Origin of the sequence: Ralstonia flaminis (genome assembly GCF_958415495.1) — a bacterium.
GTDB classification, from domain to species: domain Bacteria; phylum Pseudomonadota; class Gammaproteobacteria; order Burkholderiales; family Burkholderiaceae; genus Ralstonia; species Ralstonia flaminis.
Genome location: NZ_CATZLL010000001.1, coordinates 226,516 through 284,186 on the forward strand (window position 1 = coordinate 226,516; position 57,671 = coordinate 284,186).

A 57,671-nucleotide genomic window follows, 5' to 3' on the forward strand; every position below is an offset into this window, starting at 1 on the left:
GAAACGCCTCGCTACCGCGCTCCTCGTCGCCATGCTCGGCCTTGCGGTGCTGAGCGGTTGCTCGACAAGTTGCGCGGGCGGTTCGAACCGGGGGGTGTTCTGCGGAGCCGGCACGCGGTTCTGACACCAGCGCAGCCCACAAAAAACGCCGGACATGCCGGCGTTTTTCTTTGGGCGATCCGCCGACTTACTGGCGGCCGCGCACAAACTGATTGGTGATGGCGACAATGCGCTCACCGAACAGCTTGGCGGTTTCCAGATCGCCGGGCAGCGGGCCTTCTTCGGGGCTCACATCCGACGGCGATTGCGACAGCGCACCACCAAACCCACCCAGGTAGTTCACGTCGTTGCGCGTGGCCGCCTTGCTATTGGCCGGCATCATGCCCGTGCCCACCCAGATCATTCCGTGCTGCTGCGACAGCGTCCACAGGTACTGAATCGACGAAAATTTGTCGCCGTTCATCGATGCGGAGTTCGTGAAGCCAGCGGCGATCTTGTCCTTCCACGCGCCCGTGAACCATGCCTTGGACGAGGCATCAGCAAATTTCTTGAAGTCGCCCGAGACGCCGCCCATGTAGGTTGGCGCGCCGAAGACGATCGTGTCGACATCGGCCAGCAGCGCCCAGGTGTCGTCGTTGACGTCCGTGACCGAGATCAGGTGCGCCTCGGCGCCGGCGTTCTTCACGCCCGCAAACACGGCCTCGGCCTGCTTCTTGGTGTGGCCATAACCACTGTGATAAACGACTGCAACGCGTGCCATGAGAATCCTCTTGGGGTTGGAGTAACGGCAGGGGAACAACAAGAATAGGAAAAACGGCGCACCGAGCATGCGCCGCGAACATTACGGCAGATCGAACACCAGCACTTCGCTGTCTTCGCCGCCGGAAAGCGTCACCGCACTTTCCTGCGTCAGCTTGGCCGCATCGCCGCCGACGAGCGTGCGACCGTTGACGCTGACCTTGCCACGCACCACGTGCACATAGGCACGACGGCCGTCGACGATGGGCAGCGTCGACGTTTCAGCACCATCGAATCGGCCAGCATAAAGCGACATGTCCTGATGCACCGTCACCGAATCATTGCGTCCGTCGTTGCTGGCAATGAGGGCCAGCTTGCCGCGCTTGGCCGCATCGTCAAAGCGGCGCTCTTCGTAGCCGGGCGTGAGGTTCAGTTGCGCGGGCAGCACCCAGATCTGCAGGAAATGCGTGGTCTGGTCCTGCGCATGGTTGAACTCGGAATGACGCACGCCTGTCCCAGCCGTCATGCGTTGCACGTCGCCGGGGCGCAGTACGCTGCCGTTGCCCATGCTGTCCTTGTGGGCCAGTTCGCCATCGAGCACGTAGCTGATGATTTCCATGTCGCGGTGGCCATGTGTGCCAAAGCCCATACCGGCTGCGACGCGGTCTTCATTGATGACGCGCAACGGCCCGAACTGAACGTGTTCCGGGTCCATGTAATCGGCAAACGAAAAGCTGTGATACGACTTCAGCCAGCCATGGTCTGCGTAACCTCGGTCTTGAGAGGGGCGGATTTCAATCATTTTGATGAATCTCCTATCCAAATCACTGCGTTGATGTGTGAATGGTACGCAGATTGGCTATAGTTGCGCCGTACGGCTTTGATTCATTTCATCAAAAATTCTGAATATGGTGCTCTCGCTGGAATCTTTGGAAGTACTGGATGCGATTGAACGCAAGGGCAGCTTTGCCGCCGCCGCGCATGAGCTGGGCAAGGTGCCCTCCGCTCTCACTTATGTGGTGCGCAAGCTGGAGGATGACCTGGATGTGTTGCTGTTTGACCGTCGCCGCCACCGCGCAGAGCTGACACCCGCCGGCCGTGCGCTGCTCGACGAGGGCCGACACCTGCTACAGGCCGCCGACGATCTGGCCCGCCGCGTCAAACGCCTGGCCACCGGCTGGGAAGCCACGTTGACCATCGTGCTGGACAACCTTGTGTACTTCCGCGCGCTGCTGCCCGTGATCCAGGATTTCTACGCGGAGAACACCGCCACGCGCCTGCGGTTCAGCCGTGAGGTCCTGGGCGGCACGTGGGATGCGCTGCTCTCCGGCCGCGCCGATCTGATGCTTGGCCCCGCGCACACTGCGCCGGTGCAGGGTGTGCAGACGCGCACGCTTGGCGCCATTCCATTCGTATTTGCGGTGGCGACGCACCACCCGCTTGCGCAGGCACAGGAGCCTGTCCCTGCTGCGGCCATCGCGCGCCATCGCATCGTTGCTGTGGGTGATACCTCACGCAACCTGCCGGCGCGCACCATTGGCGTCATGGCCGGGCAAGACACGCTGGTGGTACCGACCATGGACGACAAGATCCAGGCGCAGATCCGTGGCCTGGGCTGCGGTTGGCTGCCGGTGCCACTGGCGCAACCCTATCTCGATTCCGGTGTGCTGATCGCCAAGGAAACCACCGAAGATCGCCGTCTCGGCACATTCCAGGTGGCGTGGCGCAACAACATGCGCGGCAAGGCATTGCAATGGTGGGTCGACAAGCTGGAAGACCCGCGTCTGGCGCAGGCACTGCTGATGCAGTAGCGGCAATTGCGGGGGCACGCCGGCAAAATCGCGCAAAATAGTGGAATCCGTGCCTGGAGTTTTGCGTTGTCCCAAGCCAATCTCGATTTCCCCGAACCTTCTGCCACACCGGCGCGCGGCACGTACCGCGGCCGCTTCGCGCCCTCGCCCACGGGGCCCCTACACATCGGTTCACTGGTGACCGCGCTGGCAAGCTGGCTTGACGCCCGCGTGCATGGCGGCACGTGGCTGGTGCGCATTGAAGACATCGACTTCCAGCGCAACGTGCCCGGCGCCGATCGCGACATCCTTGCCGCACTCGAAGCGTTCGGCCTGGCGCCTGACGAAGCGCCGCAATGGCAGAGCGCGCACCTGCATCGTTTCGAAACAGCGCTGGCGCAACTGCAGGCCATCGACCAGCTCTATCCGTGCGGCTGCACGCGTCGCGAGATTGCGGACTCCGTCACCACCATCGACGCAAATGGCCGCCTGCGCCATCAGACGCTCATCTACCCTGGCACCTGTCGCAACGGCTTGAATGGGCGCCCACCGCGCGCATGGCGTGTGCGCGTGCCGGAGGCCGACACCGCCACAATCTGCTTTGAGGACCGCTGGCAAGGCACGCAGTGCCAGAACATCGCCGAAGCCGTGGGCGACTTCGTACTCAAGCGCGCCGATGGCATGTGGGCGTATCAGATTGCGGTGGTGGCAGACGATGCCGCACAAGGCATCACCGATGTGGTGCGCGGTGCCGACCTGCTCGACTCGACGCCGCGCCAGATCTATCTGCAGCAACTGCTTGGGCTACCGCCCGTGCGCTACATGCACGTGCCGGTGGTGGTCAACGCCGACGGTGAGAAGCTCAGCAAACAGACCGGCGCACGCGCCATCAACCGCAGCCAGCCGTTAGCCGCGCTGACTGAAGCGGCGCGGCATCTGGGGCTGGAGATTCGGGCGGAAGATCTGGAGGGGTTTTACCGAGACGCCGTCCCGGCCTGGGCCAATCGCATCGCGCAATTGTCCCCGGCGACATAGCTGTCGCCGTTTTCAACGCTACAACTTAACGCTTGCGCGGCACGCCACCAAGGAGTGCTGCGATCGGGCGCTTGGCGCTGCGCGGGTGGCCAGCCGATTGTGCTGGCTTGGCCGTCTCTGCCGTTTCGGCCGGCGCCGTCGATTCGTAAGGACGATTGAAGAACGGATCGTCCGACGGACGGAATGCCGGGCGCACGATCGTGTGATCGAGCACACGGGCGCCGTTGCGCTCATCGCGCTCCCGGGCGCGACGGACTTCACCGCGGGCACGCTTTTCATCGCGCTCGCGGCGTTCACGGTCACGGGCCTGTTCGCCGGTCGGGTCGAAGTCAGTCAGTTGCTCGCGCGGCAGGTTGCGCTTGATCAGCTTTTCGATGTCGGCCAGGAAGCGCTCATCACCCGGCGCAAACAGCGACAGCGCGTCGCCCGAGGCACCGGCACGGCCCGTGCGGCCGATGCGGTGCACGTAGTCTTCTGCGTTGAACGGCAGGTCGAAGTTGATCACGCATGGCATCTGCGAGATGTCGAGGCCACGCGCTGCCACGTCGGTGGCGACCAGCACATCAACGGTGCCCTGCTTGAAGGCTTCCAGTGTCTGCATGCGCTCGGTCTGCGTCTTGTCGCCGTGGATGGCGTTGGCATTGATGCCTTCGCGCTCCAGCGCACGCGCCAGACGCGAGCAGCCGATCTTGCTGTTGGAGAACACGATGCACTGGCGCGGCAGGCCTTGGTCAGCGCGCTGGCGCAGCAGGTGCACGAGCGCGGCCTGCTTGTGATTGTCCGGCACCGTGTAGATGACCTGGCGGACGTTCTCTGCCGTAGCGTTGCTGCGTGCCACTTCGATCGTCTGCGGATGGCGCAGGTAGCTGGAGGCCAGCTTCTTGATCTCGGGCGAGAACGTGGCCGAGAACAGCAGCGTCTGGCGATGCGCCGGCAGCAGATTGATGATGCGCTGCAGGTCGGGCAAGAAACCCATGTCGAGCATGCGGTCGGCTTCATCCAGCACCAGCATGCGCACTTGCGACAGGTTCACGCTGCGTTGCTGCACGTGGTCAAGCAGGCGACCCGGCGTGGCGACAAGGATTTCCACGCCACGACGCAGTTGCTCGGTCTGCGGGTTCATGTCGACGCCGCCAAACACGACCGCGCTACGCAGCGCCGTGTACTTCGCGTACTTGGCAACGTTGTCGTACACCTGGTCGGCCAACTCGCGCGTGGGCGTGAGGATCAGCGCCCGCACCGGGTGGCGCGCCGGCGACGCGCTGGTGTTGGCGTCAGGCAGCAGGTTGTGAAGAATCGGCAGCGAGAAGCCGGCGGTCTTCCCGGTGCCCGTTTGTGCAGCGCCCATGACGTCGCGGCCGGCGGTAACGACCGGAATGGCGGCGGCCTGGATAGGTGTGGGCTTGGTGTAGCCGCTCTCGGTCAGCGCACGGAGGATGTCCGTGTGCAGGCCGAAGCTGTCGAATGTCACCGATTCGTTGACCGGCGCTTCAGACGTTGTCGCAGTGTTCATAGGGGGAGATGCAGCATGCCGAGGGGCATGGCAGGCGCAACAGGCTCAGTCGGAATTGACAGCGAGCGGCTCGCGCAAAGCGTTAAAAATCAAAAGTTTATCACGTGAGGGTCAGCACGGGACGGATGAACGACATGCCAGCACCCGCGCGGGCGCCACATCTGCCTTGACACGGATCAATAGGCCCAGGCCCATGCTGCGCGACCATCGGGCATCCCAACCTGCGCCCCCTCCCTCCATGGTGACCACGCTTTATGAAACGCCCGAGCATGTCTGCCTGATGTTTTCCGACTTGGTGGACGATCACGACGACCTGCCGGTGCAGACCAACCAGTTCCTCATTGTCGATCACGGCCACGGCGCGCTGATCGACCCGGGCGGCCAGATGACGTACAACGCGCTCTATCTGGCGATGAACAGCTACTTTCCGCCCAAGCAACTCGACTATGTGCTCGCCTCGCATGCGGACCCGGATATCGTCGCCTCGGCTGGGCGCTGGCTCACAAGTTCCAGTTGCGACATCTTGATCTCGCGCGTGTGGGAGCGCTTTCTGCCGCACTTCTGCAACGTGGGTAAGACCGAGGGCCGGATCGTACCGATTCCGGATACGGGCATGGCGATCCCGCTGGGACAATCGCATCTGCTGGCAGTGCCGGCGCATTTCCTGCACTCGGAGGGCAACTTTCAGTTCTACGATCCGGAATCGCGGATTCTCTTTTCGGGCGACCTGGGCGCATCGATGGTGCACGCCAACGTGGCTGCCAAGCCCGTGGAAGATTTCGACGCGCACCTGCCGCTGATGGCGCCCTTCCACCGCCGCTACATGAGCGGCAACCGTGTCTGCCGCTTGTGGGCACAGATGGTGCGTGGGCTGGATATCGAATGGATCGTGCCGCAGCACGGCCAGGCCTTCCGTGGGAAAGCCATGGTCAACCGCTTCATCGATTGGGTGGAAACGCTCGACTGCGGCATCGACCTGATGACGCCGGAGATCTTCCGCTTGCCCGCCATGCCGAAAACACCGGCGGGCGCGGCGCTCAAGACTCGGGTTTGACTGCCGGGCTGGGGGCCGCCGGCAGGATGATCTTCATCATGGCGCTCGACAACTCGTGCGCCAGCACATTGGCGTCGATACGCGAGGGGTCGTGCCACGTGTACATGAAGCCCATCACGCCCCCCATCGAGTGCGCGGCGACGCGCGCATCGCCAAACTCAAACACGCCGGCGCGCTTGCCTTCGTCCAGCAGCGCATACAGATCGCGATAGTAGCCGCGCGACATGCCGTGCAGCCACTCCACGGTTTCGGGCCGCAAATATTGGCGGTCACGGTACGTGAGCGCAGCCGCATAGTGGCAGTCGATGCAGCGGCGTGCCATCTCCAGCAGGCAGGCCTGTAGGCGCTCGCGCACCGGCAGCGCCGCGTCAGCGGTCTCGCGGATGGCTGACAGGCAGATTTGCGCGGCCTCGCGGCAGAGGATGTCGAAGATCTCGTACTTGTCGGTGAAGTAGTAGTACACCGCTGGCTTGGTCACGCCCAATGCGGCGCACAAGTCACTCATCGTCATACCGGCATAGCCCTTGGTGAAGAAGAGCTGGGCGGCAGTATCAAGAATCTGTCGGCGGCGCGCCTCCTGGCGCTCGGCGATATGCGGGCGCGTGACGGGCGCAGAGACCGGTGGTGCCTCAGGAGCCTCGGTTTCAGCGGACGGTTGCACGTCGGAAACAGCAGATTTGCGGACGATGGACATGGTGCGCATTCTCGCATGCCGCCTTTGGATGCGCCGTCGCGTCTGCGCATCGGGGTGGCATCACGCCGCTGAAATGCTTGACGCATCAAACGGCGCTTTCTATATTTCTACCCAATGGTATAAAAAATTACCACAAAGTATAGATAGCGCGGCGCCACTTTGCGCACGCACTGCACAACCCAACGGAGACAAGCTTTGGCGATGGACGAGTCCGAGTATCTCGGCCGCGTTCGCGCGCTCTGGGCGCGCGCATGGCCGGTCGATACCCCCCGCGAGCCCCACTACCCGATCGGGCGCGTTCCCCTCACCGAATATCTGCGCCACTGGGCGCGCACCACGCCAGACACGCCCGCCATCCACTTCTACGGACACGACACCACGTTCGCCCAGTTGGATGATCTCTCCGACCGCTTTGCCACCCTGCTCGCGCAGCATGGTATTGGGGCAGGCGACCGGGTGGCGGTGTTCCTGTCGAACTGTCCGCAGTTCAATGCGGTGTTCTTTGGCATCCTCAAACGGGGCGCCGTGTACGTGCCGATCAGCCCGCTTTCTCAGCGCGCCGAACTGATGCATGCACTGACCGATGCAACACCGCGTGCCATTGTCGCGCTGGACCGCCTGATGCCGCTGGTGCGTGATGTGCGGGCCGAAACATCGCTCGAACACATCTTCGTCACGCGCTATGCGGATGTGCTTCCCGCGCAGCCGACGCTGCCGCTCCCGGCAATGCTTACGGAGCCGCCACTGGCTTGCGACGATGCGGTCGACTTGCTGCCGGCGTTGGCGAAAACCGTGCCGATCACCCTGCCGCCCGCCTCGCTCGATACCGCCGCCGCACTCAACTACACCGGCGGCACAACCGGCCTGCCCAAGGGCTGTATCCACACTCAGGGCGACATGGTGGACATGGCGGCTGCATTCTCAGCCGTGTCACTGCGCGCCGATGCCGACACGGTCATGCTCAGCTTCTACCCGCAGTTCTGGATTGCTGGCGAAAACACCGGGTTGATCTTCCCCGCGTTCCTCGGTGTGCCGCTGGTACTGCTCGCGCGCTGGGATGCGGAGGCATTCATGGCCGGCGTGCAGCGCTACCGCGTGACCAACGGCTCGATGTTGGTCGACAGCGCGGCCGAAGTCATGGCGCATCCGCGTGTGCACGAATACAACCTGCGCTCACTGCGGCATACCGGTGTGTCGTCCTTCGTGAAGAAGCTGAACCCAGAGTACCGCCGTGCGTGGCGCGCACTCACCGGCTCGATGATGGCCGAGAGCGCCTGGGGCATGACCGAAACACAGACCTGCAACAGCTTCACGGTCGGCATGCAGGAAGACGATTTCGATCTGCGCTCGCAGCCGATCTTCGTGGGCCTGCCGGTGCCGGGCACCGACTTCAAGATCTGCGATTTCGACACACACGAACTGTTGCCCATTGGTGCAGAAGGCGAACTGTGCGTACGTACACCCTCGCTGCTCAAGGGTTACTGGAACAAGCCCGAGGCCACCGCGCAGACCTTGCGCAACGGCTGGTTCCACACCGGCGACATCGGCTGCATCGACGCACACGGCTACATCCACTACCTCGGCCGCCGCAAGGAGATGCTCAAGGTCAACGGCATGAGCGTGTTCCCGGCCGAAATCGAAGCCATGCTCGGCAAACACCCTGCGGTGCTCGGTTCTGCCGTGGTGGGTCGCGCCGATGAACAGCGCGGTCAACTCCCGGTCGCCTTCGTGATGCTGCGCCCTGAGGCCATCGGCACGCTGGACGACGCCACACTCACCCATTGGTGCCGCGAGAACATGGCCGTCTACAAGGTGCCCATCGTGCGCATCGTCGACGCGCTACCGCTCACCGCCACCGGCAAGGTGCGCAAGCAGGATCTCGCACCGATCGCAGAACAGCTTCAACCCACGCTTGCTCCATGACGTTTCGCAAACTGCTGATCGCCAATCGCGGCGAGATCGCCATTCGCATTGCCCGCGCAGCCGCTGCAGCCGGGCTGCCCTCCGTCGCCATCTATTCCGAAGACGACGGTAATGCACTGCACGCGCTGCGCGCAGATGAAGCCGTCCCATTACCCGGCACCGGCCCACGCGCCTATCTCGATGGAGAGGCCATCCTCGCCGCCGCACGCGCCGTGGGCGCCACCGCCATCCACCCAGGCTACGGCTTCCTGAGTGAGAACGCCGCCTTTGCCCGCCGGTGCGCTGAGGAGGGTGTGCAGTTCATCGGGCCAGCGCCACGCGTGCTCGACCTCTTTGGCGACAAGGCGCGCGCACGGGCGCTCGCGCATGAAGCAGGCATCCCCATTGTCAACGGCACGCGCGGGGCGACGTCGCTCGAAGATGCGCAAGCCTTCTTCGCCGCGCTGCCGCCCTCGCACGGCATGATGATCAAGGCCGTGGCCGGGGGTGGCGGACGCGGCATGCGTGCCGTGCACGATGCACTGGCGATTCCCGAGGCCTACGCGCGCTGCGTATCGGAAGCCACCGCCGCCTTCGGCAGTGGCGATGTGTATGTCGAAGCGTTGGTACCCACGCCGCGCCATATCGAGATCCAGATCGTCGCCGATGCGCATGGCAATGTCGCGCACCTCGGCGAGCGCGAATGCAGCCTGCAGCGCCGTCACCAGAAGCTGATCGAGATTGCGCCCAGCCCCGCGTTGGACGATGCGCTGCGCGCGCGCATTGCCGATGCAGCTGTGGCGCTTGCCAAAGCAGCAGGCTACAGCGGCATTGGCACGTTCGAATTCCTCGTGGAAGGCGCAGGCACACCGCATGCCACGTTCCACTTCATGGAAGCCAACCCGCGCGTGCAGGTCGAGCACACCGTCACGGAGATGGTGACCGGCGTCGATCTGGTGGTGACGCAACTGGCGCTGGCGCAAGGTGCATCGCTCGCGGAGTTGGGGCTCGACCAGCCGATCACGCCACGCGGCCATGCCGTGCAGGTGCGCATCAATGCCGAGACACTTGATGCGTCTGGCCAGCCGCATCCTTCGACCGGCACACTCACCGCGTTCGAACCGCCCAATGGCCCGGGAGTACGCGTCGATACCTGCGGCTACGCCGGCTACCGCCCCAACCCGCGTTTCGATTCGCTGCTGGCCAAATTGATCGTGCTCGCGCCACGCGGCACCTATGCGCAAACCCTGGCGCAAACCTACCGCGCGCTGTGCGAGTTCCGCATCGAAGGGTTAGTGACCAACAAGCGTCTGCTGCAGGACCTGCTGAGCGACGCACAGGTGCAAGCCAACGCCGTGCACACGCAATTTCTCGACGCGCGCCTGGCCGAACTGGTGACCGCCAGCGACGGCGCGCATCCCGCGCTCTATGCATCAGCGGATGTGTCAGCCGATCGACCGACCGATTCTGGCGAATCGCTGCTGGATGCGTTGCCAGACGATGCCGAACTGCTCACCGCGCCGATGGACGGCGCACTGATTCAGCTCAACGCCCAACCCGGCGAGACCGTAGCGCGCGGACAAGTACTGGCTGTGATCGAAGCGATGAAGATGGAGCACGTGGTGCTCGCGCCCGCTTCCGGGCAGGTGCTGCAGGTGTGCGCACAGCCCGGCGCCACGGTGCGCGAAGGCCAGCCGCTGGTCGCACTGATCCTGGGCGGCGTAGAACACCAGACCGAATCCGCCGACGCCGAGATTGACCTCGACCACATCCGCCCCGACCTACAAGCCGTCATCGACCGCCACGCATTTGGGCTCGACACCAACCGCCCGGATGCCGTCGCCCGCCGCCGTAAGACCGGCCAGCGCACCGCACGCGAGAACATCGCGCACCTGTGCGATGCCGGCTCATTCATCGAGTACGGCGCACTGGCCATCGCAGCACAACGCCAGCGGCGCGCGCTGGATGACCTGATCCGCTCGACGCCGGCCGACGGCATCATCACCGGTATCGGCACGGTCAACGGCGCGCACTTCCCTGACCAAGAGGCGCGCTGCATGGTGCTCGCCTACGACTACACCGTGCTGGCCGGCACACAGGGCACCTTCAACCACAAGAAGACTGACCGCGCGCTGGAACTGGCGCAGCAATGGAAGCTGCCGGTCGTGCTGTTTGCCGAAGGCGGCGGCGGCCGGCCGGGCGATACCGAAAAGCGCGGCGTGAGCGGCCTGGACTGCCCGACGTTCATCCACTTTGCACGTCTGTCAGGACTGGTGCCGACCGTCGGCATCGTGTCCGGCCGCTGCTTTGCCGGCAACGCCGCACTGCTGGGTTGCGCCGACGTGATCATCGCCACGCGCGACGCAACCATCGGCATGGGCGGTCCGGCCATGATTGAAGGCGGGGGCTTGGGCGTGTACGCGCCCGAGGAAGTCGGCCCGGTCGGCATGCAGGCTCCCAACGGGGTGATCGACGTGCTGGTCGAAGATGAAACCGAAGCGGTGGACGCCGCGCGCCGCTACCTGAGCTACTTCCAGGGGCCGCTTGCAGACTGGAATGCTGGCGACGCACGCCACCTGCGCCACGTGATTCCCGAAAACCGCATGCGCAGCTACGACATGCGCGCCGTGATCGAAGCGCTGGCCGATACCGACTCGGTGCTGGAGCTGCGACAGGCCTTTGGCGTGGGCATCATCACCGCGCTGATCCGCATTGAGGGCCGCGCGTTCGGCTGCATCGCCAACAACCCGCGCCATTTAGGCGGCGCCATCGATTCGGCAGCGGCCGACAAGGCGTCGCGTTTCATGCAGTTGTGCAACGCCTTCGACCTGCCCATCGTCTCGCTGTGCGACACGCCAGGCTTCATGGTCGGCCCGGAAGCGGAGAAAACGGCCACCGTGCGCCATGTCAGCCGCATGTTCGTCACGGCCGGCAATCTGCGGGTGCCCTTTTTTACCGTCGTGCTGCGCAAGGGCTACGGCCTCGGGGCGATGGCCATGGCGGCCGGCGGCTTCCATGCGCCGTTCTTTACCGCGTCGTGGCCAAGCGGTGAGTTCGGCGGCATGGGCATCGAAGGCGCCATCCGCCTCGGCTACCGCAAAGAGCTGGAAGCGGTGGAAGACCCCACCGAGCGCGAAGCACTGTTCCGCAAGATGGTCGATGCCGCTTATGAGGAAGGCCGGGCGCTCAACATCGCCAGCTATCTGGAGATCGACGCCGTGATCGACCCGGCCGACACGCGTCGCTGGCTACTGCGCGGGCTGCAATCGGCGCCACCCGCACCACCGCGCCACACACGCGACCCGGCCACGCGCCGCTTCATCGATACGTGGTAGACGAGAAGACAGCACACACCACATAACAAGGAGGAGCCATGTCTGCATCGACCCGCTTTGCCCGTCCGCTGTCCGCGTTGGCCTGTGCGACTGCGGTGCTATGTGCGCCGCTGGCACATGCAGCAGACCCTGCGCCGATCAAGGTGGCGTTCATCGACCAGTTGAGCGGGCCCCTGTCGAATGTGGGTGAGCAATTCCTCGCCAACCTGAAACTCGGCATCGACGATGCCAACGCGCAACCGCAAGGCGTGTTGAATGGCGCGCGCTACGAACTGTCGACCTACGACAACAAGCTGTCGGCGCAAGACAGCCTGTCGGCATTGCAGAGCGCTATCGATGCGGGCGCGAAGATCGTCTTCACCGGCGGGTCGGGATCGTCCGTGGTGGCGGCCATGGTCGACGCGGCCACCAAGCACAACGAACGCAACCCCGACAAGCGCGTGCTGATCATCAATTACGCCTCGATCGACCCCGACCTGACCGGCGCGCACTGCAGCTTCTGGCACTTCGCCACCGAGGCTAACACGGCCATGAAGATGCGCGCGCTGGCCAACTTCGTGAAGACACAGCCCGACATCCGCAAGGTCTACTCGCTGAACCAGGATTACGCGCACGGGCGGCTGTGGGCATCACTGGGCAAGCAAATGATCTCAGCGGCGCGGCCAGACGTGCAGTTCACGGGAGAGACACTGCACCCGATCGGCAAGGTGAAGGATTTCGCGCCCTACGTCTCCAAGGCGAAGGCGACCGGCGCGGATACGCTCCTCACGGGCAACTGGGGGCAGGACCTGAACCTGCTCATCAAGGCCGACGGCGACATGGGCTACGACGTGCGTTATCTCAACCACAGCGGCGCGGGCGCGCCGGGCACCGTGCTGGCGGTATCGCAAGCCAAGATTGGCAAGGTGACGTGGGTGTCTGAGTGGACGCCGGGCAACGGCAACGCGCAACTGATGCAGATGGATGCGCGCGTGCGCCAGACGCCCGCTGGCGAGCACTTCGCGCCGCGCACCGTGCTTTCCGTCGAACTCGTCACCGACGCCATCCGCAAGGCTAACTCCACCGACCCGCTCAAGATTGCGCTGGCCCTGGAGGGCATGCAGAAGCAGAGCTTCCTGGGCGACATCACGATGCGCAAGAGCGACCACCAGTTGCTGCTGCCGCAGGTGGTATCAACCATCGCGCCGGTGGATGGCAAGACCGTCAAAGTTGGCTACGACGGCACCCAGTGGGGCCACAAGACGGAGAGCACCACCGCAGCCAAGGACCTCGACCTGCCAACCACTTGCAAGATGAAGCGGCCAGCAGGCGTGTGACGGCTTAGTCTGTGCGATCCGTGCGCAAGGGGCCGTACTCGATCGGCACCCACGCAAACGCCTTGCCGTCACGGCGCACATGGCCCAGGCCCGGGAATGGCAGGTGCGCGCCGGCCACCCAGAGCTTGTCTTGCGCCGCTTCGCCAAACAGTTTGCGGCGCGAGACAACGGCCTGCTTCTGGTCAACGTCGTATTCAAACGCAACCTCAGGGTGCTGGAACTGCACGGCGTGGCTGTGCACGATATCGCCCCACACCAGCAAGCTTTTCCCCTTGGAGGCAAACAGGTAGCCGCTATGGCCCGGCGTATGTCCGCTGGCGACCACCGAGCGCACGCCCGGCAGCACCGCATCGCCCGGCTTGAATTGCTTGAGTTTGCCGGCTGCCGCATACGGCGCCACCGAATCGCGCGCCATCTTGAAGAACGGTTGCATATCCTTGGGCTTGGAAGCGGCAATCGTCTCGCTCAGCCAGAAATCGGCTTCCGATGCCGCCACGTAGACCTGCGCGTTCGGGAAAGCCTGCTGCCCTTGCGGTGTCAGCAGGCCACATGCGTGATCCGGGTGCAGATGGGTCAGCAGCACGACGTCGATCTGCTCTGGCTGATAGCCCGACGCGCGCACGTTGCCGGCAAGGCTGCCCATAGTCGGGCCAAAACACGTGCCCGAGCCGGTATCGACCAGGATGCGCTGGCTGCCCGTGTCGATCAGGTAACCGTTCACGGCCGTCTGCATGCCCGGCGTACTCGACACGAACATCCGCGCCAGCAGGCTCTGCACCGATTGTGCGCTCATGCCCACCAGTGTCTTGGCCGGCAGATCGATGTAACCGTCATAGAGCGCGGTAACAACTTCATCGCCCAGGGCCATGCGGTAGTAGCCGGGCACCTGGGTGCGTTGCTGCGTAGCGGCAGGCGCGGGGGCGGCAGTCTGGGCGTGGGCGAATCCGATGGACGTGGCCAGTGTGATGGCCACAGCGGCAGAGGTAGGCAAACGCATGTCTTGGCTCCGAAGGAGAAACCGCTGCCCCGTTGCAACGGTGGGAGCCCGGATCATGACACTCCCGATGCACATGCGTTGTCGCTATTGGCGACGGGGGTATTGCTTCACTTCGAAACGCAAGGCGCTAGTGAACGACAAACATCGGCGACGTTCGCAGCGCTCCAGAGATGGTGCCATTTGGGAAAAGCGTCGCATCCGTAGCGGTCATCGATGACATGGCGTTATTCCATTGCATGACTACCCTGTTTGGGCCGCACGAGCCCAACAACGTGACGGACATCGCCATGTTGTTGATACTCAGTTGAGTTGAGCTATCGAAAAGAAAAAAGGCCCGACATGCCGGGCCTTTGTCTCATACCGATCAACCGCGGCTGCGCATCCGCAGGTCGACCAGGGGCGTGCTTACGGCGCCACCGTAAACTTCGGTGATGAATAGACGGTACCGCTCACCGTACAGTCCGGTTTCATCGATGCGTTGGTGAACGTCAACGAAGACGCGACATTGTCCCAGGTCGTCGCAACGGAGCTTGGCCCGCAACTGCCCAACAGGAACACATTGACGGCGGCATTGTTGATCGTCAGCTGCGTCGTGCTATCGGCCTGCCCCGTCCAAGGGGTGACGCCGCTGATAAAGCCGCATAGCGTACCGCCCGAGAACGTCGTCGACGTGATGTTGACGATGCCGGCGGGCGTGATGGTGCCATTGAACGTGGCTTGGCATTGCGCGTTGGTCGATCCTTTTGAGAGATTGGTCGTACCGGTAACCGAGAACGGCTCGCCGCTCGGGTTCATCGGTTGACCATCAGCGCGCGATACGGTCACGGCAAATGCGGGTGTGGCTGCTACGGTGGCAAGTGCGAGTGCAACTGCAAGAGATACGACTTTACGTGTGCTCATTTATTGCCTCACTAAAACTGACGGTTGAAACCGCCTTAAGAATGCGGCGCAAACCGGTTCCCGCTCGGTTCACGCCGCGCCAATTAGCCAGGCGCAGACAGCCGACGCCTGGCTAAAATTTGTACGACACCCCAATGAACGTGATGATCGGATTGGCCTTGAGCGTGGTCTTGGTGGTGGCCAGCGTGGTGCCGTCCGCCGCCTTGATCACGGTGGCCGCCTCCGTCTTGAGCGGCAGGTACGACACCGTGGCCGTCAGTGCCCAGCGCTCATTAATCGCGTAGCTCGCGCCCAGGTTGAAGATGGGCGACCAGGATGCCGACGATTTCCCCTCCACATACGTCGGCCCCGGCTTGCCCGCTCCCGCCGCCAGCACGCTGCCCAGTTCACGATTCACCGCGGCCGAGAAGTTCGGGTTCAACTCGATGTTGGTGAAGAAGCTGTAGACCACCCCCGCGCCAACAAACGGCCGAAACTTCGACTGCGCGTTCCCGAAGTACCACTGCAGGATGATCCCGGGGCTCCACTGGCGCGCCTTGCGCACAGCGGGCTGGTTGGACGGGTCATCCAGGTCAACGTGGCCGAGTGCTCCCGCTGGCCCGGGCGCACGAATCACCCCATGCCCGGTGAGCTTGAACTCGGGTGGTACACCGGCAATCGTGGTCAATGCAATGTTGTCGGTAAAGAAATGCGTGAGCGTGATGCCCAGCGTGTTGGCATTGCTCACACGCAGCCCGCTGTTGGGCGACGTGAAGCTGCCTGGCAAGCGCAGCGGATCGTTGATCGGCGCGTTGATCACGCTGGTGGTCAGGTTGTTGCTCGAATCCTGCGGCATGATGTGGAACCAGCCCACCGTTGCCACGTTGTCACCCGCCTGCTGCGCCATGGCACCTGCGGATGTGCAGGCGGCCACCAATGCGACAGTCAGTTTCTTCATGATGCTTCCTCCTGTTGTTCTGAGCGGGGCGCGGCGCGACTTTCGGTCATGCTGGCCGCACCCCGTGGCGTGTTATTCCGGAAACGTCACTGCACGAAGGCGCCCACGGTGAAGTACGGGTTCTTCGTATCGCTCATATCCAGGAAGCCGAAGGTCTTGCCGGTAAAGATCAGCTTGCCGGTTGGGGCCGAACCGGCCGGAGCGCTCGTCTGCGTGGTGCGGATCACGCCGGGTACTGTCTGCGTGAAATCCAGATTCAGCGGACGGGTAAGCGCGACCTGCGACGCATTGAACGGATCGAGCATCGTGGCCTGTGCGCCCACCAGCGCGGTCGCGCGGTAGTTGAACGTGCTGTCCACACCCGTGTACTCGCCGTCTTGCGAACCCTGCGCAATGTTGGTGGTCGGTGCCAGGAACGAAATGCCGGACTCGTCATCAGCCACCGGCGGGCCGGCAGTCAGGTCCGAGTTGGCCGCCCCCACGCGGATGAAGATCGGCACAAGCTGGTTGTACAGCTTGCCCACGATCAGTACGCCCTTGCCGGCTTTGGTTGGGTCAAGCGACGCCAGCGTGGCCGGCACCTGCGGCTGATAGTTCAGCGTGGTGAAGGCAGACGAGTCCGCGCGCAGCGTCAGCTTCTGGTTGACCGTTGCGCTCGATGTCAGGCACGCGCCGCCGTTCTTCACGCCCAGGTTGTCGCACTCGGTGTAGGTGCCGTCCGCGTTGATGGTGAAGCGCGCATCGACCGCCTGCTGCGAGAAGCTCTGCGATGGCACCTGGTGGTAGCCGAGCTGGTTGTAGTTGCCCGCGATCTTGGTCAGGTCCGTCTCGGTGTTCGAGAAGCTGATGAACGGGTAGTACGGGAACGTGGTTTGCGCAATCTTGCCCACGCCAACGATGCCGTTGAACTGGATCGTCGCGCCCGGAATCGTGCCGCCCAGCACGCCCTGACCCAGGAAGAAACGCGCCGGCCGGCTCGGATCAAGACTTGCGTTGTTCAGTCGGAACGCGCACTGATTGAGCTTCTCGGTCGGCAGTGCAGTTTCCTGCGTCAGCGTGCCCGTCTGTACGTTGTTGGGTGCGGTGTCGCGTGTGGGCGCCACCGTGCCTGTCGTCACCGGAATCGGCGAAGCCAGATACGTGATCTGGTACGTCATCTTGGTGGTGTCGAGCTGTACCTTTACCAACTCGCCAGAACCGGAACCGCCCGTGAAAACGGTGCTGTAGTCGATGGCCTGCGGACACAGGCGCTGGATCACCGGGGCCGGCGGATCATCCCCGCCGCCACCGCACGCGGTCACCATCGGTGCACACGCCAATACGACCAGCCATTTACGCCATTGCATTTGCGTCTCCTCCATGTTGTTGTTCAGTTGCGGCGGCACGTGCACTTCGTACGCGCCGCCGCATGTGGTTTCGGTGCTGCGTGCCTCACTGGACGAACGCGCCGACCGTGAAGAACGGGTTGTACTTGTTGTTATTCATGAGCATTGCGTACACGTTGCCCACCTTGACTGCGACGCCCTTGTCGCCCGCCTTGAACAACGCGACGTTGCCGCTGGCGCCCTGCGCGTTGAAGTCGTTCTGCGCGGTGACCAGCAACTTGCCCGGCGAGGCTTGCGTGTAGTCGAGCGAGAACTGCGCCGTCACCCGCGAGTTGAACGGGTTAATGAAAGCGGCTGTGCCGTTCTGGAACAGCGTTGATGTGTAGTTGGCGGCCAGCGTGGAGACAGCGGTGCCATCGCTGCAGTTGCCGACGTTCGAATAGAAGAAGCCGCCCGTATACGTGCCAGACAGCTCAGGATGATTGACCGTGGCGTTCAAGCCGTTGAAGCCAGCCTGTAACGAGCTCGGGCCGTTGTTGGTCACCACCCCACACGCGGATGCACTGGTCGCGCCGATATAGCCACCCGCAAGCGCGTTGGTCGGGATAGTCGCCACAGGCGTCAGGATCGAGATGCCGATCTGGTCATCACCTGCGGAAGCCAGCGGATTGACCTGATCGCTATGCGAGAAGCCAACGCGAATCACGACCGGTATCACCTGCCCGTTGAGCTTGCCGGCAATCAGAATCCCCTTGGCTTGGCTCGGCGTAAACAAGATGATTGGCGAGACCTGGCCGACGTACGGATACGATAAATTGGCCGCCAAAGGGTTGCTGACAAACACGTTGTCCTGAGAACCATCAGCGTTCTGGCGCAGCTTCCACGGTGTGCCGGTCGTGTGGCACGAGTAGTCGATACCCTCCGCCGTACACGTACCGTCCGCGTTCAGCGTTTGCGTCCAGTTGACGGCGTCAGGCGCCCAACCTTCCGGCCCCGTGGTCTGGCTGGCCGAACCCGTGGGCGTCACATGCACCCCCACCTCGTTGTAGTGCCCGGCCACCTGCGTGAAGTCCGTCACCGTTTGTGAGAAGCCCAGGAACGGGTAGAAATCAAACGTGCGAGACGGCACCACTGCGAGCGGAGGAAAACCCGGGGCCACCGTAATGCCGTCGAACTGGATCGTCGCACCCGGAATGCCGCCGCCCACGATGCCCTGACCAACAAACAGTGTCGGCGGGTCTTGTGGGTTGACGGTGATCGCGTAGCTGTTGTCCGCCGTCTTGCCCGACTGCAGTACAAAGGCGCAGCGGTTTTGTTCAGGCGTCGGCAGGTTGGTCGGATGAACAAACGTGCCGTTGATCGTCAGGCCCTTGCGCGTGTTGTTCACCTGCCCGGCCGAGGTCGGCACCGATGACTCGATGAACTGCATCTGATACGTGTTCTTGCTCGTGTCGAACTTGACCTTGATGTACTCACCGCTGCCGGAACCACCGGTGTAGGTGGTCGTGTAGTCCAGCGCGGCCGGGCACAGGCTTGTCGGCGTGGTTGGCGTGGTGTTTGGCCCGCTGGGCGGGCAAGAGCTACCCGAGCACTGCGCGACAGCCGACGAGCCCGGATCGTCCGCGCCACCGCACCCGCCGATGAACGGCATCGCGACTATGCAACTGGTTGCCATGACAATAAAAAGATGACGTCGACTACCCATGGTTGTCTCCTCACGTTCTGAAACTTGTTGTGTTTTTGCCGGCAAATGCCAGCCAATACCCCCGCCTGCCGGCGTACGACAGCCGACAGCGCACGACCTGCCCCGGTGGCAGATCAATCCTGCAAATCAACAAAAACGACGGACGTGTTTTGTCGCGCGCGTTAACTCACGTAACGCACTAATCGGTTGGGAGCCGATGCCAAAACCAGTCGGGGTGTTGCAGCTAACCCGAGAAACCCGGCTCGCTGCGATGATGACGATGGCGGTGACGCGCGTGGGCATGCGCAGAAGCGGAATGCTGGAAAGGCCCGTTTTGAATGCGTAACATCCTGTGTCTCCGAAGGGTACGCTACTGGCTATTTACTTGTCGTTATGCGTGTCACTATGGTCTGCACAGACTGTGAAGTAAATAGAGATTTCATTCAAAACATTGCCTGCAATGCCTCACGCAAGCAGGCGCGGCGCCATTTGGCAGCATTTCAAACGAGAGAATGAATTCGCTTCGTTTGAAGTGTTTTAAACCCCTCCCCCTCACTCGTAGGGGGGAATATCGTGCAGTGCGACATAACCGAATTATGTCGAAACGGATATATTTCTTGAGATATATGCGCCAGCAAAAATCAGTCCCGATACGGTTCCGCATGAAATAGCAGAAAGCCGTTCGACAGAAAGATTTGCGCAAATAAAAAAAGCGATGGTGGGCCCCCCGGGAGTCGAACCCGGCACCAACGGATTATGAGTCCGCTGCTCTAACCAAGCATGAGCTAGAGGCCCAAAGAGCGGTGCCCGAACGGACAACCGACAAAAAATTGACCCGGCGGATTAGGCCGGGCCACATCGTGAATTTTACCTGAAAGTTGGCCGCAGCCCACCTTCCGGCATTGATCAGCTACCTTCCAAGAAGCTCTTCAGCTTGTCTGAGCGGCTCGGGTGACGCAGCTTGCGCAGCGCCTTGGCTTCGATCTGGCGAATACGCTCACGTGTCACATCGAACTGCTTGCCGACTTCTTCCAGCGTGTGGTCGGTGCTCATCTCGATACCGAAACGCATGCGCAGCACCTTGGCTTCGCGCGGCGTCAGCGAGTCGAGCACGTCCTTCACCACGCCGCGCATGGAGCCATGCAGCGCCGCTTCAGCCGGGGCCAACGTGTTCGTGTCCTCGATAAAGTCGCCCAGATGGGAGTCGTCGTCGTCACCGATCGGCGTTTCCATGGAGATCGGCTCCTTGGCGATCTTCATGATCTTGCGGATCTTGTCTTCCGGCATCTCCATCTTCTCGGCCAGCGTTGCCGGATCCGGCTCATTGCCGGTTTCCTGCAGAATCTGACGCGAGATGCGGTTCATCTTGTTGATCGTCTCGATCATGTGCACCGGAATCCGGATGGTGCGCGCCTGGTCGGCGATCGAGCGCGTGATGGCCTGACGGATCCACCACGTGGCGTACGTCGAGAACTTGTAGCCGCGACGGTATTCGAACTTGTCCACCGCCTTCATCAGGCCGATGTTGCCTTCCTGGATCAGGTCGAGGAACTGCAGACCGCGGTTCGTGTACTTCTTGGCAATCGAGATCACCAGACGCAGGTTGGCCTCGGTCATCTCGCGCTTGGCTTCACGCGCGCGACGTTCGCCTTCCGACATCTTGCGATTGACGTCCTTGAGCTCGGTCAGCGGCAGCACCACGCGTGCCTGCAGGTCGATCAGCTTCTGCTGCAGTTCATGCACGGCCGGCACGTTACGCTCGACGATGGCGCTGTACGGCTTGCCATCGGCCACCACGGTTTCGATCCACTTCAGGTTGGTCTCGTTGCCCGGGAAGCGCGAAACGAAGTCGCCACGCGGCATGCCGCACTTGTCGACCACGATGTTCAGGATGGCGCGTTCCAGCTTGCGCACTTCGTCCACCTGACCACGCAGCGTGTCGCACAGACGCTCGACGTTGCGTGCGGTGAAACGGATGCTCATTAGTTCAGCCTGGATGGCTTCCTGCGCCTTCACGTACGGCTTGGACTTGTAGCCTTCCTTCTCGAACGCGCGGCGCATCTTGTCGAACTGGTCGGCGATCACGCTAAACTTGACCAGCGCAGCCTGCTTGAGCTCTTCGAGTTGACGGGCCGAAGCTGCGGCAGCGCCAGCACCTTCATCGTCCTCGTCTTCCTCTTCGTCGCCCTCTTCTTCGGCCTCTTCGTCCTCGAAGTCTTCTTCTTCGTCAGCGGCCGCGGCGGCAGCTTCGGCGTCAGCGTTCGGGTCAATCAGACCGTCGATGTACTCGTCGATCTTGGCTTCGTCGTTGGCGACGCGCTCGCCCATGGCGAGGATCTCGGAGATGGTGACCGGGCAGGCCGAGATGGCCATGACCATGTCCTTCAGGCCGGCTTCGATGCGCTTGGCGATGACAATTTCGCCTTCGCGCGTCAGCAGCTCGACCGTGCCCATTTCGCGCATGTACATACGCACCGGGTCGGTCGTGCGGCCGAATTCGGAGTCAACCGTTGACAGCGCGGCTTCGGCTTCTTCCTCAGCCTCTTCTTCCGTTGTGACGGAAGGCGCGTTGTCGTTCAGGAGCAGCGTTTCAGCGTCCGGCGCCTGCTCGTACACGGCAACGCCGATGTCGTTGAGCGTGGCGACCAACGTTTCCAGCGACTCCACGTCGACCATGTCGTCGGGGAGGTGGTCGTTGATTTCGGCGTAGGTCAGGTAGCCGCGCGATTTGCCCAGCTTGATCAGCGCCTTGAGCTTCTGGCGGCGAGCCTCGAGCTCTTCTTCCGAACCACCTTGCTGCGAAGCAGCAAACTCCTTGAGCAGGGCTTTTTCCTTGGCCTTGCGGTCACGGGCCTTCAGCTTGTCGGTTTTCGGTGCCGGAGCGGCGGGGGTGTCAAATTCTTCAGTCACGTCCGTGCTGCTGTCATCGTCTGCCTGCGTTTCTGCTTTGGGCTTGCGGCCGCGCTTTTTGGGCTCGGCTGCTGCTTCGGCGCGAGGCGCAGGAGGAGTTGTGGGGGTGGCCTCTGCCTGGGCGGTGCGCTTGGTGTCTTCCGCGGTTGCCTTGGCTGGCTTGGCTGCGGTGCTGGTACGAGCGGTACCCGTTTTGGTTGCGCTTGCGCTGGCAGGGGTCTGCTTGCTCTCGACTTCGGTAGCTTTCGATTTCGCCACGGTGGTTGTCTTGCCCTTGAGTGCGACTGAAGCGGCTGTTTTGCCGCCAGGTCTGGCGCTCGTGCTGATCGACGTCGAGACCTTGTCTGCAGTTGAAGACTGGATTGCGCCTTTTGCGCGCGCTGCTGCCTTGACGGGCTTGGCGGCAACAGTAATCTCGGCGGTCTGGCGCGGCTGGGCTTTCCCCGTCTTTGCCGGCGCAGTGGCCTTGACTACCGCCTGCCCCATATGGCTCCGACCATTCGCGACTTTCGCCGTTCCCGCTGCGGTCTTTCCTCCCCCGGCGCCGTGCGCCGATGAGGATCGCGTGGCAGAAACAGAAGCAGGACTGGCCTTGGAACCGGCCTTCGCGGAGGTCTTCACCTTCACCATGGGCACGCTCACTCCCCCAAAAATGGGAAAAAGGTATTGCAATCCAAACCGGCTATTCTAGCACGCCAGACCCAGCCGGTCTAAACGAAAATCGGGTTTTCGCCTGAAAAATCAAGGGGCTACCCGCAATTGCCCGCCCCAGTTAGGTTTATGCCGGGACGTGTGCGCTACACAAGCTACCGGCGGCTCGTCTCGCTTAACAGCCAGCGCATGCGCTCTTTATCGCCATCGCTGGCGTGACCGCTTTCCACCTTGCGCAGCAACATCTCAAGCTCGCGCTTGTGCGACGCAAGAAGCATCTTTTGCACGGCGCTATCGAACTCCATGGTGGCCGGCTCCAGTTCGATGTCGTCTTCGAGCACGGTCATGCGCAGTCCGGCGAAAGCCTCGGCATACGGCGTCTGGCCCAGGCGCTCGACAAAGGCACCAAAGTGCATCTCGGAGCTCGCGGCATCGCATTCGGCCAGCAACCCCGCCAATACCTCACCTTGGGGCAATTCCGGCGCCGTCAACTGGGCACGCGCATCGGCATCGAGTCGAGCGGCCAGGGCCGGATAGCGCATCAGCAGGCGCAGCAGCTTTTGCTCCAGCGCAGTTGGTGCGGTACGCGCCACACGCGGGCGCTTTTGCGTCATGCGGCCAACCTGAGCGGGGTCGCTGCGCAGGCCGCACAGCGCTTCGATATCGGCAGGGGTCGTGCCGGTCATATCGGCCAGGCCGCGCACGATCTGCAAGCGCAGACCGCCGGACGGCATCGCCGTGAGCAGCGGCTTGGCTTCGTACTGGGCGCGGGCACGACCTTCAGGCTGGCGCAGGTCGAGGTCTTCGGTCACGGCCTGCAGCAGGAAGCGCGACAGCGGCATCGCGTTGTGCACTTCGCGGGCGAAGGCTTCGGTGCCTTCTTCGCGGACGAAGCTGTCCGGATCGTGCTCGGATGGCAGGAACAGGAACTTGATCGTCTTGTTGTCGGTGGCGTGCGGCAGGCAGGCTTCCAGCGCGCGACGCGCGGCGCGGCGCCCGGCGGAATCGCCGTCAAACGAGAAGATGACGGTGTCGACCTGCCGCAGCAGTTTCTGCACGTGGATCGGCGTGCAGGCCGTGCCCAGCGTGGCCACGGCATTGGCAAACCCGAGCTGCGCCAGTGCGACGACGTCCATGTAGCCTTCGACGACCAGTACGTAGTCGAACTCGCGGATGGCGTTACGCGCCTCGAACAGGCCATACAGCTCGGTACCCTTGCTGAACAGCGGCGTCTCGGGGGAATTGAGGTATTTCGGTTCGCCCTGCCCCAGCACCCGGCCGCCAAAGCCGATCACCACGCCCTTGGTATTGCGGATGGGGAACATGATGCGATCGCGGAAGCGGTCGTAGCGGCGGTGCGAGCCGTCGGCGGCGGTCTTCTCGCTTTCGATGACAAGGCCGGCTTCGATAAGCGGCGCGGCGGTGGCGTCTTCGCGGTACGGACCGAACACGCTTTCGAGCGACTGCCAGTCGTCGGGCGCGTAGCCAAGGCCGAAGTGCGCGGCGATCTCGCCGGTCAGGCCGCGGCCCTTGAGGTACTGGATGGCGTTAGGGGCGCTGCGCAGCTGCTTGCGATAGTGCTCGCAGGCGCGGGCCATGATGTCGCCGAGTGCGACAGTCTTGGCTTGCTGCTCGGCGCGGGCGGCGGGGGGCTAGCCGCCCCGCTCTTCGGGCACCACCATGCCCACGGACTGCGCGAGGTCCTTGATGGCCTCGACGTACGACAATCCGGAAAATTCCATCAGGAAGCCGATGGCCGAGCCATGCGCGCCGCAGCCAAAGCAGTGATAGAACTGCTTGGTGGGCGACACCGAGAACGACGGCGACTTCTCGTTATGGAACGGGCACAGCCCCATGAAGTTGGCGCCGCCCTTCTTCAATTGGACGTAGCGCCCCACCACGTCGACGATGTCGACGCGGTTGAGCAGGTCGTCAATGAACGGCTGCGGGATCACGCGGGATGCGCCCCAGGGGTGCTGCGGGTGTGGAGGGGAATCAAGCGCCGGTCAGCGCGGCCTTCACGCGGGCCGAGACTTGCGTCATATCGGCACGGCCAGCCAGGGCCGGCTTGAGGATGCCCATGACCTTGCCCATGTCCTGCGGGCCGGCAGCACCGGCCTTGACCACGGCGTCACGCACAGCGGCGTCAACTTCGTCTTCCGACAGCTGCGCGGGCATGTAGATCTGCAACACAGCAATCTCAGCAGCTTCCTTGGCAGCCAGATCCTCACGGTTGGCCTGCTGGAACGCGGTGATGGAGTCCTTGCGCTGCTTGATCATCTTGTCGACCACGGCCAGCACGGCGGCATCATCAAGTTCGATGCGTTCGTCCACCTCGCGCTGCTTGATGGCGGCCTGCAGCAGGCGGATCGTACCCAGACGATCCATTTCCTTGGCGCGCATGGCGGCCTTCATGTCTTCCGTGATCTGTGCCTTCAAGGACATTCAAAAACTCCGATAAACAGCAAAACCCGCTTGGGCAGCGGCCCAGCGGGTTGCAATCTGAGAAAAGTGGATCATTGATCGTAGCACAGAACCAAAACAGTTCTAGGACCGATCGGAGGGGGATCAGCCCGCAGACGCTGCCTCACCAGCTGCCACGGCCGATGCCCATGCCCACTGGAAGTTGTAGCCGCCCAGCCACCCCGTCACGTCGACCACCTCGCCGATGAAGTACAGGCCGGGGGCAGATTGTGCCTCCATGGTGGCGGATGACAGCGCACGCGTATCGACGCCGCCGCGTGTAACTTCAGCCTTGCGGTAGCCCTCGCTGCCGGAAGGCGTCAGCTGCCAGCGGTTAAGCGCGCCGCCCAGCGTACGCAGCAGCTTGTCGGGCAAGTCGGCAATTTGCGCATGAGGATTCGCGCCATGCGTGGCGCACCATGCCTGCGCGACGCGCTCTGGCAAGCGCTGCGCCAACACCGTTCCGAGCTGCTTGCGCGAACCGGTTTTCTCCTCGCACAGCCACTGCGCGGCGTCGGTGTCCGGCAACAGGTCAATGTTCAGCGGTTGGCCGGAATTCCAGAAGCTTGAGATTTGAAGCACAGCCGGGCCAGACAAGCCGCGATGCGTGAGCAGCAAGTCTTCGCGGAACGTCGTGGCAGCGCCCTTCTTCCCCCCCTTGCCCGCGCCTGCGGGCTGCGCGACCGTCACATCCACCTCCATCGACACACCAGACAGCGCCGAAAACGGTGCCCAATGCTCGGCGTTGAACGTGAGCGGCACCAGCGCCGGGTGCGTCTCGACAATCTTCAGCCCGAACTGCCGCGCAATGCGATAGCCAAAATCTGTCGCGCCAATCTTCGGGATGGACAAGCCTCCCGTGGCGATCACCAGCTTGCCGGCGATGATCTCGCCCGCGCTGGTCGATAGACGGTAGGCATCGCCATCTTTGCTCACTTCAGCGATCGAGCAGCCGGTGCGCCAGACGACGTTGCCCTTCTCGCACTCGGCTTCGAGCATGCGGATGATGTCTTCCGCGCTGTCGTCGCAGAAAAGCTGGCCTTTGTGCTTCTCGTGGTACGGGATGCGGTAGCTGGAGACGAGGCTGATGAAATCCTGTGCCGTGTACCGCGCCAGCGCCGAGCGGCAGAAATGCGGGTTATTCGACAGGTAGTTGGCTGGCCCCGCGTTGACGTTGGTGAAGTTGCAGCGCCCGCCGCCGGAGATGCGAATCTTCTCGGCCAGCTTGGTCGCGTGGTCGATCAGCACTACGCGCGCGCCGCGCTGCCCGGCCACAGCCGCGCACATCATCCCGGCCGCGCCCGCGCCGATCACCGCTACATCGCACCGCATCATGATCGCCGCGCCGCCTTATTCTTGAGGAAACCGCGCATTTTAACTTGTGCTATCTTCAGCGGCCTTCCCATTCCTCACCCACGCCTGCCATGCTGGTCCTCGGCATCGAATCCTCCTGTGACGAAACCGGTGTCGCCCTGTACGACACGGCCGACGGCCTGCGCGCGCATGCGCTGTATTCGCAGATCGCCATGCACCGCGAATACGGCGGCGTCGTGCCTGAGCTGGCTTCGCGCGACCACATCCGTCGCGTGATTCCGCTGCTGGAAGAAGTGCTCGGCAAGGCCGGCGCCACGCGCGCAGACATCGACGCCATCGCCTATACGAAGGGCCCGGGGCTGGCCGGTGCGCTGCTGGTCGGCGCCTCGGTGGCGAATGCACTGGCGTTTGCGCTGGGCAAGCCGCTGGTGGGCGTGCATCACCTGGAGGGGCATTTGCTTTCACCGCTGCTGGAGGCGGAGCGCCCCGAATTTCCGTTCCTGGCGCTACTCGTCTCGGGTGGGCACACGCAACTGATGCGCGTCGACGCAGTCGGCCAGTACACGCTGCTGGGCGAAACGCTCGACGATGCCGCTGGTGAAGCCTTCGACAAGACCGCCAAGCTGCTCGGCCTTGGTTATCCCGGTGGTCCGGCTGTCTCTCGCCTGGCCGAGTTCGGCAACCCGGGCGTGTTCGACCTGCCCCGCCCGATGCTGCATTCAGGCAATTTCGATTTCTCGTTCGCAGGCCTGAAGACCGCTGTGCTCACGCAGGTGCGCAAGCTCAACCTGACCGACAGCGAGGCCTGCCATCAGCCGCGTGCCGACCTGGCCCGTGCGTTTGTCGACGCCATCGTCGAAGTGCTCGTCAAGAAGACACTCCGTGCCGCACGCGAGCATGGGCTCAAGCGCATCGTCGTGGCCGGTGGCGTAGGCGCCAACCGCCAGTTGCGCGAAGGCCTGAACGCCGAGGGCAAGAAGCGCGGTCTGCGCGTCTACTACCCCGACTTGCAGTTCTGCACAGACAACGGCGCGATGATCGCCTTTGCCGGCGCGATGCGGCTCCAAGCCGATCCCTCGCAAGTGCAGGACGGCTACGGCTACGGCGTCACGCCGCGCTGGGATCTGGAAGACATTCGCATCCCCCACGCATCACGCGCATGAAAAAAGCCGCTCGGTTGAGCGGCTTTTTTCGTTACTGCGCCATCAATTACTTGTCGAGACGCTTGTCGCGCTCGATCAGCGCATAGGCGCTGTGGTTGTGAATCGACTCGAAGTTCTCGGCTTCCAGCGTGTACGCGACGATGCGGTCGTCCTGGTTCAGGCGCATGGCGATGTCGCGCACCAGGTCTTCCACGAACTTCGGGTTTTCGTAAGCACGCTCGGTCACGAACTTCTCGTCCGGACGCTTGAGCAGGCCCCACAGTTCGCACGAGGCTTCTTCTTCCGCCATGCGGATCAGCGACTCAACCGGCGTATCGGCAGCCAGCTCGGCGTCGATCGTGATATGCGAGCGCTGGTTGTGCGCGCCGTACTGCGAGATCTTCTTCGAGCACGGGCACAGGCTCGTCACCGGCACCAGCGCCTTGACGCGGACCTTGGTGTGACCGTCGCGCACTTCGCCGATCATCGTCACTTCATAGTCCATCAGCGACTGCACGCCCGACACCGGGGCTGTCTTGCTGACGAAATACGGGAAATGGACTTCGATGCGGCCGGCGTCGGCTTCGAGCTTTTCCAGCATCTTTTCCAGCAGGAGCTGGAATTGGGCCAGATTCAGCGGCTCGCGCTCTTCTTCAAGCAGCGCGACGAAGCGCGACATGTGCGTGCCCTTCTGGTCGGCAGGCAGATGCACATCCAGGTTGTACGTGCCGACGGTGTTCTGCACGCCCGACGGGGTCTGCAGCGACATCGGGTAACGCACGCCACGCACGCCCACGCGTTGAATCGGGATCTGGCGGGTGTCGTGGCTGGACTGCACATCCGGCATCGCAAAAGCCGGGTTCATATCGTTCATGATCGGTTTCCTTTACGGTCGCCCGGCCATCGCAGTCGGCCGGAACGCAACGAGTGTGAAACCGCGGAATCTGGCTGACGGTGACCACTCCTCAAGTGATCTGATCAACCCATCCCGCGACTGCGCACACAATTTACAAATTGGACTGGCGGAGTGTAAGGGAAATTTCCTACCTCTGCAGTCAACTACTCAAACCCGCATGCGCTATGCGGGTGATTGAATCTGCCTATCACGCAAACGCAAGGTGACTCAGGCGACACGCGGTGCCGCTGCCCGCGGCTGCACATCAAAGCGCTCACGAATGGAAGCAAGGATGCCGTTGGCATCCAACCCGCATTGCGCCAGCAGCGCCGCGTGGTCTCCGTGGTCGACAAAGCGGTCGGGCAGGCCCAGTTGCAGCACGGGCGTTGCCACACCGGCGGCAGCCAGTGCTTCCACGCAGGCGCTGCCGGCGCCGCCCATCACGCAGCCCTCTTCCACCGTGACGATGTAATCGTGCGTGCGCGCCATTTCCAGCACGCAGGCCACGTCGAGCGGCTTGACGAAGCGCATGTTGACGATGCTCGCATCCAGACGCTCCGCTGCAGCAGAAGCCGGCGCAACCATCGAACCGAATGCCAGGATCGCGACGCGCTGCCCTGCCGGAGCCGTTGATGCGCGGCGCACCTCGGCCTTGCCCAGCGGCAGCGGTTCGAGCGTTGGCTGCACCGTGACACCCGTGCCTGCACCGCGCGGATAGCGCACCGCCGTCGGGCAGTCCTGCGCAAACGCTGTGCTCAGCAGTTGACGACATTCGTTCTCGTCCGCCGGCGTCATCACCATCATATTGGGGATGCAACGCAGGTAGGCGATGTCATAGGCACCGGCATGCGTGGCGCCATCCGCACCGACCAGGCCGGCGCGATCCAGCGCAAACACCACCGGCAGGTTCTGCAGCGCCACATCGTGGATCAACTGGTCATAGCCGCGCTGCAGGAACGTCGAATAGATGGCAACGACAGGCTTTAGGCCTTCGCACGCGAGGCCACCGGCAAACGTCACGGCGTGCTGCTCGGCAATGCCAACGTCGTAGTAACGATCCGGAAAACGCCGCTCGAACTCCACCATGCCGGAGCCCTCGCGCATGGCGGGCGTGATACCGACAAGGCGCTTGTCAGCGGCAGCCATGTCGCACAGCCAGTTGCCGAACACCTGCGTGTACGTCACCTTGGCCGGGCGCGTGGCCGGCTTGATGCCCTCTTGCGGATTGAACTTGCCCGGGCCGTGATAGAGGATCGGGTCGGCCTCGGCCAGCTTGTAGCCCTGGCCTTTCTTGGTGACCACGTGCAGGAACTGCGGCCCGCCGCCTTCCAGCGCGCGCTTGCGGATATTCTGCAGCGTCGGCACGAGTGACTCGAGATCGTGTCCGTCAATCGGGCCGATGTAGTTGAAGCCGAACTCCTCGAACATCGTGGCCGGCACAAACATGCCCTTGGTGTGTTCCTCGAAGCGCTTGGCAAATTCGAGCACCGGCGGCGCCACCGACAGCAGCTTCTCCACGCCCTTCTTGGTGGCGGCGTAGAACTGGCCGCTCATGAGACGCGCAAGGTAACGGTTGAGCGCCCCCACCGGCGGCGAGATCGACATGTCGTTGTCGTTGAGCACCACAACCAACGGCAGGTTCTTGTAGATGCCCGCATTGTTCATGGCCTCGAAGGCCATGCCGGCGGTCATGGCGCCGTCGCCAATCACGGCAATGGCGACGCGGTCTTCGCCGTTGGTCTTGGCGCCCAGGGCCATGCCCAGCGCAGCGGAGATCGACGTGGACGAGTGCGCCGTGCCGAACGTGTCGTAAGGACTCTCGCTGCGGCGCGGGAAGCCGGAAATACCATCGAGCTGACGCAACGACCCCATCTGCTCGCGGCGACCAGTCAGGATCTTGTGCGGATAGCTCTGGTGGCCAACATCCCACACGATGCGGTCTTCCGGCGTGTTGAAGACGTAGTGCAGCGCGATGGTCAGCTCGACCGTGCCCAGGTTCGACGACAAATGGCCGCCCGTCTGCGAGACGGAATCGAGCACGAAGGCTCGCAGCTCGCTGGCCAGGGGGCCGAGCTGGCGGCGGTCCAGTCGGCGCAGGTCGGCCGGATCGTCGATGGTTTTCAGAAGTTCGTACGTCATGTGGGACCGCCGCTCAGGCGTTTTGGCGTTGGGCTCTACCCCCAACGCAATGTTGTTCAGTGGCCACGCCGCACGATCAAGTCGGCCATCTCGGCCAACCGAACGGTACGTGCCTCGCCCAATTCTCGGGCGAGCTGTGTAACCGCCGCACCCGCAGCAGCGTGCAGCTCATTGGCCAGTGCCCGGGCCTTGTCCAACCCGAGGATGGACACATAGGTCGGTTTGTCGTTGGCCTCGTCCTTGCCGGCAGTCTTGCCCAGCGTCGCGGTATCGGCCGTCACGTCGAGGATATCGTCGACCACTTGGAACGCCAGGCCGACGGCACCCGCGTAAGCATCTACCTGCTCCAGCGCCGCGGCATTCGCGCCGGCACACAGCGCCCCCATGCGCAGACTGGCACGCAGCAGTGCACCGGTCTTCATGCGGTGCATTGCCTCCAGTGCTTCTTGCGACAGCGCAATGCCTACGCTCTGCAGATCGATTGCCTGACCACCCGCCATACCCAGCGAACCCGACGCACGCGCCAATTCGCCCACCAGCACCGCACGGGTCGCGGGGTTTACTGCGCCCAGCTCAGCCAGCACGATAAAGGCCTGTGTCTGCAGCGCATCCCCCACCAGCAACGCCGTCGCTTCATCATAGGCGCGATGCACGGTCGGACGGCCGCGGCGCAGGTCGTCGTCGTCCATGCAGGGCATGTCATCATGGACCAGCGAATAGGCGTGGATCATCTCCACCGCACAGCTCACGCCATCGAGTGCTTCGGGCGACGCCTCGCCCAATGCGCCGGCAGCATGCGCTAGCAGCGGGCGCACGCGCTTGCCGGCACCTAGCGTGGCGTAGCGCATGGCAGCATGCAGGCGTTGCGGCACCACGGTTTCGGCCGGCAAAGCGCGCTCCAGTGCGGTTTCCGTCCGTGCGACCACGGACGTCATCCATTGGACGAACTCGGATTGGACCTGCGCGCTCATGCACCGCCCTGTTCGTTCGTGTTGCTGTCGTCGGCCAGCGGTTTCAGGGCGTCGCCGTCGAGCACACGGACCTGCTGCTCAACGCGCTCCAGCACCTGCTGGCAATACTTGACCAGTTCGGCCCCGCGGCGATACGCCGCAAGCGAGGCCTCCAGTGGCAGTTCGCCCGATTCCATGCTGGCAACGAGGGTTTCGAGTTCGGCCATGGCTGCTTCATAGGAAGCCGGCGTGGCGGATGGGGAGGCGGACGCGTCGCTCGAAGCAACGCCTGGGGCACGGGGCATGCCAGTTGTGAATCAGAAAAGGACAATCCGCCATTTTACGGCAATTCCGCGTGCGTTCTGCGCACATTGCGCAAGGCGCCGGACAGCGGTTTGCAGCCATGCGCAGGGGAGGCACCCGGCTGACAACCCTCTGACTGACAGCCGAAAGATGTCGAAAATCAGGGACTTATCTAATCCCCTGGGGTACAATCGCCCCCTTTCCTCCAAAGGCCGGAGTGGCGCTGCGCCGTTCCGCATGGTGGTTTGGGTCTGTTGGCCCATCAAACGTATGGTCGTTGGCCCAAGCGGGGGCCGACAGCGCTCGTTTCCTATCTCAACAGACCCTGGCGACCTGCCGATGGCGTCCTTTCCCAAATCGAATTTTTCATCGAATTTTTCGATGGTTGGGTTGTTCACTACTTTCACCGTTATTGGGAGTGGGGATAATGTCCAATCTCAGCGCCGCACTGAACCTGGTGCCGTCTGAAACCCAGTTGCCCGTCTCTGCCTACTTTGACGAGGCGCTGTATCAAACTGAAATCGAACGTCTGTTCAAGCATGGCCCGGGTTATGTCGGCCATGAGTTGATGGTTCCGGAAGTCGGCGACTATCACACGCTTGCCGCCGAGGCCGAAGGCCGCGTGCTGGTGCGCAATCCGAACGGCGTCGAACTGCTCTCCAACGTGTGCCGGCATCGGCAGGCAATCATGCTCAATGGGCGCGGCAATGCCCAGAACATCGTCTGCCCGCTGCATCGCTGGACATACGATCTCCAGGGCGACCTGCTCGGCGCGCCGCACTTCGAGCGGCAACCGTGCGTGCACCTATCGCGCTCGCCGCTGCAGAACTGGAACGGCCTGCTGTTCGAGGGCAAGCGCGACGTGCGCGAAGACCTCGCTCGCCTGGGCGTGGCGCGCGACCTCGACTTCTCGGGCTACATGCTCGACCACGTCGAGGTGCACGAGTGCAACTACAACTGGAAGACCTTCATCGAGGTGTACCTCGAGGACTACCACGTCGTGCCCTTCCACCCGGGTCTCGGCCAGTTCGTCTCGTGTGACGACCTGGAATGGGAATTCGGTGAGTGGCACAGCGTGCAGACGGTCGGCCTCCACGCTGGCTTGCGCAAGCCTGGCACGCCCACGTACCAGAAGTGGCATGACGCCGTACTGCGCTTCAACAACGGCGAGATGCCCAAGTACGGCGCGGTGTGGCTGACGTACTACCCGAACGTGATGGTCGAGTGGTATCCGAACGTGCTGGTGGTCTCAACGCTGCATCCGATGGGCCCGAACAAGACGCGCAATGTGGTCGAGTTCTACTACCCGGAAGAGATCGTCCTGTTCGAGCGCGAGTTCGTCGAGGCCGAGCGTGCCGCCTATATGGAAACCTGCATCGAGGACGACGAGATCGCCGAGCGCATGGACGCCGGCCGCTTGGCACTGATGAAGCGCGGTGTAAGCGAAGTCGGCCCCTACCAGTCGCCCATGGAAGACGGCATGCAGCACTTCCACGAGTGGTATCGACGTGTCATGAATTACTGAAGGTAGGCATCTGCCGCCTTCCGCGTCACAATACGAACGGTGCGGCCCGCGTGGCCCGCACCGTTTTTTTTCGCCCTCCCTCGCCATGTCCGCCGATACCACCACCGCAGTCAACGACACGGCCGCCCAGACGGTCGACAGTTCCTCACGCCAATCGCTGTGGATGATTCTTGCGGCATTCGCTTTCTCGGCGATGGGCGTGTGCGTCAAGCTCGCCTCTGCGCACTACAGCACGGGCGAGATCGTCTTCTACCGCAGCATCATTGGCGTCTTGCTGATGGGCGCGATCCTGCAACGCTCCGGGCAAGGCATCCGCACGCCGTATTTCCTGTCGCACATCAAGCGCAGCGTGTTTGGGGTGACCTCGCTGCTGCTGTGGTTCACCTCCATCAGCCTGCTGCCGCTGGCCACCGCCATGACGCTGAATTACATGTCGCCGGTGTGGATTGCACTCATCATCGGCGCGGGCGCGGCGCTGGCCGGTAAGCCCGGCGGGGCGGACCGACGTATGGTGGTGGCCATCGTCATGTCATTCGTGGGGGTGGTCTGTCTTCTGCAACCGAGCGTGGGCGGATCGCAACTTGCGCTTGCCGGCGGCATGATCGGCCTCGTCTCAGGGGTGTTCACGGCGCTGGCGTATGTAGAGGTGCGCCAACTCGGTGACCTGGGTGAAAACGAAGCACGCATCGTGTTCTATTTTTCGTTGCTGAGCGCCATCGCCGGTGGCGTATGGATGCTCATCGACGGCGCGCAATCGCACACATGGTCTGGTGCCGGCCTGCTGCTGGCCGTAGGCCTCCTGGCCACGCTCGGACAGACGTCAATGACGCGCGCCTACAAGCGCGGCAACACACTATTGACCGCCAACCTGCAGTACACCGGCATCGTCTTTGCGAGCGGCTGGGGGATGTTGCTGTGGAACGATCACCTGAACGCGCTATCGTGGCTGGGCATGGCCCTCATCATTGGTAGCGGCATCGTCACCACCGTCATGCGCGCCCGGCAGTCGGGTGCCGAAAACCCAACCCCGCAGACAGCCGTGTCCGGACCAGAAGCTGAGATTCACCCGGAAGTTTGATTGCTAGTCGCCCCTGGAGATTGCTGATATGAGCGAACGCGCTCGCTACGCCACCCTGATGACCGCTGCGCAACTGGCCGCGCTGCAGCAAAGCGCGCCAAACACGCTAGTCATCGTCGATTGCAGCTTTGATCTCGCCAACCCGGCCGCCGGGCGCGATGCGTACCACGCCAGCCATATTCCGGGCGCGTTCTACCTGCACCTGGACAACGAACTGTCCGGCCCCAAAACCGGCACCAACGGCCGGCACCCGCTGCCCGATGCCGATGCGCTGGTTGCACGCCTGCAGGCACTGGGCGTGAACGACGACACGCAGGTTGTCGCCTATGACCGGCAGGGCGGCATGTACGCCGCGCGCCTGTGGTGGCTGCTGCGCTGGGTCGGCCACGCCGATGTGGCTGTGCTGGATGGCGGCCTGCAAGCGTGGGAAGCCGCGCACTACCCCGTCAACAAGATCGTGCCCGACGAGCCGCAGCTCAACGCCACACCCGGCAAGCTGACACGCAAGCCGTCGCTCGCGGCGTTGGTCAATGCCGACATCGTGCAGAAATACCTGGGACACACCGACAAGCCTGTCATCGATGCGCGTGCGCCGGATCGCTACCGCGGCGAGAACGAAACGCTGGACCCTGTCGGCGGCCACATCCCCGGCGCACGCAACCGTTTCTTCCGCGACAACCTGCAGGCCGACGGCACCTTCAAATCGGCCGAACAGCTGCGCGCCGACTTTGCTGCCGTGCTGGCCGGCGCCAAGCCCGCCGATACGATGCTGCAATGCGGCTCAGGCGTGACCGCCTGCCACAACGCGCTGGCCATGGAGATTGCCGGCCTGACCGGTGCCGCCCTTTACGCCGGCTCGTGGAGCGAATGGTGCAGCGATCCGGCACGCCCGGTGGCAACGGGGCCGAACCCATAGTGGGCACATCTCGCAGGTAGCAAAAAGCCCGGCATTCACCGGGCTTTTTGTTGGGCGCTAGCGATGCGTCAGTGCGCATGGCCATGCAGGCCATTGGTCAGCAGGAAAATCATCAGGACACCTGCTGCGATCAGCGCAACCTGGATCGCAGATTCCTGCTTGCGCGGCCGGCGCTTCATTTGCGGCATCAGATCACAGACAGCGATGTAGATGAAGCTGCTGGAGGCCACCACCAGCACGTACGGAATCCACGAGGTCAGGCGATCCAGCAGGTAGTAGCCGAGCACCGCCCCCACCAGCGCGCAGACGCTGCAGATCAGGTTGTAGACAAAGGCACGGGTCTTGGAGAAACCTGCGTTGAGCAGCACCATGAAGTCGCCGATCTCCTGCGGGATCTCGTGCGCTGCAATTGCGAGCGCGGTAACGATGCCGACTTTGGTGTCGGCGAGGAACGCGGCGGCAATAACGATGCCATCGGAAAAATTGTGCAGGCCATCCCCCACCAGGATCATCATGCCGCTGCGGCCAGCTTCCTGGCGATCATGTCCGTGGTGATGGCCGTGCCCATCGCCCTCGTGGTGGTGCGAGTGGCGGATTAGCGAAATTTTCTCGAGCAGGAAGAACCCCAGCAGCCCGGCCAGCAACGTGGCGAACAGTGCATGTGTGTTCGGCTCAATGCCGTTGTGTGCCTCAAAGGCCTCAGGCAACGAGTGCAACAGCGATGTCGCCAGCAGCACGCCAACGGAGAAGCTGACCATGCGATCGACCACGCGCGACAGCACGGTGAGCGACAGCACGGCAGCGCCCGCCATACTGCCAATGCCGGACAATGCGGTCGCCAGAAGAATGCCTAACAGAGTGGTATCGAGGGTCATGCCAAGGGTGACGCCGCAGATGACGCTATCAGCGCCAACAAACGCAACAGAGTTGCAAGAAGAGGCGCATTGTATGCCCCTTTGTGAACCTTTGCCAGCACAGCCAAAAAGAGAGAAGGCCCACGTGGGGCCTTTCTTGCTGGAAGGACGAAGCGCCTACTCCTACTCGACGCCGTGGTCCTTGAACCAGGCGATGCACTTCTTCCAGCCGTCTTCCGCATCGGCCTTCACATAGCTGGGCCGGTAGTCGGCATGAAATGCGTGTCCCGAATTCGGATAGACGATGATGCGCGACGCATGCGCCTTGGGGTTCTTGGATGCCTCCAACGCTGTCTTCAGGGCGTTGACGGAGTCCTGCGTAATACCCGTGTCCTTGGCACCGTACATGCCGAGTACAGGGGCCTTGAGTTCGTCCACTTTGTCGATCGGGAACACAGGTTGCAGCGGCGTCGGATTGCCCCTTGGCTGACCGTACCACACCACTGCGGCACGGATGTCGGTGCTGTGCTCGGCAAACAGCCAGGTTTGGCGCCCACCCCAGCAGAACCCGGTGATGCCAATGCGCGCCGGATCGCCGCCGTTCTGCTTGACCCACGCAACCGTTGCGTCCAGATCACCACTGACCTGCGTGTCGGGCACCTTGGAGATGATCTTCTCCTGCAGCTCGCTGATCGTCGCAATCGACTGCGGATCGCCCTGCCGTACGAACAGTTCGGGGGCGATGGCCAGATAGCCGAGCTTGGCGAAACGCCGGCAGATGTCAGCGATGTACTCATGCACGCCAAAGATCTCGCTGACGACGATCACCACCGGCAGCTTGGTCTTGCCCTCGGGTTGGGCACTAGGTTGGGCACGATACGCTGGCATCTTGAAATCGCCGACGGGCACAGTCACCTCGCCCGCCGTCAGACCGTTGAAGTCCGTCTTGATGGCCTGCGCCGACACGGGCAGCACCGCTGCGGCAAACGCCGAACCCAGCGCTGTCTTCATGAAGCCGCGGCGGTCAAAGTTGCGGCCCGGCACCAGACTTTCCACTTCTGCATCCAGCTGCATCGCACTCTCCTAGCGCCCGAAGGCGGTGACGGTGAACGAAGCGGCTAGTCTACCGAAGCAAACCCATCGGTGCCGAGTAACGTGCTGTGTCGTGCAGCGCGGTGTTCAGTGCAGCTTGACACGCGGATTGGTCTTGCTGCGCAGCCAGTGCGTGACAGTGTCGAGCGCCATGCGCACCCAGCCGTGCAGCGCCAGCACGTGCATGCGATACAGCGACGTGTACATCAGCCGCGCCATCAGGCCTTCGATGAACATTGAGCCCCCGATCAGCCCACCCATCAGGCTGCCGACCGCGCTGAAGTGCCCGAGCGACACCAGCGAGCCCAGGTCCTTGAATGCGAACGGCCCGACCGGCTTGCCTTCCAGACGGCTGCGCAGCGCGTTATACAGATACGTTGCCTGCTGGTGCGCCGCCTGTGCACGCGGGGGCACGCTGGTCGACGCCTCGGGCCACGGGCAGCTCGCGCAATCGCCGAAGGCGTAGATCGAATCATCGCCCTCCACCTGCAGCGTGCGCGACACGACCACCTGCCCCAACTTGTTGACCGGCAGTCCCAACTCGCCCAGCACCGAAGGCGCGCGGATGCCCGCCGCCCACACGGTCAGGTCGGCCGGGATGGACTTGCCGCTGGCAGTATTGACCGCATTGGCCGTCACCTCGGTCACGCGTTCGCTGGTGATGACATCCACATCGAGCTTATGCAGCAGATCGGTAGTCGCAGCGGAAATGCGCTCCTTGAGCACCGGCAGAATGCGCGGCCCGCCCTCAATCAGGTGGATGCGGATGTCGTGGCGCGGGTCCATCTTGTGCAAGCCATAGGCGGCCAACACGTGCGCCGTGTTGCGCAGCTCGGCCGACAGCTCAACGCCCGTGGCACCCGCACCGACGATGGCGATGTCCACCTGCGGGCGGGCATCGCCCACGCCATTCTGCGCGCGCATGCACGCGGAAATGAGCTTGCGGCGGAAACGCTCGGCCTGCCATGCGGTATCCAGTGCGATGGCGTGCTCGGCAGTGCCCGGCACACCAAAGAAATGCGTCACGCTGCCGATGGACAGCACGAGCACGTCGTAAGCGAGGGCGCGCTCGGGCAGCACCTCGGTGCCGTCGGCGTCCAGACTACCGGAAACGGTGATGGTCTTGGCGGCCCGGTCGAGCCCTTTCAGCTCACCCTGCTGGAACTCGAAGCCGTGCCAGCGCGCCTGCGCGGCGTATTCGAGCTGGTGGGTGTTCGGGTCCATGCTACCGGCGGCGACTTCGTGCAGCAGCGGCTTCCAGATATGGGTCGGGTTACGGTCAACCAGCACGACTCGCGCGCCACCGCGCTTGCCAAGCTTGTCGCCCAGGCGCGTTGCCAGCTCCAATCCGCCAGCGCCGCCGCCAACCACTACGATGCGCGGTCCGCCCGCGCCATCTGTCTGCCCTGCCATATCGTTCTCCTGAAGCCTTTGAATCTTTGCGATCACACCATCGTTCAGATGCAGTCTGCTGCATTGCAAAACTCGCCGCAACCCCAGGCAGTCAGATATGACAGATCATCGAATGCGCATGCCACGGGCTTCCGCAGCCTGCCTTGGCAAGAAAAGCCGCGCCACGCCTAATGGCGCGGCTAGGCAGTCAAGGCATCAATGCGCCTCTTCCCAGTTGGCCCCCACCCCCACTTCGGCCACCAGCGGCACGCGCAGCGTCGCAACGCCGCACATCAGTTCAGGCAGGCGCTCGCGCACCACGGCCAGTTCGGCTTGCGGCACCTCGAGCACCAGTTCATCGTGCACCTGCATGACCAGTCGCGAGCGCATCGCCTCGGCTTCCAGCCAGCCCTGCACGGCTAGCATCGACAGCTTGATGAGGTCAGCCGCCGTGCCCTGCATGGGCGCGTTGATGGCCGCACGCTCGGCGGCCTGGCGGCGCGGGCCGTTGCCTCCGTTGATATCGGGCAGCCACAGGCGGCGACCGAAGACGGTTTCCACGTAGCCGCGCTCGCGGGCAGTCTGGCGCGTCTCGTCCATGTAGCGCGCCGCGCCGGGGTAGCGGGCGAAGTAGCGGTCAATATAGAGCTTGGCGGCATCGCGGCCGATGCCCAGGTTGCTGGCCAGCCCGAACGCGCTCATACCGTAGATCAAGCCAAAGTTGATGACCTTGGCCACGCGGCGCTGGTCGGCAGTCACTTCCAGCGGCGTCACGTTGAACACCTCGGCAGCCGTGGCGCGGTGCACGTCTTGGCCTTCCTGGAACGCACGCAGCAGGCCTTCATCCTGCGACAGATGGGCCATGATGCGCAGCTCGATCTGGGAATAGTCGGCCGAGACGATCACGCTGCCTTCCGGCGCAATAAACGCCTCACGGATACGTCGCCCTTCTTCCGTGCGCACCGGAATGTTCTGCAGGTTCGGATCGGTTGAAGCCAGGCGCCCGGTAACCGCCGTGGCCTGGCCGTAAGTCGTGTGAACCCGACCGGTGTTCGGGTTCACCATCTTCGGCAGCTTGTCTGTGTAGGTGGACTTGAGCTTGGCCAGGCCCCGGTAGTCGAGCAGCAGCTTCGGCAGCGGGTAATCCTCCGCCAGCTTCTGCAGTACCTCTTCGTCGGTCGATGGCGCGCCGCTGGCGGTCTTCTTGATGACCGGCAACTTCATCTGGTTGAAGAAGATCTCGCCAATCTGCTTGGGGGAGCTCAGGTTGAACGGTTGGCCGGCCAGCGCGTGCGCCTCCGTCTCAAGCTCCAGCAAGCGCTGGCCGATTTCGGTGCTCTGCTTGGCAAGGCGCTCACCGTCGATCAGCACGCCGTTGCGCTCCATCTTCTGCAGCACGATGGAGGTCGGCATTTCGATCTGCTCGTAGACGTAGTCCAGCTTGTCGTCAGCCTCCACCTTCGGGAACAACGCGCGGTGCAAACGCAGCGTGATATCAGCGTCTTCAGCAGCGTATTCAGTGGCACGATCGAGCGGCACTTCGTCAAAGCCAATCTGCGAGGCGCCCTTGCCACACACTTCCTCGTAGGTGATGGTCTTCAGCTGCAGTACGCGTTCGGCCAGCGCGTCCATGCCATGATTGCGGTGGGATTCGAGCACGTACGACTGCAACATCGTGTCGTGCTGGATACCGCGCAACGCGATGCCGTGGTTGGCAAACACATGCGCGTCGTACTTCAGATGCTGACCAACCTTTTTTGAGGCGTCGTCTTCCAGCCAGGTTTTCATGCGCGCAAGCACGGCATCGCGTGAGAGCTGCGCTGCTGCATCCAGCCCCGCCACATCCGGCCCGCGATGCGCAACCGGGATGTAGCACGCCTGCCCTGGTGTGACCGATAGCGAAATGCCAACCAGTTGCGCCAGCATCGGATCAATCGAGGTCGTCTCGGTATCGATACAGACGAGGTCTGCTTCATCCAGCCTCTGCATCCAGGATTCAAGCTGCGCTTCGGTGGTCACCGTCTCGTACTTCACCTCCTGGGGCGCCGCTTCAACGTCAAACAGGCTGGCCTGCTGTTGTGCGGCAGCATTGTCTGCATAGTTCTTGACGGGCGTTGCGGCTTTACGTGCGCTGCCTACGCTGCGCGTATCGGGCAGCGCCTCACCAGACGCCTCGCGCAGCCAGGTCTTGAAGCCGTAGCGCGAGAAGAAATCGACCAGCTCGCTCTTGTCTTCACCGCCGTCAATCAGCGCATCGAACGTCGGCACTTCCTTGGACAGATCGCAATCGAGCTTTACCGTCAGCAGCTCTCGGCCCTTGGGCAGCCACTCCAGCGTGTTGCGCAGGTTCTCGCCCACCACGCCTTTGATCTCAGCCGCGCGAGCCATGACGTTGTCGAGCGTGCCGAATTCGGTCAGCCACTTCACCGCCGTTTTCGGGCCCACCTTGGGCACGCCGGGCACGTTATCGACCGTGTCGCCAATCAGAGAGAGATAGTCGACGATGCGCTCGGGTGGCACGCCAAACTTGGTTTGCACACCGGCCGGGTCAAGCGTCTCGTTGGTCATCGTGTTGACCAGCGTGACGTGGTCACTCACCAGTTGCGCAAGGTCCTTGTCGCCGGTGGAGACGATGGTTCTTACGCCTTCCCGTGTCGCCCGTTCAGCCAGGGTGCCGATCACATCATCGGCCTCCACGCCCTCAACCACCAGGATGGGCCAGCCCAGCGCGCGCACGGCTTCGTGAATGGGTTCGATCTGCGCGCGCAGATCATCCGGCATGGGCGCGCGATGCTCTTTATAGGCGGGATACAGATCGTCGCGGAACGTCTTGCCTTTGGCGTCGAAAACGCAAGCGCTATACTTGGCCGGGTAGTCGCTGCGCAATTTGCGCAGCATATTCACGATGCCGTAGATGGCCCCCGTAGGAAACCCTTCTCCGTTACGCAAGTCGGGCAGTGCGTGATAAGCACGGTACAGATAACTCGAGCCATCGACGAGCAACAGCGTTTCTTGACTTTCCGACATTCCCATGGACTCTAAAGTGAATGGAACGCCCGAGAGCGTTTCCAACAATGGCGCTTCCGCTGAAGGCGGCGTGGCGAAGCAGGCTGCTGGTGCATCCACGGCTGACATGGACGTCAACGTGACGGTGGGTGCGGACCGTACTGTGGAGATTGCCTCCACCAAATCCGACGCTGCACAAGGCCGCACCGACCGCAAGATGATCCCCAGCCTGCGGGCACTTGCCGATGAAGAACGCGCTACCGCAAAGAAAGCGCGCGCCTCCTGGCAGATGTTCACGATTATGGCAGAGTTCATCGAGGCGACCGAGTACCTCTCGGAGATCCGTCCGGCCGTCTCGATCTACGGCAGCGCGCGCCTGCGCGAGGATTCGCCGTATTACGAACGCACGATCGAAATCGCCCGGCTGTTCTCGGATGCGGGCTTCGCAGTCATCTCCGGCGGCGGCCCCGGCATCATGGAAGCAGCCAACAAGGGCGCGCACGCCGGCAAGTCGGCCAGCGTCGGCTTGAACATCGAATTGCCGCATGAACAGCAAGGCAATCCGTATCAGGACATTTCGATGCGGTTCCGCCATTTCTTCACACGCAAGGTCACCTTCGTGAAGAACTCCGACGCGTTCATCGTCATGCCGGGCGGTTTCGGTACGCTCGATGAACTGGCAGAAGTGCTCACGCTCGTGCAGACCGGTAAATCGCGCAGCGTGCCGGTGGTCATGTTCGGCAGCCACTTCTGGAAGGGACTGCTGGACTGGTTCCGCTTCACGCTGCTGCCCATGGGCCTGATTGCCGAACACGACCTCGACATCATGCGCATCGTCGACGAACCGAAAGATGCGCTCGACGCCGTCTACGAGTTCTACGAAAAGCGCGAAGGCACCTCGCCGATTCCGCCCAAGGAAGAGATGTTCTATCTGTGACCTTGGGTGTGACATTCAGCGCCATCCAGATGGACGATGGTGGGATGGCCGGACTGCTAGAATGTAGGGTCCCGGATCACTCGCTGGAGTCCATCATGGATTCGCCGCTTCACCCGCCTGCCGCCCGTCGTTTTTCTGCCTCCGCACGCCTGATGCGCCACGCGGGGCTGGCCGCGGGTGCCGCCCTCTGCCTAGCCCTGCCTGTGCACGCTGAAGTGACGCAGGACAGCGCCGGCCTGGACTTGCCTGACGTCAAGGCCATCAACAACCAGCCGCTGTCCAAGCCGACCAAAGGTGCGATCCACAACGAAGCCGCCAAGCCGAGCTTCGAGTACCGCGACAACGACGGTACGCAGGTCGAGGAATACCGTTTCCAGAAAGGCCAAGCGCCGGACATCCATGTCAAATCCGGCATGGGCACGTCCTACAACCTGAGCAAGCCTGAAGACAGCTCGCCGCGCATTCGCGAGCGCGGCGATATTGACCGCGTGCCCTCGGTCAACGTCCTGAAGTTCTGAATTCCTGCGCCCACGAGGCGCACCGGCGCGGCGATATCCGTTCACCGCGCCGCCTCCTTTCACCCGTTTCCCATTTCTGAAGCATGGCTGTTTTCACCCCGGTCTCCGACGCCGAGATCGCTCTCTGGCTGGATCAATACGATGTGGGCGCCGTGCGCGCATTTCGCGGCATCCCCTCCGGGATCGAAAACTCCAACTTCTTTCTGACCACGGAGAAAGACGGGCAAACGCACGAATTCGTGGTGACGCTGTTCGAGCGCCTGACGTTTGAGCAACTGCCGTTCTACCTGTATCTGATGCAGCATCTGGCGCAGCACGACATCAGCGTGCCGGCGCCGATTCCGGGGCGCGACGGCGAGATCCTGCGTATGCTCAACGGCAAACCGGCCACCATCGTGACGCGCCTGGCGGGCCGCTCCAACCTGGCGCCGACGGTGTCCGAGTGCGCCATCGTGGGCGACATGCTCGCGCGCATGCACCTGGCCGGGCGCGACTACACCCGGCATCAGCCCAATCTGCGCAGTCTGCCGTGGTGGAATGAAGTGGTGCCTGATGTCGTGCCGTTCGTGCACGGCGATACGCGCGCACTGCTGGAGAGCGAACTCACTCACCAGCAACACTTCTTCGCCAGTGCCGATTACGCCGCGCTGCCCGAAGGTCCGTGCCATTGCGACCTGTTCCGCGACAACGTGCTGTTCGAGCCTGCGACTGATGGGCAGCCGGAGCGCCTCGGCGGCTTCTTCGATTTCTATTTCGCCGGCGTCGACAAGTGGCTGTTCGACGTGGCGGTGACCGTCAACGACTGGTGCATCGATCTCGCCACCGGTGTGCTGGATACCGAGCGCGCGCGTGCCATGCTGCATGCCTATCACGCAGTGCGCCCTTTCACCGATGCTGAAACGCGGCACTGGCAAGACATGCTGCGCGCCGCCGCCTATCGTTTCTGGGTATCACGCCTGTGGGATTTCTACCTGCCACGTGATGCCGAACTGCTCAAGCCGCATGACCCGACCCACTTCGAGCGCGTGCTGCGCGAGCGAGTGCATGCGGCTGGGCTGACTCTGGACATTCCCGAACAATGCAACTGATCGAAGTCTCCGGCAAGCAAGGCTACGTCTGGCTGCGCCAGGGTGCGTGGCTGTTCCGCAAGAACCCGATCGGGTTTTTGCTGCTGCTGTTCATCTATCTGTTTGCCGTCAACCTGTTGATGCTGGTGGCGGCACCCATTGGCGTGTTCGCCATCCTGCTGGTCAATCCGGCCATCTTCGTGGGCTTCATGTCGGCCTGCCGCGATACGGTGGCGGGCAAGCGCGTTGGGCCAGCATCGCTCATTGCGGGCTTCCGGGCATATGGCAAGGATGCGATGCGCGGTCTGCTGAAGCTCGGCGGCATCTACGGTGTGCTGGTGCTGGTGGTCAGCGGCATCCTGATGACGATGGTGGATACCGACACGCTCATGGCGGTATTCAGCGACAAACCGCCCACCACCGAAGCCATCCGCGAGCTCTACCTGACGATGGTGATGGGCGCGGTGCTGTATATCCCGGTGGCGGTACTGTTCTGGTTTGCACCGCTGCTGGTGGCCTGGCACGGCATTCCGGTCGGCAAGGCGCTGTTCTTCAGTTGGATGGCCGTGTGGCGCAATCGCGCGGCATTCATCCTGTACGGCGCACTGGTTGGAATCCTGCTGATTGCGATTCCGCTGTTCATCGATGCGGCGTTTGCCTCAAGCGGCGCCAACAACATCGCCCCGATCATCGCTACGCCGTACCGGATTCTGGTGATGGCCGTGCTGTACTGTTCCTTCTACGCCACCTACCGCGGCTGCTTCAACGTGACGCAAGCTGCGGGTCAGACCACCGACACGACGGCCTGACCTTCACGCCTACCCGATCGACGCTCAGTTGATCGGGTCCAGCTTGGCAATGCCCAGGGCCAGGATCTTCACCCCGTGACGGTTGAATTTGATGTGGGCGCGCGCCTCGGCGCCCTCACCTTCCAGCGTCGTGATAACGCCTTCCCCGAACTTGTTGTGGAATACCGATTGGCCAACGCGAAAGCCCGTGGCCTCCGCACGCTTGGCATCGGCGTAGTTCTTGCCGGTGTCCATGCCGCCGGTCGGGCGCGTACCAGTGTAGGCGTCTTCGTCACCGCGCTCGGGGCGCTTAAACCAATCTTTGCCCCAGGCACCGCTTTCGCCTTGCGCGCGGCGCGTCGATTGATACCCCGAGTGCTGTGGCGTCAGCCACTTCAGCGTGTCTTCCGGCAGCTCGTCAAAGAACCTTGAGCGGATGTGGTAGCGGATCTGGCCATGCAGCACGCGGCTTTGCGCAAATGAGAGATACAGCCGCTCGCGCGCCCGCGTGATCGCCACGTACATCAGACGGCGCTCCTCTTCGAGGCCGTCTTTCTCCATCTGGCTGTTCTCATGTGGGAACAAACCCTCTTCCAGCCCGGTGATGAAGACCACGTGGAACTCCAGCCCCTTGGCTGCGTGCACGGTCATCATCTGCACGGCATCCTGGCCGGCCTGGGCCTGGTTGTCCCCCGCCTCTAGCGAGGCATGCGTGAGGAAGGCGACCAGCGGGGTCATTTCCGCCGGCGTTTCGTCGGTGACAAGTTCGGAAACAGTATCGGTCTCGCCGCCTTCAATGCGGATCAGCGCGTCATGGCGCACCGGCAATGCGGTGGCGATGGCATCCACGCCGTAGCCCTCTTCGGCCACGAACGCCTGCGCGGCGGTCACCAATTCCTGCAAGTTCTCGATACGGTCCTGGCCTTCCTTCTCGCCTTGGTAGTGCGTGATCAGGCCGCTGGCATGAATGACGTGCTGAACGATCTCCGGCAGCGTCATCTGGCGCGTGTCGGCACGCATCTGCTCAATCAGACGCACAAAGGCGGACAGCTTGGTCCCTGCGGCACCCGTCAGATAGGGCACCGAGGCCGCCAGCGAAATGCCATACAGCTTGGCTGCATCCTGCAGCAACTCCAGGGAGCGCGCCCCCACGCCGCGCGCCGGGAAATTCACCACGCGGCCAAACGCGGCATCGTTATCCGAGTTCTCCAGCAGTTGGATGTACGCCAGCGCGTGCTTGATTTCCGCACGCTCGAAGAAGCGCAGGCCGCCGTACACCTTGTAGGCGATGCCCGCCGAAAACAGCGCGTGCTCAATCACCCGCGACTGCGCGTTGCTGCGATAGAGGATGGCAATTTCCGAACGCGACATGCCGCTGGCGATGCGGTCACGGATCTCATCGACGATCCAGCCCGCTTCCTGACCATCCGTGGCGGCCTGGTACACGCGCACGGGCTCACCGTGGCCGGCGTCGGTACGCAGGTTCTTGCCCAGGCGACGCGAGTTGTGCGCGATCAGGTGGTTGGCCGTGTCGAGGATGTTGCCGTGCGAGCGGTAGTTCTGCTCCAGCTTGATACGGTGCTCGACACGGAATTCACGTTCGAAGTCGACCATATTGCCGACGTTCGCACCACGAAACGCGTAGATGCTCTGGTCATCGTCACCCACGGCAAAGATGGCATTGGGCGTGACACCCGGCTCGCCCAAGCCGGCCAGGATCTTCAGCCAGGCGTATTGCAGCTTGTTCGTATCCTGGAATTCGTCGACGAGGATGTGCTTGAAGCGCCGCTGATAGTGCGCGCGGATGGCATCGTTGTAGCGCAGCAGTTCGTAGCAGCGCAGCAGTAGCTCAGCAAAGTCGACCACGCCTTCGCGCTGGCATTGCGCGTCGTAGGCGGCATAGAGGTCGGCCATGCGGCGATCGTACTCGTTGGCAATTTCCAGATCACCTGCGCGCTGGCCCTGCTCCTTGGCCCCGTTGATGAAGTACTGGACGTTCTTGGGCGGAAACTTCTCGTCGTCGATGTTGAGCGACTTGAGCAGGCGCTTGACGGCAGAGAGTTGGTCCTGCGTATCCAGAATCTGGAACGTCTGCGGCAGGCCGGCATCGCGGTAGTGCGCACGCAGCAGGCGGTTACACAGGCCGTGGAAGGTGCCGATCCACATGGCGCGCGTGTTGATCGGCAACATGGCCTGCAGGCGCGCCGTCATCTCCTTGGCCGCCTTGTTTGTAAACGTGACGGCCAGCACACCCACCGGCGACACCCGCGCACTCTGGATCAGCCAGGCGATGCGGGTGGTCAGCACGCGCGTCTTGCCGCTGCCCGCCCCTGCCAGGATCAGCGCTGATTCATCGGGAAGCGTGATGGCAGCGCGTTGTTCGGGGTTCAGATTGGCGAGCAGGTCGGACATGCGGGAGGAGCCTCGGCAGAATCCGCAAATTATACCGGCCCGCTTTGCCGCCTCGTCCGTAGCTGACACGCACAAGTCGTATAATTCCAAGCTTTCGCCCAGCATTTTTCCCGGGCCAATCGTCTTTTTGCGCGGATTTGCGCCCCCTGTCAGCATGACCGATCAAAACCAGTCCCTCGCCAAGAGTTTCGAACCCGCCACCATCGAGCAGAAATGGAGCGCAGCGTGGGAAGCAATGGGCGTATCCCGTGCGACGCTTGAAGCCGGCAAGCCGGACTTCTGTATCCAGCTCCCGCCGCCGAACGTGACGGGCACGCTGCACATGGGCCATGCGTTCAACCAGACCATCATGGACGGTCTGACGCGCCATGCGCGCATGATGGGCGCCAACACGCTGTGGGTGCCGGGCACGGATCACGCCGGTATCGCCACGCAGATCGTCGTCGAGCGTCAACTGGATGCGCAGGGCGTCTCCCGCCACGATCTCGGCCGCGAGAAGTTCACCGAGAAAGTCTGGGAATGGAAGGAGCAATCGGGCTCGACCATCACGCGCCAGGTGCGCCGCATGGGCGCCTCGATCGACTGGGAACGTGAATACTTCACGATGGACCCGAAGATGTCGCGTGCTGTGAGCGACGTATTCGTGCGCCTGTATGAGCAGGGCCTGATCTACCGCGGCAAGCGCCTGGTCAACTGGGACCCGGTGCTCGGCACCGCCGTGTCCGACCTGGAAGTGGTGAGCGAAGAGGAAGAAGGCTCGCTGTGGCACATCCGCTATCCGCTGGCTGAACCGGACGCCGTGCGCGGCCTGACTCATCTGACCGTCGCTACGACGCGCCCGGAGACGATGCTCGGCGACACCGCCGTGATGGTGCACCCCGAAGATGAGCGTTACGCCCACCTGATCGGCAAGTTCGTTCACCTGCCGCTGACCGATCGCCAGATCCCGGTGATTGCCGACGAGTACGTCGACCGCGAATTCGGTACCGGCGTGGTCAAGGTGACCCCGGGCCACGATTTCAACGACTACGCGGTGGGCCAGCGCCACAAGCTGCCGCAGTTGTCGATCCTGACGCTCGACGCGAAGATCGTCGCCGATGCCCCGGCCGCCTATGCAGGCATGGATCGCTTCGACGCACGCAAGAAGATGGTCGCGGACCTCGAAGCGCAGGGCCTGCTGGCCGAGGTAAAGAAGCACACGCTGATGGTGCCGCGTGGTGACCGCACCGGCGTCGTGATCGAGCCGATGCTGACCGACCAGTGGTTCGTTGCCATGAGCAAGCCGGCACCGGAAGGCACGCGCTTCCCAGGCCGCTCCATCGCCGAAGTGGCGCTGGACGCCGTGCAGAGCGGCAAGATCAAGCTGGTGCCCGAGCAGTGGGTCAACACGTACAACCAGTGGCTGAACAACATCCAGGACTGGTGCATCTCGCGCCAACTGTGGTGGGGCCACCAGATTCCGGCGTGGTATGACGAAGCCGGCAACGTCTACGTGGGCCGCACCGAAGAGGAAGCCAAAGCGCAAGCTGCCGCCAAGGGTTATACCGGCGCGCTCACGCGTGACGACGACGTGCTCGACACGTGGTTCTCGTCGGCGCTGGTGCCGTTCTCTTCGCTGGGCTGGCCGGCCGACACGCCGGAGCTGAAGCACTTCCTGCCCTCCACCGTGCTGGTGACGGGCTACGACATCATCTTCTTCTGGGTGGCGCGCATGGTCATGATGACCCTGCACTTCACCGGCGAGGTGCCCTTCCACACCGTCTACGTGCACGGCCTGGTGCGCGATTCGGAAGGCAAGAAGATGAGCAAGTCCGAAGGCAACACGCTCGACCCGGTGGACCTGATCGACGGCATTGCGCTGGAGCCGCTGCTGGCCAAGCGCACCACTGGCCTGCGCCGCCCGAAGGACGCACCGAAGGTGGAGAACCGCACGCGCAAGGAATTCCCCGAAGGCATTCCGGCTTTTGGTGCTGACGCGCTGCGTTTTACGTTCGCGTCGCTCGCCACACTGGGCCGCAGCATCAACTTCGACTCCAGCCGCTGCGAGGGCTACCGCAACTTCTGCAACAAGCTCTGGAACGCCACGCGCTTCGTGCTGATGAACACCGAAGGCCAGGACTGCGGCATGCAGGAATGCGTTGGTGATTGCGGCCCCGAAGGCTACTTGCATTTCTCGCAGGCCGACCGCTGGATCGTCTCGCTCTTGCAGCGCATGGAAACCGAAGTGGAGAAAGGCTTTGCCGACTACCGCTTCGACAACATCGCCAGCGCCATCTACAAGTTCGTCTGGGACGAGTACTGCGACTGGTACCTCGAACTCGCCAAGGTGCAGATCCAGACCGGCACGCCGGCCCAGCAGCGCGCCACGCGCCGCACACTGCTGCGCGTGCTGGAAACCGTGCTGCGCCTGGCCCACCCGATCATCCCGTTCATTACCGAAGAACTCTGGCAGAAGGTTGCCCCGATGGCCGGCCGCGCCAAGGGCGACGGCACTGAGAGCCTCGCGCTGCAGGCATACCCGCGCGCTGCACTCACCAAGATCGACGAGCAGGCCGAGCAATGGGTGCAGCAACTGAAGGCCCTGGTGGATGCGTGCCGCAACCTGCGTGGCGAGATGAACCTATCCCCGGCGCAGCGCGTGCCGCTGTTTGCCAACGGTGAGGCCGAATTCCTGCAAACCGCCGCTCCGTATGTGCAAGCGCTGGGCAAGCTGTCAGAAGTGAAGGTCTACACGGATGCCGCCGCCATGGAGCAGGACGGAGCCGGCGCCCCGGTTGCGATCGTCGGCGAGAACAAGCTGCTGCTGAAGGTCGAGATTGACGTGGCTGCCGAGCAGGCACGCCTGGGCAAGGAAGTCGACCGTCTGCGCGGCGAAATCGCCAAGGCTGAAGGCAAGCTCGGCAACGAATCCTTCGTTGCCCGCGCGCCGGCTGCCGTGGTGGAACAAGAACAGAAGCGCCTGGCGGATTTCAAGGCCACGCTCGCCAAGCTGGAAGCCCAGATCGCCCGCCTGCCAGTGCAGACCGCCTGAGCGCACCAGCAAACCCATATCGATACGAAGGAAACCACGATGCAACGCGTTACCAAAGCCGTCTTCCCGGTCGCGGGTCTGGGAACCCGCTTCCTGCCGGCCACCAAGGCCAGCCCGAAGGAAATGCTGCCGGTGGTGGACAAGCCCCTGATCCAGTACGCCGTGGAAGAAGCCATGGCTGCCGGCATCACCGAGATGATCTTCGTAACGGGCCGCAGCAAGCGCGCCATCGAAGACCACTTCGACAAGGCCTACGAACTGGAAGCTGAACTCGAAGCCAAGCAGAAGACTGCGCTGCTGGAAGTCGTGCGCTCGATCAAGCCGTCGCATGTGGACTGCTTCTACGTGCGTCAGCCCGAAGCACTGGGCCTGGGCCATGCAGTGGCATGCGCAGAAAAGCTGGTCGGCGATGCGCCCTTCGCCGTCATCCTGGCGGACGACTTGCTGGACGGCACCCCGCCTGTCATGAAGCAGATGGTCGACCTGTACGACCACTACAACTGCTCGGTGATCGGCGTGGAAGAAATCGACCGCGAGCAGAGCCGTTCGTACGGGGTGGTTGATGGCCGCCCGTGGGAAGAAGACGGCAGCGTGATCAAGATGTCGGGCATCATCGAGAAGCCGGCACCGGAGAATGCGCCGTCCAACCTGGGTGTAGTCGGCCGTTACATCCTCACGCCTCGCATCTTTGACCACATTCGCAACCTCAAGCCCGGCGCAGGCGGCGAACTGCAATTGACGGACGCCATCCAGTCGCTGCTGTCGGCCGAGCAGGTGCTGGCCTATCGCTACAAGGGCGTGCGTTATGACTGCGGCAGCAAGCTGGGCTATCTGAAGGCCACCGTGGAACTGGCACTCAAGCACAAGGAAGTCGCTGACGAATTCCGCGCTTACCTCGCCTCGCGCGGCCAAGCCTGACCACACACCGCCATAGAAAAAACCCGCGCAGCTTGAGCTGACGCGGGTTTTTTGTTGCCGGATTCACTTCCCCGTCCGGCGCGGTGTCCCGTCCCTCGGGTCCGGAGGCTTACAAGCCCCTCGTTATTGCGGTGCTGCCAGCGGCTTGATGGTGTTGTTTAGCAAGCTCCAGTACGAGCTGCTGCTGTACGGCAGCATCTGCTCGACGTAGTTCCACCAGAAGTAGCCGCCGATGAAACGCGGGTCGGCAGCCATCGTGGCGGTACCCATGGGGTAGTACGACTTGATCAGGTTCTGCTGCACCGATTTCGGCGCCGACGTGCTCGACGTACCGATCTCGCCAAAGCCGACCTTCGCCACCGGGAAGATGGACTCCAACAGCTTGAAGTCGTTCGTCCACGTCGGGTTCAGGCCTGGGCAATCCTGGTACGGGTAGTAGCTGAACAGCGCGTAGTCAGCACCTTGACGCACGCGTGCGGGCAGGTAGGTCTGCGCCCAGGTGCGCCACGAGTCCATCGGCAGCTCGTAGCAGTTGGTGCCCTTGCCGTCGTCGTTGTAGTACATCGTCACAGCGGTCAGGCCACCCGCAGCTTTAACGATATCGTGAGCGGCAGCCACCATGTTGCCAATGGCTTGCTCTTCCGGTGCTGCAACCGAGTTCGGGCCGCTCGAATCCGGGCGCAGCCATTCGCCATTGATCTCGTTGGCAATCTCCCACACGTCCACCACGTTCTTCAGCGTGCCCACCAGCTCGTTGGTACGGGCTGTGTAGGTTTGCAGATCGCTCGGGAAGTAGTACGAGTCCATGATCTCGCCCATCACGTAGGCAACAGCATGGAGTTTGACGAGAGCCGGGTAGTACTCAGCGGCCGTCGTGCCCGGATCGAACACCACGCGCACGGTCGGCTTGTACGGCAGGTGCGTGAGCGATGCCACGATCGCGTTGATGTTGCTGACGTCGTCCAGGGTGACGCCGTAGATGGGAGCCTTCGGACGCGTAGCTTGCGCCGAGGCAGTTTGCATACCCAGACCCGTCAGCGCTGCTGCTGCCATCAGGCCCATCATGACGCGCCGGCTCGCGCGTGCCATGCCCTGTGCTGCTTTTGTGGTTTCCAACATTGTGATTTCTATTCCCTCGGACGCAAAACGTTACGCCCAGATTTCGATGGACAAGCGCCGTCCTACCTGTACGGTATCCCGATGTGGTGTGACTCGATTGACACACTGAGCACCGAACGGGTGCGAGCGTCAGAGGACGCCCCGGCCGGCGAATTGAATGCGCGATTGGAAGCCTCAGCCGAGGTTATCGGCGGGCCGTGCGCTTATTTGAGGACTGGTACAGCTGGCACGCGCTCACCCAACATTGCGAAGGCGAGGCGTGGCTTGACAAGATGAAAAGCCCTGCACTTCAGTTGATCGCTGACTGTGCTACCCCCCGTCAGCGATCGGGGGAGATACTACCCCATCCAGGTGACACGTCCATGAATATTAACGATCGCTAATGGACAGGCGAAAGAAAAAAACCGCGGGCCATGCGTGCTCGCGGTCTCTTATGTGTCTTGCTGGGCGCTTTAGTGCTTTGTTGCCGTATTACTTGTGTCGATAGTTGATACGACCCTTGGTGAGGTCGTACGGCGACATTTCCAGCTTCACGCGGTCACCCGCCAGGATACGGATGCGGTGCTTCTGCATCTTGCCCGAGGCATATGCCCAGATTTCCACGCCGTTTTCCAGTTGCACGCGAAAACGATTGTCGGGCAGTGCTTCGGAGACCACCCCTTCAAATTCAATCAGTTCTTCCTTAGCCAAACTCGTTCCTTTGTATGCAGCACACGGCTGCGTCAATGGTTGCAATAGTGTGATGACCCACCCGAACCACGCCGCACGCCCAATCTCATTGGGCATGCAACGGTATCGCCGCGATCATCGGCCCGCACAGCGGGCTTGGGGGGTACCGAGTTGCACCCAACGCAGGTTGCGCCCGCCAACGGCGCGCGCCTCATTTCGTACGTTTAGTGCAAGCGAGGAATGGGTGGCGGTCGCAGATAGCGCGCCGCCCGGCTCGACGCGGGGGGAACCCCGGTGCTGGACTCGGCTGCACGGGCCTCAGGCCCGGCGGCAAGCCGGATTCGCCCGGTATTCTATCACGGACAGGAGCCGTGCCGCTTCAGACCTTGTCAACTGCCAGCGACAGGTCCGGCACTTCGCCGTCGATGATGCTTTCTGCAAAGCGCAAGGCTGCCACGCGCGCATCCCCCACGTTGCTGAACTGCTGCTCCCCCGACAGGCGAAATACCTGGGTCTGCCCTGGCTCGGGCGACTCCCCTGCTCTGCAGATCATCACGGCGGCGTTGTAGCTGCGGTCCTCTCTGGCCTCGGGCCAGCGTGCCGTACGCTCGTGCTGGAAAGCCAACGGATAGATGTCGAAGCCTTTGTATTGGCCCGCCGGCAAAGTGTCCATCGCAAATGCCCCCTTTCATGAAGGTCGAGTGCTGTCCGACTATACACCGCTGCACTTTGCGTGGCGATGAAAGCGCCGCCAACCTTTGATCTACCTCCGCAGGGGCTTGTGCGCTTGCGTGATCTGCTCGGGCAAGCAAATCGAAACCAGGTCTTAAGAACTTTCAGGGGGCCTCCCCGCTTTCGTACGGGGGCCTGTGCTAGCGTGCTCGCCGTGCGCTTCGCAAACGTTTCACGCGTGCCGCAGCGCGTGCATGCAGGATCGCAGCATTCCACCAGGCCCCCTCTCTCTCAAGACCAACCATGCGCCTGTCCAACACCTCTCTCACACTCGTTTGCTCTGCCGTCATGCTCTCCGCCTGCGGAGGCGGAGGCGGAGGCGGAGGCGGCGACGGCGGCAGCTCTCTGTCCATTCAATCCGCCATGGCCGCGCCAACCACCACATCCCTCGACGCCAAGGCTCCCGCTCCAGCCACAGCTGCCGCCCTGTGCGGCGCGAGCAGCGCGTCGCCGCTCGCTGGCGTACAAACGTGGATGTATCAGTTGCAGAACCTCCAAACCGATGCACAGATCAATGCGCTCGATGCGCAGCCGTACGACATGGTCGTGGTCGAAGCCGGCAACACGGTCAAGGGCCAAGAGACGTTCAACACGGCCGGCATGGTCACGCGACTGCATGCCAAGGCCGACGGCTCGCCACGCAAGGTCATCGCGTATATCGACATCGGCCAGGCGGAAGACTTCCGCACCTACTGGACCACCGACTGGAAACCGCCCACCCCCACGGGCCCCGGCACCCCCAGCTTCATCCTGACCACAGACCCGGACGGTTGGGCCGGCGACTATCCGGTGGCCTATTGGGACCAGCGTTGGCAAGACCTGTGGCTTGGCCCCAACGGGGCGGTGGCACAACTCGCACGCGAAGGCTTTGACGGCGTTTACCTGGATTGGGTGGAGGGCTACACCAACGCGACAGTGGTTGCCGCTGCAAAGAAAGCCGGCGTGAATCCGGCCAAGGCCATGGTCGATTTCATTGCGAAGATCCGGGCGGCGGGCCGCACGATCAACCCGCAATTTGCGGTGATCCAGCAAAACGCGCCGGAGCTCATCGATGCCGTGGGTGCAGCACAACTGCTGCCCAACCTCGATGCCATTTCGCAGGAGGACACGTGGTTTGGCGGCGACGCAGGTGTCGCCTGGAGCGACCCGGCCGGCGGTGATCAAGCTCCACCTGCCGCAGACACCAAGTGGACCATTGAACAGTTGCAAAAGCACTGTGCGGGCGGCCTGCCGGTCTTCACGATCGACTACGCATTGAAGACCGCCAACGCACAGAAGGTCTACACCACCTCTCGCAGCCTGGGCTTCCGCCCGCTGGTGTCGCGCATTGCGCTGTCCAAGCCGACGACTACGCCGCCCTGGAACGACTGACGTTCCCCACAGCGCTCAACTCCCTCGCCGGCGCATCGACAAACGGCAGGCCGACGTAGTTTTCGGCCAGCACGCGCGCCGCTGCCGGCGAGGTCGTCACGTACTCCAGCTCTGCGCGTTGCAGCCGCTGCATGAACGGCGTGTAGTCGTCGAAGCGATGCAGCATCGACGTCATCCACCATGAGAAATGCTCCGCACGCCAGATGCGTTGCAGGCAACGCTCCGAGTAGCCGGCCAGTTGCGTCGTATCGTTCTGCCGATAACGCGCAGTCAGCGCCTGGGCCAGCACGCGCACATCGGCCACGGCCAAGTTCATGCCCTTGGCGCCGGTGGGCGGCACGATATGCGCTGCATCGCCCGCTAGGAACAGGCGGCCGTACTGCATCGTCTCGCAGACGAAACTGCGCATCGGCGTCACGCTCTTCTGCAGGATCGCACCCTCTTTGAGATGCCAGCCGTCGTTGGTTTCCAGGCGCGTGTGGAGTTCATCCCAGATACGGGCGTCGGACCATTCGGCCAGGTTTTCGTCGGGCTTGCATTGCAGATAGAGCCGCGTGATCTTGGGTGAACGCATGCTGAACAGCGCGAAGCCGCGGTCGTGGCTTGCGTAGATCAGTTCCTCGGCAGCGGGCGCTGCCTCAGCCAGGATGCCCAGCCACGCAAACGGGTAGACGCGCTCGAACACGGCCTGCCGCTGCGCGGGGATCGCCGGCCGGCAGATGCCGTGGAAGCCGTCGCAACCAGCGATGTAGTCGCACTGCAGCGTCTGCGGCACACCGTCATGCACAAAGCGCACCGAGGGCGTGGCCGATTCAATGTCGTGCACCGATACGTCGCTCACCTCGAAGAGCAGCGGCGCGCCCTGCTCCACGCGTGCGGCAATCAGATCCTTCGCCACCTCGTGCTGCCCATACACGGTGATGGAGCGCCCGCCCGACATCGTCGTCAGGTCCACGCGATGCCGCTTACCGCCGAACAGCAGATCAATGCCGTGGTGCACCAGCCCCTCACGGCGCATACGTTCACCCACACCGGCTTCATTGAGCATGTCGACCGTACCTTGCTCCAGCACGCCAGCGCGGATGCGCTCTTCCACATACGTGCGGCTCCTGGTTTCGAGGATGACGGCATCAATGCCGTTGCGATGCAGAAGCTGCCCGAGCAGCAGGCCCGCGGGGCCCGCGCCGATGATGGCGACCTGGGTGCGCATGGTGGTTGTCTCCAGACGGATTGAAATCGTTCTGGCAAGCATTGTTGGCGCGCTCCTTGATATCGCACAATGCAATATCGGCGATAAACTCTATCGCTCATTCAGATAGTGCGATTGCCATGTCCACGCTGCCCGACTTTGACCTGAACCTGTTGCCGATCCTGCTGGCATTGCACGACGCACGCAGCGTGAGCATGGCTGCGCAGCATCTCGGCATGAGCCAGCCAGGCGTGAGCACGGCGCTGGCCAAGCTGCGCACGGCGTTCGATGACCCGCTGTTCGTGCGCACCTCGCGCGGCATGGAACCGACACCGCGTGCGCTCGCCCTCATTCCCGCCGCACGTGATGTGTTGGCGCGCGTGCAGCAGGGCATTCTGGAGACCAGCGCGTTTGACCCGGTCACCACCACGCACCTGTTTTCGATTGCCTTGTCGGACGTGGGCGAGATGGTGTTCCTGCCCCGCATCATCGAGGCGATGGCGCGGGAGGCGCCGGGGGCGTCGGTGCAGTCCGTATCGCTGCCGCCGGCGCAGATTGAGCGTGCGTTGGAGACCGGCGCACTCGATCTGGCCGTTGGCTATTTTCCCGACCTGAAGAAGAACAACTTCTTCCAGCAGCGGCTGTTCACGCACTACTTCACCTGCATCGTGCGGGCAGATCACCCCGTCACACGCGGCGGCAACACGAAGCTATCGATGGCGCAGTTCCTGGAGTACGGTCATGCCGTCGTGCGTGCGGAAGGGCGCAGCCAGGAGTTGTACGAGCGCTTCCTGGAGCGCAAGCGCATCCGCCGTACACCAGCTCTGCTCACGCCGCACTTCATGAGCATTCCGTTCATCCTCGCGCGCACGGACTTAATTGCCACAGTGCCGCATGCGGTGGGGCTATCGTTCATGCAATCGCACGCCAACATCCGCGTGATGGAGCCGCCGCTGGAACTGCCCAGCTTCGACCTGAAGCAGCACTGGCACCGCAAGTTCCACAACGATGCGCGCAGCCAGTGGTTCCGCGCGCTGGTGGCATCGCTGTTCAACGACGAGGCCGACGAA

The 57,671-nt window shown here is 62.9% G+C and carries 44 protein-coding genes, 1 tRNA gene and 2 pseudogenes (2 of these 47 only partly in view); 19 read left to right on the forward strand and 28 right to left on the reverse strand.

Annotation, left to right across the window (positions count from 1 at the left end; all coding sequences use genetic code 11):
* On the forward strand, positions 1 to 2 hold a 2-nt sliver of the coding sequence (locus R2N11_RS01100) for a sulfurtransferase (RefSeq protein WP_199027748.1). It extends 847 nt beyond the left edge of the window; only 2 of the gene's 849 nt are visible here; the start codon falls outside the window, past its left edge; the stop codon is cut by the window's left edge — 2 of its three bases fall inside, at positions 1 to 2.
* A 185-nt stretch (positions 3 to 187) separates the two neighbouring features.
* On the opposite strand, the gene R2N11_RS01105 is transcribed toward R2N11_RS01100, so the two are convergent.
* Entirely contained in the window at positions 188 to 760 is a 573-nt protein-coding gene (locus R2N11_RS01105) for a flavodoxin family protein (protein ID WP_199027750.1), read from the reverse strand.
* Positions 761 to 841: 81 nt separating this feature from the next.
* Positions 842 to 1,540 carry a pirin family protein gene (locus R2N11_RS01110; protein WP_316679834.1) on the reverse strand — a complete coding sequence of 233 codons (699 nt, stop codon included), beginning with the start codon at positions 1,538 to 1,540 and terminating at the stop codon, positions 842 to 844.
* A gap of 106 nt (positions 1,541 to 1,646) precedes the next feature.
* On the opposite strand from R2N11_RS01110, the gene R2N11_RS01115 reads away from it, so the two are divergent.
* Together R2N11_RS01115 and gluQRS are read left to right on the forward strand one after the other, a co-directional pair.
* Entirely contained in the window at positions 1,647 to 2,549 is a 903-nt protein-coding gene (locus R2N11_RS01115; RefSeq protein WP_316679835.1) for a LysR family transcriptional regulator, read from the forward strand.
* A gap of 66 nt (positions 2,550 to 2,615) precedes the next feature.
* Positions 2,616 to 3,563: a tRNA glutamyl-Q(34) synthetase GluQRS gene (gluQRS, locus tag R2N11_RS01120; RefSeq protein WP_316679836.1), complete on the forward strand. Its 948-nt coding sequence runs from the start codon at positions 2,616 to 2,618 to the stop codon at positions 3,561 to 3,563.
* Positions 3,564 to 3,588: 25 nt separating this feature from the next.
* Here the strand turns inward: gluQRS and R2N11_RS01125 are convergent, their stop codons facing one another.
* Complete coding sequence (locus R2N11_RS01125) at positions 3,589 to 5,076, reverse strand: DEAD/DEAH box helicase (RefSeq protein ID WP_316679837.1); 1,488 nt, start codon at positions 5,074 to 5,076, stop codon at positions 3,589 to 3,591.
* 238 nt (positions 5,077 to 5,314) lie between these two features.
* On the opposite strand from R2N11_RS01125, the gene R2N11_RS01130 reads away from it, so the two are divergent.
* Positions 5,315 to 6,130, forward strand: coding sequence for an oxygen-binding di-iron domain-containing protein (locus R2N11_RS01130; RefSeq protein ID WP_199027760.1), 816 nt, complete (start codon positions 5,315 to 5,317; stop codon positions 6,128 to 6,130).
* Here R2N11_RS01130 and R2N11_RS01135 read toward each other — a convergent pair.
* Positions 6,114 to 6,824, reverse strand: a complete 711-nt coding sequence (locus R2N11_RS01135) for a TetR/AcrR family transcriptional regulator (RefSeq protein ID WP_316679838.1) — start codon at positions 6,822 to 6,824, stop codon at positions 6,114 to 6,116. The two genes, R2N11_RS01130 and R2N11_RS01135, sit on opposite strands and share 17 nt — an antisense overlap.
* A 201-nt stretch (positions 6,825 to 7,025) precedes the next feature.
* Here R2N11_RS01135 and R2N11_RS01140 point away from each other — a divergent pair, with 201 nt between their 5' ends.
* The 3 genes from R2N11_RS01140 to R2N11_RS01150 are packed head-to-tail and all read left to right on the forward strand — an operon-like array spanning position 7,026 to position 13,377.
* Entirely contained in the window at positions 7,026 to 8,747 is a 1,722-nt protein-coding gene (locus R2N11_RS01140; RefSeq protein ID WP_316679839.1) for an AMP-binding protein, read from the forward strand.
* Entirely contained in the window at positions 8,744 to 12,061 is a 3,318-nt protein-coding gene (locus R2N11_RS01145) for an acetyl-CoA carboxylase family protein (RefSeq protein ID WP_316679840.1), read from the forward strand. Before R2N11_RS01140 ends, R2N11_RS01145 begins: the two co-directional genes overlap by 4 nt.
* A gap of 38 nt (positions 12,062 to 12,099) precedes the next feature.
* Positions 12,100 to 13,377, forward strand: a complete 1,278-nt coding sequence (locus R2N11_RS01150) for a branched-chain amino acid ABC transporter substrate-binding protein (RefSeq protein WP_316679841.1) — start codon at positions 12,100 to 12,102, stop codon at positions 13,375 to 13,377.
* 4 nt (positions 13,378 to 13,381) lie between these two features.
* On the opposite strand, the gene R2N11_RS01155 is transcribed toward R2N11_RS01150, so the two are convergent.
* The 11 genes and pseudogenes from R2N11_RS01155 to R2N11_RS01200 form a co-directional block, all read right to left on the reverse strand.
* Entirely contained in the window at positions 13,382 to 14,374 is a 993-nt protein-coding gene (locus R2N11_RS01155; protein ID WP_316679842.1) for an MBL fold metallo-hydrolase, read from the reverse strand.
* Positions 14,375 to 14,501: 127 nt separating this feature from the next.
* Positions 14,502 to 14,681: pseudogene (locus R2N11_RS26450) on the reverse strand (hypothetical protein); the annotation flags it as partial.
* Between the two features lie 98 nt (positions 14,682 to 14,779).
* Positions 14,780 to 15,274 carry a hypothetical protein gene (locus R2N11_RS01160; protein WP_199027772.1) on the reverse strand — a complete coding sequence of 165 codons (495 nt, stop codon included), beginning with the start codon at positions 15,272 to 15,274 and terminating at the stop codon, positions 14,780 to 14,782.
* Positions 15,275 to 15,386: 112 nt separating this feature from the next.
* Positions 15,387 to 16,211: an OmpW/AlkL family protein gene (locus R2N11_RS01165; RefSeq protein ID WP_316679843.1), complete on the reverse strand. Its 825-nt coding sequence runs from the start codon at positions 16,209 to 16,211 to the stop codon at positions 15,387 to 15,389.
* Between the two features lie 86 nt (positions 16,212 to 16,297).
* Positions 16,298 to 17,557, reverse strand: coding sequence for a DUF2957 domain-containing protein (locus tag R2N11_RS01170; protein WP_199027776.1), 1,260 nt, complete (start codon positions 17,555 to 17,557; stop codon positions 16,298 to 16,300).
* An 85-nt stretch (positions 17,558 to 17,642) separates the two neighbouring features.
* On the reverse strand, positions 17,643 to 19,241 hold the full coding sequence (locus tag R2N11_RS01175) for a DUF2957 domain-containing protein (protein ID WP_199027778.1): 1,599 nt from the start codon (positions 19,239 to 19,241) through the stop codon (positions 17,643 to 17,645).
* 695 nt (positions 19,242 to 19,936) lie between these two features.
* A tRNA-Ile gene (locus tag R2N11_RS01180) sits at positions 19,937 to 20,015 on the reverse strand.
* Between the two features lie 111 nt (positions 20,016 to 20,126).
* Positions 20,127 to 22,616 carry an RNA polymerase sigma factor RpoD gene (rpoD, locus tag R2N11_RS01185; RefSeq protein ID WP_199027780.1) on the reverse strand — a complete coding sequence of 830 codons (2,490 nt, stop codon included), beginning with the start codon at positions 22,614 to 22,616 and terminating at the stop codon, positions 20,127 to 20,129.
* A 320-nt stretch (positions 22,617 to 22,936) separates the two neighbouring features.
* Positions 22,937 to 24,736, reverse strand: a pseudogene (dnaG, locus tag R2N11_RS01190) (DNA primase).
* Between the two features lie 40 nt (positions 24,737 to 24,776).
* Complete coding sequence (locus R2N11_RS01195; RefSeq protein WP_316679844.1) at positions 24,777 to 25,226, reverse strand: GatB/YqeY domain-containing protein; 450 nt, start codon at positions 25,224 to 25,226, stop codon at positions 24,777 to 24,779.
* A 123-nt stretch (positions 25,227 to 25,349) separates the two neighbouring features.
* On the reverse strand, positions 25,350 to 26,579 hold the full coding sequence (locus tag R2N11_RS01200) for a BaiN/RdsA family NAD(P)/FAD-dependent oxidoreductase (protein WP_316679845.1): 1,230 nt from the start codon (positions 26,577 to 26,579) through the stop codon (positions 25,350 to 25,352).
* A gap of 89 nt (positions 26,580 to 26,668) precedes the next feature.
* Between R2N11_RS01200 and tsaD the strand changes: the two genes are divergently transcribed.
* Positions 26,669 to 27,721 (forward strand): tRNA (adenosine(37)-N6)-threonylcarbamoyltransferase complex transferase subunit TsaD, encoded by a 1,053-nt coding sequence (gene tsaD, locus R2N11_RS01205; RefSeq protein WP_199027788.1) that lies wholly within the window; start codon positions 26,669 to 26,671, stop codon positions 27,719 to 27,721.
* A gap of 46 nt (positions 27,722 to 27,767) precedes the next feature.
* On the opposite strand, the gene folE2 is transcribed toward tsaD, so the two are convergent.
* The 4 genes from folE2 to R2N11_RS01225 form a co-directional block, all read right to left on the reverse strand.
* The gene (gene folE2 / locus R2N11_RS01210) at positions 27,768 to 28,574 is read right to left on the reverse strand and encodes a GTP cyclohydrolase FolE2 (protein WP_048931898.1); all 807 of its coding nucleotides are present in this window, start codon (positions 28,572 to 28,574) and stop codon (positions 27,768 to 27,770) included.
* A 249-nt stretch (positions 28,575 to 28,823) separates the two neighbouring features.
* Positions 28,824 to 30,734, reverse strand: coding sequence for a 1-deoxy-D-xylulose-5-phosphate synthase (dxs, locus tag R2N11_RS01215; protein ID WP_316679846.1), 1,911 nt, complete (start codon positions 30,732 to 30,734; stop codon positions 28,824 to 28,826).
* A gap of 56 nt (positions 30,735 to 30,790) precedes the next feature.
* Positions 30,791 to 31,705, reverse strand: a complete 915-nt coding sequence (locus R2N11_RS01220) for a polyprenyl synthetase family protein (protein WP_316679847.1) — start codon at positions 31,703 to 31,705, stop codon at positions 30,791 to 30,793.
* Complete coding sequence (locus tag R2N11_RS01225) at positions 31,702 to 31,989, reverse strand: exodeoxyribonuclease VII small subunit (protein ID WP_316679848.1); 288 nt, start codon at positions 31,987 to 31,989, stop codon at positions 31,702 to 31,704. Before R2N11_RS01225 ends, R2N11_RS01220 begins: the two co-directional genes overlap by 4 nt.
* Positions 31,990 to 32,414: 425 nt before the next feature.
* Here R2N11_RS01225 and R2N11_RS01230 point away from each other — a divergent pair, with 425 nt between their 5' ends.
* The 3 genes from R2N11_RS01230 (at position 32,415) to R2N11_RS01240 (ending at position 35,506) form a co-directional block, all read left to right on the forward strand.
* Positions 32,415 to 33,512, forward strand: a complete 1,098-nt coding sequence (locus tag R2N11_RS01230) for an aromatic ring-hydroxylating oxygenase subunit alpha (RefSeq protein ID WP_199032808.1) — start codon at positions 32,415 to 32,417, stop codon at positions 33,510 to 33,512.
* Positions 33,513 to 33,597: 85 nt separating this feature from the next.
* Complete coding sequence (locus R2N11_RS01235; RefSeq protein WP_430715402.1) at positions 33,598 to 34,590, forward strand: DMT family transporter; 993 nt, start codon at positions 33,598 to 33,600, stop codon at positions 34,588 to 34,590.
* A 28-nt stretch (positions 34,591 to 34,618) separates the two neighbouring features.
* Positions 34,619 to 35,506, forward strand: a complete 888-nt coding sequence (locus R2N11_RS01240) for a sulfurtransferase (protein ID WP_316679849.1) — start codon at positions 34,619 to 34,621, stop codon at positions 35,504 to 35,506.
* 68 nt (positions 35,507 to 35,574) lie between these two features.
* On the opposite strand, the gene R2N11_RS01245 is transcribed toward R2N11_RS01240, so the two are convergent.
* The 4 genes from R2N11_RS01245 to polA all read right to left on the reverse strand — a co-directional run bounded on the left by R2N11_RS01245 (position 35,575) and on the right by polA (position 41,871).
* The gene (locus R2N11_RS01245; protein WP_199032810.1) at positions 35,575 to 36,381 is read right to left on the reverse strand and encodes a ZIP family metal transporter; all 807 of its coding nucleotides are present in this window, start codon (positions 36,379 to 36,381) and stop codon (positions 35,575 to 35,577) included.
* Positions 36,382 to 36,543: 162 nt separating this feature from the next.
* On the reverse strand, positions 36,544 to 37,434 hold the full coding sequence (locus tag R2N11_RS01250; protein ID WP_199032811.1) for a dienelactone hydrolase family protein: 891 nt from the start codon (positions 37,432 to 37,434) through the stop codon (positions 36,544 to 36,546).
* Positions 37,435 to 37,539: 105 nt separating this feature from the next.
* Positions 37,540 to 38,865, reverse strand: coding sequence for an NAD(P)/FAD-dependent oxidoreductase (locus tag R2N11_RS01255; protein ID WP_199032812.1), 1,326 nt, complete (start codon positions 38,863 to 38,865; stop codon positions 37,540 to 37,542).
* A gap of 195 nt (positions 38,866 to 39,060) precedes the next feature.
* Positions 39,061 to 41,871: a DNA polymerase I gene (gene polA, locus R2N11_RS01260; protein ID WP_316679850.1), complete on the reverse strand. Its 2,811-nt coding sequence runs from the start codon at positions 41,869 to 41,871 to the stop codon at positions 39,061 to 39,063.
* Between the two features lie 4 nt (positions 41,872 to 41,875).
* Here polA and R2N11_RS01265 point away from each other — a divergent pair, with 4 nt between their 5' ends.
* The 4 genes from R2N11_RS01265 (at position 41,876) to R2N11_RS01280 (ending at position 45,181) form a co-directional block, all read left to right on the forward strand.
* Complete coding sequence (locus tag R2N11_RS01265) at positions 41,876 to 42,787, forward strand: LOG family protein (protein WP_199030205.1); 912 nt, start codon at positions 41,876 to 41,878, stop codon at positions 42,785 to 42,787.
* Between the two features lie 95 nt (positions 42,788 to 42,882).
* The gene (locus R2N11_RS01270; protein ID WP_199030204.1) at positions 42,883 to 43,305 is read left to right on the forward strand and encodes a hypothetical protein; all 423 of its coding nucleotides are present in this window, start codon (positions 42,883 to 42,885) and stop codon (positions 43,303 to 43,305) included.
* Positions 43,306 to 43,388: 83 nt separating this feature from the next.
* On the forward strand, positions 43,389 to 44,393 hold the full coding sequence (locus tag R2N11_RS01275; protein WP_199030203.1) for a homoserine kinase: 1,005 nt from the start codon (positions 43,389 to 43,391) through the stop codon (positions 44,391 to 44,393).
* The gene (locus tag R2N11_RS01280) at positions 44,384 to 45,181 is read left to right on the forward strand and encodes a BPSS1780 family membrane protein (RefSeq protein ID WP_199030202.1); all 798 of its coding nucleotides are present in this window, start codon (positions 44,384 to 44,386) and stop codon (positions 45,179 to 45,181) included. Before R2N11_RS01275 ends, R2N11_RS01280 begins: the two co-directional genes overlap by 10 nt.
* A gap of 24 nt (positions 45,182 to 45,205) precedes the next feature.
* Here the strand turns inward: R2N11_RS01280 and R2N11_RS01285 are convergent, their stop codons facing one another.
* Positions 45,206 to 47,572 (reverse strand): UvrD-helicase domain-containing protein, encoded by a 2,367-nt coding sequence (locus R2N11_RS01285; protein ID WP_316679851.1) that lies wholly within the window; start codon positions 47,570 to 47,572, stop codon positions 45,206 to 45,208.
* A gap of 154 nt (positions 47,573 to 47,726) precedes the next feature.
* Between R2N11_RS01285 and R2N11_RS01290 the strand changes: the two genes are divergently transcribed.
* Positions 47,727 to 50,603, forward strand: coding sequence for a valine--tRNA ligase (locus R2N11_RS01290; protein ID WP_316679852.1), 2,877 nt, complete (start codon positions 47,727 to 47,729; stop codon positions 50,601 to 50,603).
* Between the two features lie 39 nt (positions 50,604 to 50,642).
* Positions 50,643 to 51,521 (forward strand): UTP--glucose-1-phosphate uridylyltransferase GalU, encoded by an 879-nt coding sequence (galU, locus tag R2N11_RS01295; protein ID WP_199030199.1) that lies wholly within the window; start codon positions 50,643 to 50,645, stop codon positions 51,519 to 51,521.
* A 123-nt stretch (positions 51,522 to 51,644) separates the two neighbouring features.
* Here galU and R2N11_RS01300 read toward each other — a convergent pair whose 3' ends face one another.
* The 3 genes from R2N11_RS01300 to R2N11_RS01310 all read right to left on the reverse strand — a co-directional run bounded on the left by R2N11_RS01300 (position 51,645) and on the right by R2N11_RS01310 (position 53,982).
* Positions 51,645 to 52,640 carry a hypothetical protein gene (locus R2N11_RS01300; protein ID WP_199030198.1) on the reverse strand — a complete coding sequence of 332 codons (996 nt, stop codon included), beginning with the start codon at positions 52,638 to 52,640 and terminating at the stop codon, positions 51,645 to 51,647.
* 471 nt (positions 52,641 to 53,111) lie between these two features.
* A complete protein-coding gene (gene infA / locus R2N11_RS01305) occupies positions 53,112 to 53,330 on the reverse strand; it encodes a translation initiation factor IF-1 (protein ID WP_004631109.1) in 219 nt (72 codons plus the stop codon).
* Between the two features lie 358 nt (positions 53,331 to 53,688).
* The gene (locus R2N11_RS01310) at positions 53,689 to 53,982 is read right to left on the reverse strand and encodes a hypothetical protein (RefSeq protein ID WP_199030197.1); all 294 of its coding nucleotides are present in this window, start codon (positions 53,980 to 53,982) and stop codon (positions 53,689 to 53,691) included.
* A 302-nt stretch (positions 53,983 to 54,284) separates the two neighbouring features.
* Here R2N11_RS01310 and R2N11_RS01315 point away from each other — a divergent pair, with 302 nt between their 5' ends.
* Complete coding sequence (locus R2N11_RS01315) at positions 54,285 to 55,412, forward strand: glycoside hydrolase family 191 protein (protein ID WP_316679853.1); 1,128 nt, start codon at positions 54,285 to 54,287, stop codon at positions 55,410 to 55,412.
* Here the strand turns inward: R2N11_RS01315 and pobA are convergent.
* Positions 55,390 to 56,622, reverse strand: coding sequence for a 4-hydroxybenzoate 3-monooxygenase (gene pobA / locus R2N11_RS01320; RefSeq protein ID WP_316679854.1), 1,233 nt, complete (start codon positions 56,620 to 56,622; stop codon positions 55,390 to 55,392). The two genes, R2N11_RS01315 and pobA, sit on opposite strands and share 23 nt — an antisense overlap.
* A gap of 119 nt (positions 56,623 to 56,741) precedes the next feature.
* On the opposite strand from pobA, the gene R2N11_RS01325 reads away from it, so the two are divergent.
* A protein-coding gene (locus tag R2N11_RS01325) for a LysR family transcriptional regulator (protein ID WP_199030194.1) crosses the window boundary here: on the forward strand, positions 56,742 to 57,671 show its 5' portion. Its footprint extends 48 nt past the window's final position; the window shows 930 of its 978 coding nt (coding positions 1–930); the start codon lies at positions 56,742 to 56,744; its stop codon lies off the right edge, out of view.

Bases quoted from the DNA above. Each gene is read 5' to 3' on its own strand.
- rpoD (WP_199027780.1), bottom strand. From the start codon at position 22,616: ATGGGGCAGGCGGTAGTCAAGGCCACTGCGCCGGCAAAGACGGGGAAA.
- R2N11_RS01200 (WP_316679845.1), bottom strand. From the start codon at position 26,579: ATGATGCGGTGCGATGTAGCGGTGATCGGCGCGGGCGCGGCCGGGATG.
- folE2 (WP_048931898.1), bottom strand. From the start codon at position 28,574: ATGAACGATATGAACCCGGCTTTTGCGATGCCGGATGTGCAGTCCAGC.
- R2N11_RS01290 (WP_316679852.1), top strand. From the start codon at position 47,727: ATGACCGATCAAAACCAGTCCCTCGCCAAGAGTTTCGAACCCGCCACC.
- R2N11_RS01115 (WP_316679835.1), top strand. From the start codon at position 1,647: ATGGTGCTCTCGCTGGAATCTTTGGAAGTACTGGATGCGATTGAACGC.
- R2N11_RS01250 (WP_199032811.1), bottom strand. From the start codon at position 37,434: ATGCAGCTGGATGCAGAAGTGGAAAGTCTGGTGCCGGGCCGCAACTTT.
- R2N11_RS01280 (WP_199030202.1), top strand. From the start codon at position 44,384: ATGCAACTGATCGAAGTCTCCGGCAAGCAAGGCTACGTCTGGCTGCGC.
- R2N11_RS01140 (WP_316679839.1), top strand. From the start codon at position 7,026: ATGGACGAGTCCGAGTATCTCGGCCGCGTTCGCGCGCTCTGGGCGCGC.
- polA (WP_316679850.1), bottom strand. From the start codon at position 41,871: ATGTCGGAAAGTCAAGAAACGCTGTTGCTCGTCGATGGCTCGAGTTAT.
- R2N11_RS01130 (WP_199027760.1), top strand. From the start codon at position 5,315: ATGGTGACCACGCTTTATGAAACGCCCGAGCATGTCTGCCTGATGTTT.
- galU (WP_199030199.1), top strand. From the start codon at position 50,643: ATGCAACGCGTTACCAAAGCCGTCTTCCCGGTCGCGGGTCTGGGAACC.
- R2N11_RS01145 (WP_316679840.1), top strand. From the start codon at position 8,744: ATGACGTTTCGCAAACTGCTGATCGCCAATCGCGGCGAGATCGCCATT.
- R2N11_RS01125 (WP_316679837.1), bottom strand. From the start codon at position 5,076: ATGAACACTGCGACAACGTCTGAAGCGCCGGTCAACGAATCGGTGACA.
- R2N11_RS01275 (WP_199030203.1), top strand. From the start codon at position 43,389: ATGGCTGTTTTCACCCCGGTCTCCGACGCCGAGATCGCTCTCTGGCTG.
- R2N11_RS01150 (WP_316679841.1), top strand. From the start codon at position 12,100: ATGTCTGCATCGACCCGCTTTGCCCGTCCGCTGTCCGCGTTGGCCTGT.
- R2N11_RS01225 (WP_316679848.1), bottom strand. From the start codon at position 31,989: ATGCCCCGTGCCCCAGGCGTTGCTTCGAGCGACGCGTCCGCCTCCCCA.
- R2N11_RS01110 (WP_316679834.1), bottom strand. From the start codon at position 1,540: ATGATTGAAATCCGCCCCTCTCAAGACCGAGGTTACGCAGACCATGGC.
- R2N11_RS01245 (WP_199032810.1), bottom strand. From the start codon at position 36,381: ATGACCCTCGATACCACTCTGTTAGGCATTCTTCTGGCGACCGCATTG.
- R2N11_RS01135 (WP_316679838.1), bottom strand. From the start codon at position 6,824: ATGTCCATCGTCCGCAAATCTGCTGTTTCCGACGTGCAACCGTCCGCT.
- R2N11_RS01235 (WP_430715402.1), top strand. From the start codon at position 33,598: ATGTCCGCCGATACCACCACCGCAGTCAACGACACGGCCGCCCAGACG.
- R2N11_RS01160 (WP_199027772.1), bottom strand. From the start codon at position 15,274: ATGAGCACACGTAAAGTCGTATCTCTTGCAGTTGCACTCGCACTTGCC.
- R2N11_RS01195 (WP_316679844.1), bottom strand. From the start codon at position 25,226: ATGTCCTTGAAGGCACAGATCACGGAAGACATGAAGGCCGCCATGCGC.
- R2N11_RS01285 (WP_316679851.1), bottom strand. From the start codon at position 47,572: ATGTCCGACCTGCTCGCCAATCTGAACCCCGAACAACGCGCTGCCATC.
- R2N11_RS01170 (WP_199027776.1), bottom strand. From the start codon at position 17,557: ATGCAATGGCGTAAATGGCTGGTCGTATTGGCGTGTGCACCGATGGTG.
- R2N11_RS01265 (WP_199030205.1), top strand. From the start codon at position 41,876: ATGGACTCTAAAGTGAATGGAACGCCCGAGAGCGTTTCCAACAATGGC.
- R2N11_RS01270 (WP_199030204.1), top strand. From the start codon at position 42,883: ATGGATTCGCCGCTTCACCCGCCTGCCGCCCGTCGTTTTTCTGCCTCC.
- R2N11_RS01315 (WP_316679853.1), top strand. From the start codon at position 54,285: ATGCGCCTGTCCAACACCTCTCTCACACTCGTTTGCTCTGCCGTCATG.
- tsaD (WP_199027788.1), top strand. From the start codon at position 26,669: ATGCTGGTCCTCGGCATCGAATCCTCCTGTGACGAAACCGGTGTCGCC.
- R2N11_RS01155 (WP_316679842.1), bottom strand. From the start codon at position 14,374: ATGCGTTTGCCTACCTCTGCCGCTGTGGCCATCACACTGGCCACGTCC.
- R2N11_RS01230 (WP_199032808.1), top strand. From the start codon at position 32,415: ATGTCCAATCTCAGCGCCGCACTGAACCTGGTGCCGTCTGAAACCCAG.
- R2N11_RS01220 (WP_316679847.1), bottom strand. From the start codon at position 31,705: ATGAGCGCGCAGGTCCAATCCGAGTTCGTCCAATGGATGACGTCCGTG.
- pobA (WP_316679854.1), bottom strand. From the start codon at position 56,622: ATGCGCACCCAGGTCGCCATCATCGGCGCGGGCCCCGCGGGCCTGCTG.
- R2N11_RS01255 (WP_199032812.1), bottom strand. From the start codon at position 38,865: ATGGCAGGGCAGACAGATGGCGCGGGCGGACCGCGCATCGTAGTGGTT.
- R2N11_RS01310 (WP_199030197.1), bottom strand. From the start codon at position 53,982: ATGGACACTTTGCCGGCGGGCCAATACAAAGGCTTCGACATCTATCCG.
- R2N11_RS01240 (WP_316679849.1), top strand. From the start codon at position 34,619: ATGAGCGAACGCGCTCGCTACGCCACCCTGATGACCGCTGCGCAACTG.
- R2N11_RS01165 (WP_316679843.1), bottom strand. From the start codon at position 16,211: ATGAAGAAACTGACTGTCGCATTGGTGGCCGCCTGCACATCCGCAGGT.
- R2N11_RS01105 (WP_199027750.1), bottom strand. From the start codon at position 760: ATGGCACGCGTTGCAGTCGTTTATCACAGTGGTTATGGCCACACCAAG.
- R2N11_RS01300 (WP_199030198.1), bottom strand. From the start codon at position 52,640: ATGTTGGAAACCACAAAAGCAGCACAGGGCATGGCACGCGCGAGCCGG.
- dxs (WP_316679846.1), bottom strand. From the start codon at position 30,734: ATGACGTACGAACTTCTGAAAACCATCGACGATCCGGCCGACCTGCGC.
- R2N11_RS01175 (WP_199027778.1), bottom strand. From the start codon at position 19,241: ATGGGTAGTCGACGTCATCTTTTTATTGTCATGGCAACCAGTTGCATA.